Origin of the sequence: Gordonia sp. (in: high G+C Gram-positive bacteria) (assembly GCF_020438995.1) — a bacterium.
Lineage (GTDB): Bacteria > Actinomycetota > Actinomycetes > Mycobacteriales > Mycobacteriaceae > Gordonia.
On record NZ_JAGQTN010000112.1, the window covers coordinates 1 to 40566 of the forward strand.

A 40566-nucleotide genomic window follows, 5' to 3' on the forward strand; every position below is an offset into this window, starting at 1 on the left:
GCGTGGAGACGTCGGGCTGAGCGGATCGAGTGGCCATGGCGGCCTCCGTGTCGGGGCAAGAAGTCGGCTGTTATGCGCGTCGTCGCGCGGCTGTGTGGGACTGACGTCGATGCGGTGGAGAGTGCGGCAACAGTACACCCGCGCATTCCTATATGTCCAGGTCAAACGTACTTTTTGGGTGCTAAACACTCGCCCGGAAATGTGAGGCAGGTAACACTCCTTCGATATGTACCGATATGACCGATATGTCACGCACATCGGTCAGAAATGTCGGCGTCGGGCTTCTGTCCGGCGTACTCATCGCACTCGTTCCGGCGGCGCCGGCATCGGCGTCGACACGGGTCGAGTACACGCCGACCTACACACACGGCAAGACCGGCTCCGGACCGATCTGTGGTGGGAAGATCTCGGGGGTCGTCGTGACCCATCCCATGGCGCCCGGCCGCGCGACCGTGTATCTCACGGCGAAGCTCAAGGCTGAACCGACACTCACGCTGACCTGGGCGTGCGACGTTCCCACCACCGTCCACTGGGTGAACACGCGGACCGGCCGGCGCGGCGCGACATCGGTGACGTTCACGCTCACCTCGCTGCCGCAGACGAAGGAATGCACACCGATTGTCAATGGAGTCCGCTGCGGCACCACCGCCGAACTGCGCCTGAACACCGGAACCGGCCAGATCCGCTCGTGGATCACCACCCGGCTGCGCCACATTCCGGGCCACGCTCGCTTTCAGGTGTTCTAGGGCGTGTCGCCCAGCCCGCCTGCTCAGGAGTGCAGGGAGCGGAGGCGGTCGGCGGCTTCGGCGATGACGTGTTCCTGTTTGGAGAAGGCGAAGCGGACGAGGTGGCGCCAGGAGTCGTGGTCGTCGACGAAGGCGCTGACAGGGACGGCGGCGACACCGACCGTCGCGGGGAGTTCGCGACAGAACTGTGCGGCGTCGTCGAATCCGAGGGGTCGGGGGTCGGCGCAGATGAAATAGGTTGCCTCGCTGCGGTGTACCCCGAAACCGGCGTCGCGCAAGGCGCCGGTGAGCAGGTCGCGCTGATGCTGCAGGCGGGCGGCAGAGCCTGTGACCCAAGGCATCTCGTGGTCGAGCGCGTGGGCGACGGCCGGCTGGAACGGTCCCGATCCGACATAGCTCATGAATTGTTTGGCCGCCCGCGCGGCCGCCACCAGTTCGGGCGGGCCGCTCAGCCAGCCGACCTTCCAGCCTGTGCAATTGAATGTCTTTGCAGCGCTGGAGATCCGGAGAGTGCGCTCGCGCATGCCGGGGAATGTCGCGAGGGGTCGATGGGCGCGGCCGTCGAACAGCAGGTGCTCGTACACTTCGTCGGTGACGGCGACGATGTCGTGTTCGATGCACAGCCGGGCGATCTCGGCGAGGTCGCCGTCCGACAGGACGGTGCCGGTCGGATTGTGCGGCGAGTTCACCAGGATCAGGGACGTCTTCGCGGTGACGGCGCCCGCCAGGCGATCGCGGTCGAGGCGGAAACCGTCGCCGTCGGGGACCAACGGCACGGTGCGCCGCACCCCGCCCGCCATCGCGACCGTGGCCGCGTACGAGTCGTAATACGGCTCGATCATCACCACCTCGCGGCCCGGTTCAACGAGTCCGACGATCGCACCCGCGATGGCCTCGGTGGCGCCGACCGTGATCAGGACCTCGGTGTCCGGGTCGTAGTCGAGGCCGTAGTGCGCGCGCTGATGCCGCGACACCGCCTGCCGCAACACCGGCACCCCGATGCCGGGCGGGTACTGGTTCTGGCCGTCGTTGATCGCGTCGACGGCCGCCGCCAGCATCGACGCCGGGCCGTCGGTGTCGGGGAAACCCTGCCCCAGATTGATCGCGTCGTGGGCCACCGCCAGCGCCGACATCTCCGCGAAGATCGTCGCCCGGAACGGGACCAGGCGCTCGACCATGCCTGCGTGGGACTCGGTGCTCATGCCCCTCAGGCTAGTGGCAAGTAACATGGCCGCACGTGAGCACTCCACCGCCCGGCTACCCCGGACCGCAGTACCCGCCGGGAACACCACAGCCGGGCGTCTATCCTTCTGCTCCGACCGGCGCATTCGGGCAACCCCAGGTTCCCGGGCAACAGCCTTACGCCCAACAGCCCTACGGCCATGGCTATCCGTTTGGGCAGCCACAGCAACCCGCGTATGGTCAGGTGCTCGGCTACGGCACCCCGTATCCGGCGCCGCCGTCACCGCCCAAGAAGTCACGCACCTGGTTGTGGATTCTGATCGGTGTCGGAATGGTCCTGGTCGCAGCGCTCGCCGGAGTACTGGTCGTGGTCGCCACAAAGGGCAAAGTGACAGACGCCGACGACGTCGCCATCGGCGACTGCCTACGGGTCACCGAGTCGGCATCCTCGGTGAAGGCGAACGAAGTCGATTGTGGCACAGAAGAATTCCATTTCGCTGTGGTCAGCAAGACCCAGGACCGCACCGCCTGCGGCGACTACTCGCAACTGTGGTTCACCGGGCTGAGTGGCGACAGGTCCGGTGAGGTGCTGTGCCTGGCGCCGATCATGCGCGAAGGCAGTTGCTACCAGTTCCCCACAGTCGAAACAGACACCGCTCTCGCCGACTTCAACGACGCCGCATGCGGTTCGAATCCGACCGTCACCGGTGCCCGGGTGCTACGCGTCGAATCCAAGGTGTCCTCGCAGCCGTCGTGCCCGAGAGGTCAGGTTCCGCTTTTTATGGCGCGCCCGACTCCGGCGGGCTACTGTTTGGCCGAAGTGACCGATGAGTGGCAGAGCTGAAGGACAGGTAATGCGGAAGAATACAATGCTCACAAGGGTTTCGGTGGCATGTGCGGCGCTCGCCGTCGCCGGGTTCGCGGTGGCCTGCAGCAGTGGCGACGACACTCAGATCGGCAAGGCCGCCGACGCGAAGATCGGTGAGTGCCTCACCATTTCCGGCGGCGGCGGCAAAGAAGAAAAGGTCGATGTCGACAAGGCCTCGTGCGACTCCGGTGACAAACTCACCTTCTACGCCGCCTCGGTCATCGCGGAAGACGCCAAGTGCGTCAACGAGAACTACTCCGTCCTTACCTTCGAAGACAAGTCGCGGCTGTGCATCACGCCGAACTTCGTGAAGGACCAGTGCTACCAGATCCCGATGAGCAGTGGCATCCTCGCCGACTATCAGAAGGTCGCCTGTGATGCGACCCCGAAGGAAGGTTCGGCGATCTTCAAGACCACCGAACGCAGCGAGGCCACGCCCACCTGCGACGGCACCCAGCTCGCCGTCGGCTACGAAACCCCGATCAAGGTCGGCTACTGCCTGCTGAAACAGGATCAGGCCTGAGCCATCAGCCGATGGCCGGGCCGAGGAGGTCGTCGGCGTCGGTGATGCGGTAGGCGTAGCCCTGTTCGGCGAGGAAGCGCTGGCGGTGGGCGGCGTAGTCGGCGTCGAGGGTGTCGCGGGAGACGACCGAGTAGAAGTGGGCCTGGCCGCCGTCCTTCTTGGGGCGTAACAGCCGGCCGAGGCGCTGCGCCTCCTCCTGGCGGGAGCCGAACGTGCCCGACACCTGCACCGCCACCGACGCCTCGGGCAGGTCGATGGAGAAGTTGGCGACCTTCGAGACCACCAGCGTCGATATCTCCCCGGACCGGAACCGGTCGAACAGGATCTCGCGTTCCTTGTTGCGGGTGGCACCCTGCACGACGGGGGCGTCGAGTTCGTGGCCGAGTTCTTCGAGCTGGTCGATGTAGGCGCCGATGATCAGGGTCTGCTGGCCCGGATGCTGCGCCAGGATCGACTTGACGACGTTCACCTTGGTGTGGGCGGTGGAGCAGAGCTTGTACTTGGTGTCGTTCTCGGCGACCGCGTACTGCAGGCGTTCCTCGTCGGTGAGGGTGACGCGCACCTCGACGCAATCGGCGGGCGCGATCCAGCCTTGGGCTTCGATGTCCTTCCACGGGGCGTCGTAGCGCTTGGGGCCGATGAGGCTGAACACATCGCCCTCGCGGCCGTCCTCACGCACCAGGGTGGCGGTCAGTCCGAGGCGCCGTCGTGATTGGAGGTCGGCGGTCATCCGGAACACGGGCGCGGGCAGCAGGTGCACCTCGTCGTAGATGATCAGGCCCCAGTCGCGGGAGTCGAACAGGTCGAGATTCTTGTACTCGCCCTTGGATTTTCGGGTCATCACCTGATAGGTGGCGATGGTGACGGGCCGGATCTCCTTGCGCTCGCCCGAATATTCGCCGATCTCGTCCTCGGTGAGTGACGTACGCGCCATGAGTTCACGTTTCCACTGCCGGCCGGCGACGGTGTTGGTGACCAGGATCAGTGTTGTCGCACCGGCTTTCGCCATCGCCGCCGCACCGACCATCGTCTTACCGGCACCGCACGGCAGGACGACAACACCGGAGCCGCCCGCCCAGAACGAGTCGGCGGCCAGCTCCTGATAGTCGCGCAGGTGCCAGTCGGACTGGTCGAGCGCGATGGGGTGTGCCTCACCGTCGACATACCCGGCGAGATCCTCTGCGGGCCAACCGATCTTGAGCAGGATCTGTTTGAGTCGGCCGCGTTCGGACGGATGCACGATGACGGTGTCGTCGTCGATCTGCGCGCCCAGCATGGGGGAGACCTTCTTGTTGCGCATTACCTCGACGAGCACGGCCCGGTCCAGACTCACCAGCGTCAGCCCGTGCGCGGGATTCTTGACCAGTTGCAGCCGCCCGAATCGGCCCATGGTGTCGATGACGTCCATCAACAGCGGCTGCGGCACCGCATACCGCGAATACTTGACCAGCGCGTCGACGACCTGCTCGGCGTCGTGACCGGCGGCCCGCGCGTTCCACAGGGCCAGGGGCGTCACCCGGTAGGTGTGCACATGTTCGGGGGCGCGTTCGAGTTCGGCGAACGGCGCGATTGCCGCCCGCGCCGCACCGGCATCGGGGTGATCCACCTCGAGCAGCAGCGTCTTGTCGGATTGCACGATCAGGGGTCCATCGGTCACCCGCTCCATTGTCCAGATCCGCGGACTGCCCGGCCACCGGGGTGCCGGCGGGCCGCGTCGGGGTCGAGAGTTGACCAATACTCGCAATTATTTTATAAAATAAAATCTATCACCGGCTGCGACGCTGCTCCCCTGGGAGCCACCACCCGCCGGGTTGAGGTCCGGCTCAGGAGGGGAGTTCCGTAGGTGAAGCTGGTAGCGAGTGCTGCTTCGGCAATAGTCATGTGGTCCACGCGGCATCGGCCGACGGTCTTCGCGGCCTGGCTGGTCCTGCTGGCCGGCAGCATCGGCGTCGCCCTCCTGGGGGTCGGACAACTCGGGAACGACTTCGGGGTTCCCGGGTCCGACTCGGACCGGGCCGTCGAGATGGCCCGGCACATCGACCCGCATCTGTCGGGCACCAACGCGATCGTGGTCCTGCACACCGACACGCCGATCAGCTCCGGCCCATCGCGGGCTGCCGCCGGCGACGTGGTCGCGAACATCCGTGACATCGAGGAGGTGTCGGCGGTATCGGACCCCTTCGCACGCAACCGCGTGTCACAGGACGGGACGACGGCTCTTATCGACGTTCTCTACCGATCGCCGGTCGAGAAGCTGTCGCACGACGACGTCGACACGCTGCGGGCGGCGACGTCGCCCGCAGCCGCCCTCGGCATGACAGTCGAGTTCGGTGGTCAGTTGATCACGGAGAACGCATCGCGTGGATCGGTATGGGTCGAACTGATCGGCGTCGCATTCGCTCTGGTCGTGCTGACACTCACGCTCGGGAGCGGCTCCGCGGCCCTGGTCTGCATCTCTGTCGCCGGCATCGGTGTCGGAACGGGCCTGGCTCTGGTGACGGTGCTCAGCGCGGCTACGCCGATTCCGACGACTGCCCTGACGCTGGCGGCGATGGTCGGCCTCGGCGTCAGTGTCGACTACGCGCTGCTGTTGGTGGCCCGGCTCAGAGATGAGGCAGGACGGGGAAGCGAGGCCGACAATGACAGCTCCCCGGTCCTGACCACCAGCCGGACCGCAGGTGGGTCGATTCTGGTTGCGGGCATCACGGTCGTCGTCGCGATGGCGGGACTGCTCCTCGCCGGGATTCCGGCGATCTCGGCGATGGCGTACGCCTGCGCCCTCACGGTGGCGACGGGCGTCCTCGCCGCATTGACCCTGCTGCCCGCGGTGATGACGGTGCCCCGCCTCGCCCACGTCGTCGACGTGGGGCCGGGACCGCACGGTGAGAGGGCACACCGCACCCGATCACGCTGGCGGGCCTGGTGTACCCGGGTGACGGCACGCCCGTGGTGGTGGCTCGGCGCTGCCCTGGTCGTCGTCGGAATCTGCGCCGCACCGATCGCGAACCTGCAACTCGGGCAGCTCGACGCGAGCGTCGATCCGACCAGCCACACCCAGCGCCGCGCCTACGACCTCATCGCGGAGAAATTCACTGCCGGCGCGAATGATCCGCTGTTGGTGGTGGCCGCCACCGAGGGGGCCGCGGTCGAGCCCGGCCATGTGGTCAAGCAGCTCGCGGCCGATCCCGACGTCGCTCGCGTCGACGTGATCGGTGCCGACGCGCGAGGCATCGTGCTGTCGGTTGCACCTCATCCGTCGGCGAGATCACCCGAGACCGTGGTGCTCATCGACCGGGTGCGGCGGATGGACGTATCCGGCAGGCCGATGCACGTCGGTGGCGCGAGCGCCGCGTACGTCGACTTCACGAAGAAGATCGAGTCGCGGTTGCCGATTGTTGTGCTGACGACGATCGGATTGTCGTTCCTGGTCCTGTTGTGCGCTTTCGGGGCGCCCGTTGTCGCGGTGAAAAGTGCCCTGCTGAACGGGTTGTCGATCGCGGCGTCGCTTGGGGTTGTCGTCGCGGTATTTCAGTTCGTCGTCGGCTGGCCGATTCCGTCGTTCATGCCGTTGCTGATGTTCGCACTCGTCTTCGGGTTGTCGATGGACTATGAAATCTTCATCCTGTCGCGGGTTCGTGAGGCTTACCTGCGCGACGACGCGGCAGACAATCGGCGCTCGATCATCGACGGAGTGGCGGCATCGGCGCAGGTGATCGCGCCGGCGGCGATGATCATGATCTTGGTGTTCGCCGGGTTCGCGATGGATTCGGACGGGAATATCCGCATCATGGGTTTCGGGCTCGCGGTCGCCGTCCTTATCGACGCGACCCTGATGCGGCTCATACTGATTCCCGCGTCGATGTCGCTCATGGGACGGGCCAATTGGTGGCCGCGGACCGGGTGCGTGTATCGCCGTCAACAAGTAGGGAAGTAGCTACAGATCAAGCAATTTCCGGTGTCCGTCAATCTGAACTCTGAACAAGGTGATCATGTGCGCTGACCTGCGCTAGTGCTTCGCGCGCGTGCTCATACTCCCGGGCTATAGCGATCCTGGCCGATTCGGGGTCATTCACGGCGAGTGCGGCCAGCAACTGTTCGTGGTCACCCCGTGCGGTGTGGTGCCAGCCCGGTGCACTCGTATACGTCCCGAACGGCGTGTAGCGATTCGCATGGCCGAGAAGGTTCTCAAGTTTTCTCGCTCCGGCGATCGTGTTCAGGACGAGATGGAACTCCATCTCCCATTCGGTGATATCGGCAGGTTCTCTGTTATTTATCTCAGTGAGCGCTGCGATATCGGCGGGCTGAACATTCTTTGCGCACCGCTCGACGATCCGTCCGTAGATATTGGCCTGAACCCAGAACATGTCGTCGATGTCCTCCGGCGACAGTGGTGCGACGACGAAACCGCGATACGGTTGCAACTCGACGAGATCCTCGGCCTGAAGTTTCAGCAGGGCCTCCCGAACCGGTGTGATGCTGACACCGAACTCGCGTGCGGTCTGTTCGAGCCGAAGCCGATCGCCCGGCGCGTAACTGCCGCTGAGGATCCGTCCGCGCAGATCGGCCGCGATCGCTTCGGTCTTGAGTCGACGATCCTCGCCGGCCACGGGATCCTCCCACTGATTCGGTCGGGCTTCGGGTCTCTCGATGCTACGCCCGAACCGTCGGGCCCCGGATCGGCACCGGGTCCAGCCCTCTTGTAAGGGTTACCTAAGCGGCGTAGCGTGCCGGGGATGGGGAAACTTGCCGAATCACCGCTGGATCCGAGAGCACGCGCCGTCGCCGACCGCCTGCATGGGGCCAGCAAGAAGGAAATGGTCCGCAGTGCGGCGCCGATGCTGGCGGGTATGGTCAAGCACCGCATCACGCAGGGGAGTTGGGACACCACCCAGACCGCCGAGGGTAAGCGGTTTCTCGCCGACAAGATGGTGGCGCTCGATCCGTCCAAAGCGGCGCTGGCCTACTTGTTGTGCCGGTCGCTCGGTGCCCGGCGCGTCGTCGAGGCGGGGACGTCGTACGGGGTGTCGACGATCTATCTCGCGGCCGCGGTCCGCGACAACGTGGCCGGAACCGACGATCCCGCGATCGTGTACGGAACCGAACATGAGCCGGGGAAAGTATCTGCGGCGGAACGGAATCTGACCGAAGCCGGGGTCGCAGAGTATGTGGACATCCTCTCCGGCGATCTGCGCGAGACGCTGACCACGGTCGACGGCCCGATCGATTTCATGCTCGTGGACATCTGGATCCCGATGGCGCTGCCCGCGTTGCGGGCCGTCGAACCGAAACTACGTAGTGGTGCACTTGTGTTGTGCGACAACGTGGTCAGTGGTGCGACCGACTATGCCGACTATCTCGCCTACGTCCGAGACCCGGACGGCCCGTTCCAGTCGGTGACCATCCCCGGCCAAGGCGGCGTCGAGATCTCCATGAAACGCTGACGACTGAAACGCCGAGAATCGCTCCCACATCAGAAAAGAATGTGGGGGCGATGGCGTCAGCCCTTGACGCAGACCACCTGGCGCAGGTGGGCGACGACCTCGACGAGGTCGGTCTGGGCGGCGATGACCTCGTTGATGTCCTTGTAGGCGGCCGGGATCTCGTCGACGACCCCGGCGTCCTTGCGGGACTCGACGCCCTGGGTCTGGGCGATGAGGTCGTCGGCGGTGAACAGCTTGCGTGCCTTGGACCGGCTCATCCGCCTGCCCGCACCGTGTGATGCGGAGAAGAACGACTGCTCCGAGCCGAGGCCCCGGACCACGTAGGAGCCGGTGCCCATCGAACCCGGGATCAGGCCAAGGTCACCCGTGCCGGCCCGGATGGCACCCTTACGGGTCACCAGCAGTTCCATGCCGTCGATCGTCTCGGTGGCCACGTAGTTGTGGTGGCAACTGATCGGATCGTCGAAACGTACTGTGCGGGTGGGGAAGCTGTCGCGGACGGCGTTGCAGACGAGCGTCAGCATCACCTGCCGGTTGCGGGCGGCGTACTCCTGTGCCCAGTCCAGGTCGTGCCGGTAGGCGTCCATCTCCGTTGTGCCGGTGAGGAACACCGCAAGATCCCGATCGGGCAGAGCGCCGTTGTGCGGGAGCTTGGCGGCGATCGACATGTGCCGCTCGGCCAGTTCCTTACCGATGTTGCGGGATCCGGAATGCAGCATGATCCACACCGCGCCCTCGTCGTCGAGGCAGACCTCGATGAAGTGGTTGCCGCTGCCGAGCGTGCCCAGTTGCTTTCCGGCACGGGTATCGAGTTGCCGCACACCATGATGCAGGTCGGTGAACCGGCCCCAGAACGCGTCCCAACCCCGGCCCACCTGCAGCTTGCGCACGTTCACAGGCCGCTCGTGCGACCGGAAACCGACCGGGACCACCGCCTCGATCGCCGAACGGATACCCGACAGGTCGTCGGGCAGGTCCTCGGCGGTGAGATCGGTTCGTACCGCGGACATTCCGCAACCGATGTCGACACCGACGGCCGCCGGACACACCGCATCGCGCATCGCGATCACCGAACCGACCGTCGCGCCCTTGCCGACGTGGACGTCGGGCATCACCCGAACCCCGTGCACCCAAGGCAGACTCGACACCCGGCGCAACTGGTTGCGGGCGTCGTGCTCGATCGACTCCTCGTCCGCCCACAGCAGTGTGGATGCCTTGGCTCCCGAGAGGGGCACGGGAAAGCTGGTACTCATGACTGTTCCTGAGGTCTGCGTGCCCCGCCTCGTGCGGGGCGCGCATCACCGTACGACACGTACCCCGGTGCCGTCCAAAGGTTTTCAGGTGATCAATTGTCGAGGAGTTCGACGCTGGTCATGCGGTGCAACCAGAATTGCCGCGAATCGTCGGTTCCTGATTCTTCGGCGAGTAATTGGCCGGCACCCAGCGACAGTGGGGACACCACATGTTTGCTGGCCGAACCGTGGCCGTCGACGTAGCCGATGAGGAGCTTGCGGCTTGCGCGTAATGCGAGCTGGATGAGGGCGGTCGCCGACTCGCCGGCGTCGGTGGCACGTACCGGACGGCCGGTCGCGGACGACGATGCGCGGCCCGCCCGGTCGCCGGCCCGCAGTCGGCTGATCACAGAGAGCAACTGCTCTTCGGTGGGGGCGGAGCGGCGTGGGGAGGGCTGCCGTGGTCGGCGGGACGTGCCGACGCGGCTGCCGATCTCCCGCAGGTCGACCAGCGCACCCGACGAATCCTCGCCGGCGGGAGCGAAACCCGCGCCGCGCAGGGCCTCGATCACCTCCCGCACCTCGGCGTGCGCGACCGCGACCGTCGGGGCCAGCGCCCGCAGCGCCAGACGCCCGGCGACATCGCTGCGCAGCACCGCCGCCAGCGTCGCCGGGTCCTCGCACCGCACGAATGACGACGCCACTCCCACCCGGAGCTGGCCGTGGCGGCGGGCGACGTCTTCGATCAGATAGGTGAGCGACTGCGGGACGGGGGTGCGCGAATGCGCGGTGAGCATGGTGATCAGTTCGCTGCTGCTACGTCCGGTGTCCAGCGCCCGGCGGACGCTCGCCTCGGTGATCCGGTACACCGACGCCGCGCCACCGGACTCGAGGTCGGCGATCAGTTCGACCTGCTCGGCCAGCTCCGGGGTCAACGGCCCGGGCACCATCAGCGTCAGATCGGCCTGGGTGAGGAAGTGGTCGACCGGCTCGGGCAGTGCCTTGTGCATCGCCGCGACCAGAGCCGTGTCGTCACCGGGCTCACCTGCCAGTGCGGTGCGGCCCACGGTGGTGACGCAGCCGTGCGCCACCAGGCCCACATCCCGCGCCTCGCGCAGGGTCTCGGTGACCACCCGCGAGGTGAGCCGGCGCATCTGCCGCGGATACGACCACACCAGCACCTCGCACAACCCGGCCACTTCCCATGCCTGCGCCGGTCCGGCGAGTGCGAGGGTCTCCAGGATGGTGCGGCGCTGCGCGGGTGCGTACGCGTCGAACAGGTCGGCAGACAGTGCGGCCAGCGCGTTGCCGTCGCGGTCGGGCGTGCCGATCTGCCAGGGCCGGCGCGGAATATCGAGCCACGCCGCAGCCAGCACCGACCACTGCCGGTCCGGTGGCTGATGCAGCCACGCGTCGGCGGCGCCGGTGGGGGCGAAGTACTGGTCGCCGGTGTCGCCGGGCGGCGGTGGGTCGGGCAGGCCGGCGTCTATCAGGCGGGCATGGGAGAGGAGTTCGACGATCAGCCCGACCCGCTGCGGATCGAGGTCGGCGGCCTTGGCGATGCGTCGCAACTCTCGCACTCCGAGTGCGCCGGATCGCAGGAGCGCAGCCGGGGCGGTGCCGAGAATCCGCAGGACGGTGGTGGTGTGCCGGATCAATTCGATGGCCTCGCCACCGGCGGCCGCCTCCACGTCGGCGGGGGAGAAGCGGGACTTGGAGGCCTGCGGTGTCGGCCGGCGCAGATCGTCGGCCCGGATCGGCGCCTCGCCGCGCAGCAGTTGACCGACCATCGGCGGCAGTTCGACCGTCTGCTCGTCGACCCGCGCCAGGAGGCCGAGCGCGATCAGCCGGGGGATCGGGCGGGCCGGATCGGCGTCGGCGGCGGCGTCGCGGGTCCGGCCCAGCGCCGGGCCGCGGGACAGGGTGCCGAGCAGTTCGGACTGCCCTTCGTCGAGGCCGTCGAGAAGGGCGTGGATGTCGTCGGGGGAACGTCCGGCGAGGGGACCGGTGAGCTGCAATGCCTTCCACGGCAGCGCCGACGGCGTATGCGCGCCGATCATGAGCTGTTTCGGCCCGCCCCAGACGAGCGCGCGGCGGCGTAGCAGGTCGATCCGTTCGAGCACATCGGCGCGATCGGCGCGTTTGCCCAGCGCCTTGATCACCGCGGTCGAGGCCACCGGAATTACCGTGCGCGCACCGGAATCCGGTGTGGACAGCGCGATGAGCTGTTCGAGAACGGCGACGGCCGCAACGTCGAGATCTTCACCGGCGAGGGTGATGGACGCGGCCGACAGCGCACGCTGACCCAGCACCCCTGAACCCTGAGGCGGGGGCGCCGCCAGATCGGGCCGGGCGACGAACAGCGCGACCAGATCGTCATCGGATCGGGCCGCGAGGTCCTCGGCCAATCCGATGTGCAGATCGTCGGCACTCATTTGCACGATTCTACTGATACGACCCCGGGGGGCTCGTGGCAGAATGACCGTCGTGGCTCAAAACAAGCATGGCAAGAAGCAGTACATCGACAACGGCTGGCCGGTCGACGACGAGGGCGGCCATCAGCATGCGGTCTCCGAGTTCGCCGCGAGCGTGCCGGGTGCGTTGTCGCCGTTCGGCGATGTGACGTTCCCGCTGCCCGCGGAGAGTCTGTCGTTCGTGCAGTCGCACACCGTCGTCAACCGCTGATCCGGCGGTGACCGACCCCGGGCCCGCGCCCCGCCTGTCACATATCGACGGGTCGGGCACGGCCCGCATGGTCGATGTCGGGGACAAGGCGAGCACGCGCCGACGAGCGGTGGCCGGTGGTACTTTTCGCACCACCCCGGAGGTCATCGCGCTGCTCGTCGACGGTGAGCTGCCGAAGGGCGATGTGCTGGCCACGGCCCGGATCGCCGGGATCATGGCCGCCAAGCGCACCGACTCGCTGATCCCGCTGTGCCATCAGCTGTCACTGTCCTCTGTCGATGTCGAGTTCACCATCGACACCGAGTGCATCGGGGTCACCGCGACGGTCTCGACGTCCGGGCAGACCGGCGTCGAGATGGAGGCGCTCACCGCGGTGGCCGTGGCCGGTCTCACCCTGCACGACATGGTCAAGGCCGTCGACCGGGCCGCCCGGATGGACGACATCCGATTGCTGTCGAAAACGGGGGGCAAGTCGGGGGACTGGTTTCGCGACGGCACCCCGTAAGGACCATCTCATGAGTGCACATGCCGGCCGGCCCCTGCGAGTCGCGCACGTGGTGGTGGCCTCCACCCGAGCGAGCCGGGGTCTCTACCTCGATCAGACCGGTCCGCTGATCGAACAGTGGCTGACCGAACGTGGCTTCGACGTCACCGAACGCACCGTCGTCGCCGACGGCGAACCCGTCGGCGGGGCGATCCGGACCGCGATCTTCGAACAGGCCGACCTGGTCATCACCACCGGTGGCACCGGACTCTCACCCACCGACCGCACCCCCGAACACACCAGACCGCTGCTCGACGTCGAGATCCCCGGCTTGGCAGACGCCATCCGGGCCGCGGGCGCGCCGGCAGTGCCGACGGCGATGCTTTCGCGCGGGGTCGCCGGGATCGCCGACCGCACCCTCGTGGTGAATCTCCCAGGATCGACGGGCGGAGTGCGGGACGGGCTGGCGGTACTGGATACGGTGCTCGATCACGCGCTCGACCAGATCGCCGGAGGGGACCATTGACCGCCGGAGGCAGCACTTGACCGCCGGAGGCAGCACTTGACCGCCGGAGGCGACTCACGGCCCGAGATCTGCACGCAGGTGTGCGACACGCCGATCTCGCAGCATGAGCATGAGGACCGGGTAGTCGGACTGTCCGGAGGTACGGCCGGTGCGATCGTCGGCTTCGGCGGCATCGTCCGCAATCACGACGGCGACCACGATGATGTGGTCGCGTTGTCGTATTCGGCGCACCCGACCGCACCGGCGGTGCTCGATGAGGTTGTCGCCGAGGTAGTGGCGGCGGCCGGTGCCGGTATCCGGGCGGTCGCGGTGTCACACCGGGTCGGTGACCTGCGGGTGGGCGACGTGGCGTTCGTGGTGGCAGTGGCCGCCGATCATCGTGGGCAGGCGTTCGGGTTGTGCGCAGAACTCGTCGACGAGGTGAAGGCACGACTGCCGGTATGGAAGCATCAGATGTTCGCCGATGGGACCGACGAATGGGTGGGGTCGGCCTGAGCGGCTGGGCCGGAGCGCGACGACGTCATGTGCCGAAAGGTCGCCGGACCCAACGCGTCCCTCGCCCCTGCGTCGCTTCGGCCTCAGGGATCAAGATGGTGGGTCGCGATCGGACCGGAAAGGCTTCAAAGACGGCGAAAACCTCCGCACGGACCGTGGTCGACGCGCGGAGGCTTTGGCCGGGATGCTACTTGGGCAGCTGGTTCTCGTACTGGTTGAACAGTGCGATCTGATCGGGGCTGAGCTCGAAGCCGCTCTTCTTGGCGGCGGCCCACATCTTGGTGATCTGGGGATGCACGTTGAGGGACTCGAGGGCCTCGTCGATCCGGTTCTGCACGTCGCCCGTGTTCTTGGCGAGGTGATCGGCGACCTTCTGGATCGCCTGGGGAGCGTCGGGAAGGGTCACCCGGGGGGCCTGCGGTGCGGGCGTGGCGGCCTGGGGGGCGCTGCGCGGGGTGGGTCCGGACAGGACGGTTCCGCAGACCGGCCACGCGCCGCGGCCCTGACCTGCGAGGACACGCTCGGCGACGACGATCTGCTGTTCACGGGTGGCCATGTTGGCCTGCGGGGCGAACTCGCCGCCGCCGTAACCCGACCACGTGCTCGGGCTGAACTGCAGGCCACCGTGGTAGCCGTTACCGGTATCGATGGCCCAGTTGCCGGTGGACTCGCACTGAGCCACCTGATCCCATTCGGCGTCGGTGGCGGCGTGCGCCGACCCGGTGCCCAGGAGTGCTGCTCCGCCGCCGAGGACGGCGCCGGTGAGGGCCACCTTGGCGATGGTCTTGCCGGCAGTGCTGGTTGTCTGTTTACGATGACGTCCGGACATTGTTCTGTGGTTTCCTCTCTCCACGCGCCTACGAAGTCAGCTGTCGGGTTCGAGCGAGAGGTTGCCCGGCCGGATGTCGTGCATCCGGCTTAACCCCAAGGGCATCGGATTATCGATGCCCGGTCTCGCGATGAGGGTGGGTCCCCCGTCCTCGTTCCTGAATGTGGGTCACGACCGGGGGTGGAACGAGGCTCAGCGCGACCACCCGGTCGTTATGTATTTGTTTCTTACGGTCGGTCGTTCGGAGGACCGAACGATTCGTAGACTACGACGTTTGTCGTCGGTATTCACCCATGTCGGCGACGGTATTTCGGGTCGGATTCCGTGCCGCCGGGTCCGGAGAATACGTTCGCCCTGCTCACAGGTCCTTAGTCGACTTGTGGCCGTCCCGTTATCGAGCTGTTATGTGATGAACATCACACCAGGATTCGTGGGTGTCAGCCGCCCGCGAACGGTGGCAGGACGTCGAGCGAGCGGCATGCGCCCAGCGCGGCGGACCGGTCGCAGAACGCGATCTCGTCCCGCAGATACGAGCAGCGCGCCAGTACGCGACGCAGTCCGTCGTTGCCGTCGGACAGCAGATCCTCCAGCTCGCCGAGCGTGTCGGCAGGGTCGATGTCGACGACGGTCGACTCGGCACCGGCCGCCGCGCGGGCGGCGGCGAAGTACCGGACGGTCAGCCGCATCGCCTCAACCGCCTATCGCCGACATCGGCCGGTCGGGCTGGTGGAAACCGGGGTCGTTGACGCCGTGGCCGGCGGCCTTCGCCCAGGTATTGGCGCGCCAAGCCGCGGTGATCGCGGCGTCGGTCTCCTCGGACGTGCGAGCACCGGAGCGCAGTATCGGACGCAGGTCGGTCTCGGAGTCGGCGAACAGGCAGTTGCGGATCATCCCGTCGGCGGTGAGCCGGGTCCGGTCGCAGTCGCCGCAGAACGGCCGGGTGATCGAGGCGATCACGCCGATCCGGGCCGGTTCGCCGCCGGGCGTGTGGTGGCCCGGGACCATCCACGTGTCGGCGGGGGCGCTGCCGCGGGGCCGGTCGTCGTCGACGAGGGTGAACTCGCTACGCAGGGCGTCCAGGATGTCGTCGGCGGTCACCATCTGCGTTCTGTTCCAGCGATGATCGGCGTCCAGCGGCATCTGCTCGATCACCCGCAGCTGATAGCCGTGGTCGAGGCAGAACCGCGCCAGCTCCGGAAGCCGGGCCAGGTCCTGACGATCGGGGACGACGGCGTTGACCTTGATGGTGCCGAGGCCGGCGCGGCGCGCGGCGGCCAGTCCGTCGACGACGTCGGTCAGCCGTGCCCGGCGGGTGATGCGTGCGAACCGTTCGGGGTCGACGGTGTCGAGTGAGACGTTGATGCGATCGAGGCCGGCCGCCACGAGCCCGTCGATCCGGTGGCGCAGGCCCACACCGTTGGTGGTCAGCGCGATCTCCGGGCGCGGGTACAGCGCGGCGACACCGGCGACGATCGCTTCGAGGTCGCGGCGCAGCAGCGGTTCGCCGCCGGTGAACCGGACACTGCGCACCCCGAGATCGCGCACGGCGACGGCGATGATCCGGACGAACTCGCCCGTGGTCAGCACGGCGTCGTTGTCGAGCCAGTCCAGGCCGTCTGCGGGCATGCAGTAGGTGCAGCGCAGATTGCACCTGTCGGTCACGGAGACCCGCAGGTCACGCACCACCCGGCCAAACCGGTCGATCAGCCCCGGATCCTCGGCGTACACAGGTTCGGCGTTCGCGGCTGCGCGACGACCCTGGCTGTGGCGCCGCTGTGGCAGGCCGAGTGCGGTGACGGTCATCGGCTTGCGGCTACGACCCTGCCGTCACGTCGCCGGCGGTCCGGGACACGAGGGTGCGGAACCCACTGGCGTGGAACACCAGGGGCTCGACGTCCGGGTCGGCGTCGAGTTCGTTGATCCGCAGCAGCACCAGCGTGTGATCGCCGGCCGGGATCTCGTTGTACAGCGTGCACGACAGACTGGCCGCGGCGCCCGGCACGAACACAGCTCCCCGCTCAGTGTGCAGCGGTTCGATACCGGCGAAGCGCAGGTGCGCCGGGCCGGCGAGCTGACGGCACAGCGCCGATTGATCGCTTGCGAACACGCTCACGCCCACCTGCGGCACACCACGTAACCGCGGCCACGTCGTCGACGTGTTCTGTACGCACAGCGACACCAGCGGCGGATCGAGGGAGACGGTGGTGAACGCGCTCGCGGCCATCCCGACCAGTTCGTCGTCGACGCGGCTGCAGATGGCGACGACGCCGGACGGGAAGCAACTGAACGCCCGTCGCAGCACGGCCGAATCCGAGACGGGCGCCAAGGTGGTCAGGTATGGGTCCGGTGTCCCGTTGATTGTCGTCCCGTGGTTCTGTGTCCCGTGGTTCTGTGTCCCGTGGTTCTGTGTCATAGCTCGATCCTCACCGAACCCCACGTGCCGAACGGAATGCAAAAATCAGCCCGATCACAAAGCCGAGGGGTGCGCACATCGTCAGTAGGTAGACGAACGTCGGCGCGGTGGCTCCACCGTCGATGACCGGCGACAGGAACAGCGCGACGATCGCGACGACCCCGACCGCGAAGACGCCGCCTGCGGCGATCAGCCCCGCGGGAGCGCGGGGCGGGCGCTGTGACGAGGAACGCGCCTCGGTGCTGTCGCTGTGCATGGCTCCACCGTAGAACACCGTGAACAGGTGCGGGAGCGTGCGGCGCCCGGTATTGGCGTGACGGGGGATATGGGTGCCCGCTAGACTGATGGGCGACGATGCGCCTTGCTCGATGTCATGGAGCCGAATCTGTGATCGAGCGGGCGCTTTTCAGTGTGTCCGAGTGGTTCGGGCGCAGGTACGTTTCGGACACAGGTGAGGGTGAGCACAGTGCCTACCGGCAAGGTCAAGTGGTACAACGCCGACAAGGGCTTCGGTTTTCTGTCGCAGGAGAGCGGCGAGGACGTGTACGTCCGCGCCGAAGCGCTCCCGGAGGGTGTCGAGGCGCTCAAGACCGGACAGAAGGTGGAGTTCGGGATGGCCGCGGGCCGTCGCGGTCCACAGGCGCTGGCCGTGACCATCCTCGATCCCGCTCCCAGCGTGGCGCGCAATACCCGCGAGGCCGCCCGCAGCCAGGCCCGCAAGGAGACCAAGCGGCACACCCCTGACGAACTGCACGGCATGGTGGCCGACCTGATCACGCTGCTCGAGGGCAAGGTCCAGCCCGATCTGCGCAAGGGCCGCTATCCCGATCGCAAGACGGCGCAACGTATCTCGGAGGTCGTGCGCGCCGTGGCCCGCGAACTGGAGGCCTAGGGTTTTTTCGGGTCGGACTCTTGCTCGTCCGCGGTGGGCCGGGTGTCGGCGGCGATGATGGCCCGCGCCACCGGCACCCCGTCGGCGTCGACCCGGATCGAGGGCAGCTGGATCTCGATCGTGGTGAGGATGTAGTCCGGCCGCGAGTGCAACACCATCGTGTACGTGCTGCCCGACATCCGGATGCCGCCGTCGCGGGTGGGACCGTGCGGGGTCAGGTATTCGGCGACCATGTTCCACGGACGTTCGGCGATCGACGACGGCACCGACAGCACCACCGATTCGCCGACCTCCACCGGCACGCGGGGCACCACCATGTCCTGCATCCGTGCGGGCGTGCACTCGGTCAGGTCGAGCGAGCACCAGCGGGCCGGTTCGATGCGCGTCAATGTGCCGCCCACGGCCAGCGACACCTTCGGCGGCTCGTCGTCGTGGCCGGTGAACCCGTCGGTGAGAAATGCCACGGTGCCGCCGACGATCGCCGCGAAGGCCACGGCCACCACGACGATGATCGCCAATGCCCTGCTGCGGAGCTGTCCGAGAATCACGTCCGGGGTCTTCCTCTTCTGTCAGTATGCGGGGGGTACGGGGTGGTGCCCTGGTGTGGGGGACCGGGGTGTGGGTGACCTGGCTGTGGGGGAGCCGGCCGGGTTCCCGGGGCGGGCCGGGCAATGACCCCGGAGGGCGAAGCATAGTCGGGACGGTTGCCGCCGAAGCCAGGGACCAGCGTCGACCCGCGGGTGGTGAGGATCGTCTGCACCGTCCCGATCGCCGTCACCCCGGCGACCACACCGAAGCCGATCGACAACGTGGTGGGCAGCAGCACGCCGAGCGCGGCCCCGAGCACCCAGCCGAACTGCAACACCGTCTCCGATCGCCCGAACGCCGAGGCCCGGGACTGTTCGGGCAGGCCGTCCTGGATCGTCGAGTCCAGGCATACCTTGCCGATGGCGCTCATTCCGGAGCCGACCAGACCCGCCGCCACCGCGCCGAACAGGTTGCCGAAGATCGCCGCGAGCAGAGCGATGGCACAGCACGAGGTGGTGGCGATGACGATGATCCGGGGCGGGTTCTTCAGCTCGACGCGAGTACCCAGCCCGTTGCCGAGTGCGTTTCCGACGGCTGCCGCCGCACCGACCGCACCGACGGCCGCCAGTTGCATCAGCCCGGACTGCTGGCCCTGCGCCTTGGCGTAGAACGCGATGTAGAGGGTGAGGAAACCGGTGAGGACGCGGATCGTGGCGTTGCCCCAGAGCCCGGCCACCACCGCTCGGCCCAGTGGCTGGCGGATGGTCTGCGCGATGGCACCGGCCACCTGCCTGCCGCGGGCCGCGACGCCTTCGGCACCCTGGGCGAATCCGGCGTCGTCGCGTGGGGGCGCCGACGTGGCCGGTTCACCGTGGTAGGTGAACGTCGTGGGGACCTCGCCCTCGGTCACCTCCACCCAAGCCGGAATCCGCATGCAGTACACGGCGCCTGCGATGCCGAGCGCGCACAGCCACACCAATGCACCCGGCACGTGCGGCGGTAGCGCCTTGGACAGCAGCAGTTCGAACACTGCGGCCACTGCCCCGCCCACGATGGTGCCGAAGATCAGGCCGAAGGTGGTCAGTCGCGAGTTGACGCGCGGCAGGTCGATCGCCGGTGGCACCACTCGGGGGGTCACCGCCGATTTGAGCACGCCGAACGACTTGGACAGCACCATCATCCCCAGCGCGCACGGGTACAGCACCCACGGGTCGTAGTGCAGTTGCCCGGCCTGCGAGTTCCAGTCGCTGTTGGCGATGATCAGCACCGCCAGCAGGGCCCGGAGCCCGAATGTGGTGGCCATCGCGATGCGGCGGCCCCGTTGCAGGCGGTCCAGGACAGGACCGATGAGCGGGGCGATGACCGCGAACGGGGCGATGGTCAGCGCGAGGTACAGCGCGACACTGACCTTGGATTCGCCGGTGGCCGCGGCGAAGAACAGGGTGTTGGCCAGGGCGACGGCCATGGCGGCGTCGACGGCGAAGTTGGTGATCACCGGGATGGTCAGCGCGGTCATGCCCGAGCGGTCGGCGCCGTCGGCGGTGGCCGCCTGATACACCTTGTCGGCGAACAGCCGGGAGAAGTATCTGCCGCGCATCGCCGCGACCCGGGTCACCGTCAGTTTCGAGGGGGCGGCCGGGGTGGTCGACGGTCCGTTGCGGGGCGACTGACCGGGATCGATCCCGGCGGCCGGGTCCTCGGCCGGGTGAGGGCGGACGTGGGGCTTGTCGTACCGGTCGTTCAGGGGTGACAGATGTGGGTTGTGGGTGGGCCGCGGCAGGTAGGCCTGGTCGGCCCGGCCCGCACCCGTCCGGCGGGTATCGCGCCGGGTGTGGTCGGCGGACCGGTCGCCGGGGTAGCCGTCCGGCGGATAGTTGACGGCGCCCGGATGCTCATCGAGAGGCCGGGTCACCGGGGTGCTGCGGTTGGGCGGCGTCTGGCCGCCCGGTCGCCGGGGACTGCCCGGTAGCGGGTAACTGCCCGAGTTCGACGCCGATCCGGGCCGGGTCGGGCCGGGCTCGTCTGGCCGGGGATGCGGCGGCCGTTCACGTCGATTCACATCGTTGATTGTTCCCTATCGGTGTGTCGCTGTGGGGAGGCGCGGTCGGGCGGCGAGTGGAACGCGGACCCGTCCGTATTGCACACTGGAACAGTGACTCTTCCAAGTGGTGGTGACCGGCTCCTCGACGCTGTTGCTCAGGCACGGGATGCGCTGATCGACGACGGCGCGCAGCCCGGTGCGCATCGGGGTGCCGACGCCGAGGGCCCTTGGGCCGTCGCCCACTACTTCGAGGCCGATCTGGTGGGGTATCGGGGCTGGCAGTGGTGCGTGGTGCTGGCCGGCGCTCCCGGGTCCGAGGAGATCACGGTCAGTGAGATCGCGCTGCTGCCGGGCACCGATTCGCTGCTGGCCCCGGCCTGGGTGCCGTGGAACGAGCGGGTCGTCGCGGGCGATCTCACCCCCGGCGACGTCCTGGCGGCCGAACCCGACGACCCCCGGCTGGTGCCGGGTCAAGTCGATACCGGGGATGAGTTCCGCGCCGAGAGCGAGTCGACCGATCCGGACGATGTCGCGCAGGCCATCGGCGAGCTGGGTCTGGGCCGCAGTAGGCTGCTCAGCCGGGAGGGCCGTGACGACGCAGCGCAGCGCTGGTACGACGGCGAGTTCGGGCCGACGGCCGCGATGGCGCTGGCGGCCAATCATTCGTGCTGCTCGTGCGGCTTCTACGTTCCGTTGTCGGGTGCGTTGCGGGCGGGCTTCGGCGTGTGCGCCAACGAGTACTCGGCCGACGGGCGGGTGGTCTCCGCCGAGTACGGTTGCGGCGCGCATTCGGACATCCCCGCGCCGCGCGGCGCCGGGTCGCCCGCGTTCGAGGCCTATGACGACGGTGCGGTGGAGATCGTGTCCACCGCGGCGCGCCAGGCCGCCATCGAGCAGACCCCGGTCCGCGTCGCCGCAGAGTGAGCGCGGGCGACACGGCCGATCCGTTCGGGCCGGGTTCCGATCCGTTCGGTACCGCGCGGTTGCGTGCGGCGATCTGCGAGTCGTGGCAGGTGTCGCCGACCCGGCTACTCGAGGACAGTGCCGCCGAATCCGATCTGGTATCGGTCGGCTACCGCGACCGGCTGTTCACCGAACTCGCCGCCAACGGTGCCGACGCCGCAGCGGCTGCGGGGGTACCGGGCACCGTCGCGGTCTGGCTGACCGGACGTGAGTTGCACGTGGCCAACACCGGTGAACCGCTGTCGGCGGCGGGGGTGCGTTCGCTGACGGCCCTGAGAGTATCGGCCAAACAGGGAGTATCGGCCACTCACCCCGACAGCCACATGGACAGCTCAGTGGCCGATCAGCCGCATGGTGCCGGCGGGGATTCGTTGCCGGTGGTCGGCCGGTTCGGCGTCGGGTTCACGGCCACGGCGGCGGTTGCCGACACCGTCGAGATCCGGTCACGTTCGGGTTCGGTGGTCTTCGACCGGGACCGTAGCTGGCAGCAGATCACCGGTCTCGGTGCCGCCGACGGTCTGACGGCCCAACGGGTGCCGTTGCTGCGACTGGCGTGGCCGTCGCAGGTGCCGCCGGCCGACGGCTTCGACACCGAACTCGTGCTGTCGGTGCGTGCCGGGGTCGACCCCGAGGTGCTGATCGCCGGGATGATGTCGGAAGCACCGGATCTGCTGCTCGAACTGTCCGCCCTCGCCCAGATCGACATCGCCGGAACCGGATTCGTCATCGACCGGCGCCCGCATCCGGACGAGCCGGGGGTCGAGGTAGCCACGGTGCGGTCCGCCGGCGGGCGAGAACGTTCGTGGCTGGTGTCCACCGGGCGGAGTGCGGCGTGGCTGGTGGAGCTGGACGCGGCCGGTGCGGCGGTGCCCGCCGACGGGGACGTACTCCGGGCGCCTACTCCGACCGATATCGAATTGTCCTTGCCCGCAAGGTGTATCACCGATCTTGTGTTGACACCGGATCGCCGTCGAGTGCATCCGGACGCCGACCTGACCGGGATCGCCGACGGCTACGTGGCGCTGATGCGGGCGCTGCCGCGGGCCGCCCGGCCGGTATTGGTTCCACGAGTAGGGTTGGCGCGCAACGATATCGACGCCGCGTTGACCGGTGCGGTACTCGCCGAGGTGGCGGCGGGCAGCTGGTTGCCCACCGTCGCCGACGGTGACGTATCGCCCCGGCGGGCCGAGGTGTTCGCCGACCTCACCGAGCCGCTCGCCGACGTTCTCGGTGATGTGATGGGTGGCCTTGCGTCCGTGGATATCTCGGGACCGGCCCATCTTCCCGGGTTGCGCGCGGCGGGTGTCGCCGAGATCGGTCTGGCCGATATCGCCGACCGTCTCGCGGGAGCCCAGCGACCCCCGCGGTGGTGGTGGCGGCTCTATGATGCGCTGTCGCCGTTGGTGTCCGGTCCCGACGAGGCCGAGTCGCTCGGTGCGTTGCCGGTGCCACGGGCCGACGGACGACTCAACTTCGGCGCCCGTGGGCTGTTGATCCCGCAGGTATCGGGCACCCGGGCGTCCTGGATCGCCACCCCGGACCGGCAGGCGGTCCATCCGCTCCTGGAACGTCTTGGTGCACAGGTGATCTCGATCGTCGAACTGCTTGACCTGCCGGAGCTGCGGGCCGCCGTGCAGGCGTGCGCCGACGATCCGTACGAGGCCGACACCGACACCGTGGTGGCCGAGGTTCTCGGGGTTCTCGCCGCCGACCCGGACGTCGTCGCCCCCGAATGGCTGGCGGCCCTGCCGTTGCCCGATTCCGGCGGCGAATGGGTGTGCGCCGACGAACTGCTGCTACCGGGCAGCCCGCTCGCACAGGTCCTCGACGAGGACTCGCCGTTCGGCTCCGTCGACCCGGAGTTCGTGGCCGAGTACGGTGTGGCGACACTGCGCAGGCTGGGCGCGGGCTGGGGGTTCCTGATCGTCACCGACGACATGCCGGTGGCCGCCGACCACGATCTGCCCGACGAGGACCTCTGGTGGGACGCGCAGCCGGAGCCGCCGCAGACGTTGCGGGCCGTCCGCGACCTCGACCTCGTCGACCCCGACAGGTGGCCGGCGGCGCTGACGCTGCTGGCGACCGACGGACGCACGGCGCCGCTGTTGTCCGATCGCGACGGCTACACGGCGTGGTGGTTGCGCCGCAACGCCGTCGTCGGCGGGCTTCGTCTCGGCGACCATCGAGCGCCCGACGACCCGCGGCTGGCCGGGGTGCTCGACCCGCTCGACCATCCGCATGCCGACCTGTTGGCATCCGCACTCGGCGGCGTCATCGAATCGGCGGCCGATGCGCAGCTGGTGCTCGACCGGCTGGCCGACCCGGCCCGGGCGGTCAGCCCGGGCGTGGCGATCCGCGCCCATGCCGACGTCGTGGCGGCCTGCTCGTCGGGTGTGTTCACCGTCGACGACCTCGACGTGCCGGCGGGGGTGCGCAGAATCGACGGGTCCGCCGGCCGGGACGGCGTCGTCGTCGACCGGCCGTGGCTGGTCGGGGTGACGGAGCCGTCCTCGGCCGTGCTGTGCGGGCTGCCGGTGGATGCCGACGCCGCGGAGTTGCTCGCCGACATCCTCGACATCGGCCTGGCATCGGAGCGTCAGCGGGCCGACGTGGTCGGCGAGGGCACCGCGGCGACGTGGGACGACGGCGCGGCGGTCGCGTTCGCGGCGGCCACCGGCCGGGTGCCGGGCCACGGCGAGGTCAGGGTGCACGAGCGGGTGCGGGTACGCATGCGCGACACCGGCGCCGAGCACACCGTGGCGTGGTGGGTCGACGACCGCGGTATCACCCATCTACCGGCCGCAGCGGGGCTGGTGGGTGGGTCGGTGTCTCAGTCCAGGCCAACCTGAGCGCCCTTGGCGCCCCGGCGTACCGCGCCGCGCTGCACCGTCACGATGACGATGCCGAGCACACCGACGCCGAGCCCCACCAGACACACGGTGAGCGCCCGGTCGGAACCCGCACCGGTGACGGCCACGACGATCGTCGCCACGAGCCAGGCCACCATTCCGGCGACGATCACGGGCCCCGGAGCGCGCAGCTTTTCCGGCAGTTCGGGGATCTCTGTGGACTCGGGGGAGTCGGGTGCGACGGCCATGGGTTCAGGGTAACTTTCTGCTGTGGCTGACTCGTCTGCGCTCGGCGCCCCGACACCGGCAGGGTCCGGTACCGGCGCTCTCAACAGGTTCTTCAAGATCAGTGAACGGGGGTCGACGCTGAGCCGCGAGGTCCGCGGCGGTCTTGTCACCTTCTTCACGATGGCCTACATCGTGGTGCTCAACCCGATCATCATCGGCGGTGAGCACAACACCGACGCCAATGGGCACTTCCTGCAACTAGATCAGGTAGCCGCGGTCACCGCGCTGGTCGCGGGCGTCATGTCGATCATCTTCGGCATCGTCGCGAACTATCCGTTCGCGCTGGCCGCGGGTCTGGGCATCAACAGCCTGCTCGCGGTGACCATCGCCCCGCAGATGTCGTGGCCGGCGGCGATGGGCCTGGTGGTGATCGACGGCATCATCATCGTCGTGCTGGCGGCCACCGGATTCCGCACTGCCGTATTCAACGCCGTGCCGACCGAACTCAAGGCGGCGATCGCGGCCGGTATCGGGTGTTTCATCGCATTCGTCGGGATGGTCGACGCCGGATTCGTCCACCGTGTTCCCGACGCCGCCAACACGACGGTGCCCGTGCAGTTGGGCACGGAGGGCAATTCGATCGCCACGGTGCCGACGCTGATCTTCGTCGTCGGCGTGCTGCTGATGGCCGCGCTGGTGGTGTGGCGGGTTCCCGGCGGCCTGCTGCTGGGCATCGCGATCATGACCGTGGTGTCGGTGGTCGTCGAGTCGGTGTTCGACTTCGGGTCCGGGGCCACGGAGAAGGGCGGCTGGAGTCTGTCGGTTCCTTCGATCCCCGACAGCGTGGGCGGTCTGCCGGATCTGAGTCTGGTCGGCGAGGTCGATCTGTTCGGGGCGTTCAGTCAGATCTCGGTGTTCGCCGCGTGTGCGCTGGTGTTCGCACTGGTGCTGTCGAACTTCTTCGACGCCATGGGCACGATGACCGGGCTCGGGCAGGAGGCGGGCCTCGCCGACAAGGACGGCGCCCTGCCGGGTATCGGCCGGGCGTTGATCGTCGAGGGCTCGGGCGCGGTGGTCGGCGGTGCGGCGTCGGCCTCGTCCAACACGGTTTTCGTCGAGTCCGCGTCGGGTATCGCCGAGGGCGCACGCACCGGACTCGCCAATGTCGTCACCGGTGCTCTGTTCCTCGTGGCGATGTTCTTGACACCGATTTACAGCATCATTCCGCTCGAGGCGGTGGCGCCGTCACTCGTTGTGGTGGGTGGAATGATGATTTCTCAGGTGCGCAATATAGACTTCACACGGTTCGACATTGCGCTGCCATGTTTCCTGACGATCGTGACGATGCCGTTCACCTATTCGATCGCCAACGGAATCGGTGTCGGATTTGTCAGCTGGGTGGTGCTGGCGGCCGCGTCGGGCAAGGCGAAAGCGGTGCATCCGCTGCTGTGGCTGGTGGCGGCGGTGTTCGTGCTTTACTTTGTCCGCGAACCAATCTCAAATCTTTTCGATTAGCAATCACCCGTACGGACTACAAGTTTGTGGCGTGTCGTGGGTCCTTGGTCCCTTATCTGGGCTAAATACCCACCCGGCCTGATTCTTTAATACGTTGCATCCACGTTGTCGATTAGTCTGTCAGCGTGAACGAGATTTACGATGTCGACCGGTTGCCGGGCGATCTGTCGTTGGTTGTGGTCAGGCTGGCTCGTCGCCTGCGGGGCCGTCGCGGAGCCAAGTCCGTGTCCCTGACCCAGCTGTCGGCGTTGAGCACCCTGCATCATGAGGGGCCGATGACACCGGGTGCGCTCGCCATGGCCGAACGGGTACAGCCCCCGTCGATGACCCGGGTGATCGCCTCACTGGCCGAGCTCGGCATGGTCAAGAGGGAACCGCACCCGACCGATGGACGGCAGGCCATCGTGTCACTGGCCGCTCGCGGAGCCGACGCGATCGCCGAAGAACTCGCCGCGCGCGAGGAATGGCTCAGCCGGCGGCTCGCCGAACTCACCACCGAGGAGCGCGACGCGCTGCACCGGGTGGTCGGCATCATGGACAAGATCATCCACAGCGCCGACGACATTGATGAGAACGCGCCCCGCGCGGTGGATGAGATCGCGCCTCGCGCGGTGGATGAGATCGCGCCACGCGCGGCGATGGGTGCGGTCCCGCCGCCGGTACCCGTCATAGTTCCGGTCGCCTGAGATCCGGTCGCCTGACACTCGACCGGCACCCGTGCCGATCGGGCGTCAGACAACCGGCCGATCAGAACCCCGGCCGATCAGATCAGAAGTAGGTGCCCGCGAACGGTGCCCGATCGGTGGCCCACGCCCGATCCAGTGCTGCGGTGATGTCCGGACCGGCCGTCCACAGCCTTCCGGCGGCCGCCATCGCCGACGGTGCGATCGCGCCCAGATAGATCGAACCCAGTACCGCGATATCCATGCGCACATCGGGTTCGGCCGTCGACGGGGCAACCTGTGCGACTCCGTCGGTCACCTGGAGGCCGAACGTGCCCCCGCGGCCACGGAATGGGTCCTCTATGTCGATCACCACGTCGAGATCGCCGCGGTAGCCACGCAGCGTCAGGGCCGCCGGAATGTCGAGAATCCGCAGCCACATCGCGTCGCCACGTGCCTCGCGCGCCACCGGCCGAAAATCGGTCACAGCCAGCGGCAACGGGTCGTCGGTGGGCAGCTGAACGTCCACAGTGCTCACCAGGTCGAGATTGAGCAACACCCGCCACAGTTCGCGATGCGCCTCATCGGTGACCGCGACGAAATCGAAGACATCGGCGCGGACGATGCGGACCGTGCGGGATGCCGCGGGGTCGTCGGCGACGCTGTAGCGCGCATAGCCGTCCTGATGCAGCAGTACGTGCACGGCCTCTGTACCCGGCGCCGGTGTGTCCGTATCCGGGACGATACGGAATATGTTCCGCCATCGGTTCTCGTTCCGATGGACCGCGCCGGGTCGCGTTCGTGCCCACCGGTCATGCAGAACGGGAAGCACTTTCGTGATATCTCCCGGTGCGGCGTAGACGACGGGAGTGGTACCCGAGGTATCGGCCTCCGCCCGTAGCTGAGCCTTCTCGATCTCGATCCGATACGAATCGGTGAACGTGGCCGGGCCGAAACCATAGCGCTCGTAGATGGTCGCCTCCGATGCGATGAGCGCGGCCAACGGATACTCTTCGGACTCCCACTGGTCGAACAGATCACTCATCATCGCCCGCAGGATGCCCCGGCGCCGATGCGTCGAGGCCACCGACACCCAGGTGAGGCCGGCAGCCCGCACGACCGGTTGATCAGGACCGGGCACGGTGATCTGCAAGCGCTCGAAGGTGGCGACGCCGGCCAGCGACTGGCCGGCCGTGATCGCCGGATCTCGCACGACGACTACATCGTCGTTGCCGTACATTCCGCGCACGGAGGCCCGATCGGACTCCGGCATCGGGCCTTGTTGCAGGAAGGCCCGTGCGTCGGCGACGAAGATGTCCGGCCAGTCGTCGTCGGTGGCGCGGCGCAGCTCGAAGGGGAATTCCGGGTTCGAAGTACTCACCGCTCCACGGTGTCACAGCATGTCAAGTGGATTTGGCAGACTTGACCGCGTGTCGTTCCCAGATGCCGAGTCCCCAGATACCGAGTCCCCGGACGCCGAATCCGCAGCCGTCGACAGAGCGCTCGTCCCCGACGGTCTCTCGGTGACCGTCGTCGACATCGACGACCCCGGCGACCTGCGCGTCGACGACTTCCGGGACCTGAACTCCGTGGACCGCCGGCCGGATCTGCCCGCACTGCCGGGCGGTCGCGTCGGCAAGGGACTGGTGATCGCCGAAGGGGTGCTGGTCGCGCAGCGGATGATCGCCTCGCGATTCGCGCCGCACGCCTTCCTCGGTGTCGACAAGCGGTTACATGAGCTGGCCGCTGATCTGCGTGACCCGTCGCTGGTCGGGGTGCCGTTCTACCGGGCGAGCGCCGACGTCATGGCGCAGGTCGTCGGGTTCCACCTCAACCGCGGCGTGCTCGCGGTGGCCCGCAGACCGCACGTCCTTGATGTCCCGCACGTCCTTGATGTGGCCGACGTGCTGGTGGGTGCGCGGACCGTCGCGGTGCTCGAAGGCGTCAACGACCACGAGAACATCGGCAGCATCTTCCGCAACGCCGCTGGTCTCGGCGTCGACGCCGTGCTGTTCGGGGCCGGGTGTGCCGACCCCCTGTACCGGCGTTGTGTCCGGGTGTCGATGGGGCATGCGCTGCTCGTGCCGTTCACGGCTTTCACCGACTGGCCGGGTGGGTTGGACATATTGCACGAGAACGGTTTTCAGACGTTGTCGCTGACTCCCGAGCCGTCCTCGCCCGATCTCGCGCGGGCATTGATCGATCCGGCGACCGGCGCGCCGCGGGACAAGGTCGCGTTCCTGGTGGGGGCCGAGGGGCCCGGCCTGACGCGGGCCGCGATGCGGGCCAGCCACATCCGGGCACGTATCCCGATGTCGCGGGGCACCGACTCCCTCAACGTGGCCACCGCCGCCGCCATCGCATTCTACGAACGGGTGAGGGCCGGGCGATGAGTGTCGCGCCACCGCCCGAACCGACACCGTGGGCGCTGGGCCTACTCGTCGCCACCGCGCTGGCGTTGTTCAGCGCCTGTCTGCTCGTGGGGATCAACGACCTCATCGGCGGTATCCGGTGGTGGCTCGGCTGGATCGCGACGGCAGTCGTGGCGGTAGGCATCGCGTGGACGCTGTGGGACCTACGGCTGCGGCCGGTCTGGCGGTGGCTGGTCGCCGGCAGCTACGTGGGACTGCTCGCAGGGCTCGGGGCCGGCGTGGTACTCACCTTCGTTCCGCACTGACTTTCATCCCGAACTGACCGTCATCGCGCACCCGCGCCCGTGACTGTCCTGAAGACCGCTCTCCTGGAGACCGGGCCCCTAGAGACCAAAGCCGAAATACTGGCCGATGCGCTTGCCGATGCCGACTCTGGGTGCCCGGACCGAACCCCGCGGCTCCCGCTCCGGCTCCAGCTCCGGCTCGCCGGCCGGTACCACGGCAACCGTGACCGATCGTGCGGGTGCGGCGGTCATGAGGCCGGCCGCCCGGAGGACCGGCGCGAGGGGGGCGGTCACGGGGTCGGCATACACCGAAGTCGGCAGTTGGAGCGCGGGTTGGGAGACGAAGTCCCCTGATCCCATAGGGTCCCCGGACGTCATGGGATCCCCCGATGTCATGAGGTCGGCTGTCATGGGGCCGGCTGTCGCGGGGTCGAATGTCGCGGGGTCGAACGTCATGGGGTCGAATGCAACGGGCACCGGCGCCTGCGATGCGAGCGGGGCCGTCACGATGTCGGAATCATCGGGAACCTGTGTCCGTTGCGGTGGGACGGACGTCACCACATCGTCCTCGGTCGGGACATAACCGGCCGGATGGATCCGGAAACCGACCACCGGGATCGACTCCGGATCGCTGTCGGTGTCGGCGAGCGGGTGCGTGAAGCGGAAGCCGAGCCAGTCACGGTTGGCCTGCTCGGCGAGTTCCTGGGGGTGGAACGGCAACGCCATCAGCTCCGGCTGGGTGCCTGGCGCATAGTAGATCGGGCATTCGCCCGCCCAGAACGGCCGCTCGAACACGAACGGGATGCCTTCGTCCTGATGGATGTCCACGGGGTCGGCCGCGAACGATCGGCGCAGCGTGCCGTTCTCCCACCGGGCGAAGCAGCCCAGCGCGGTGTCGGGGTCGGTGTGCAGCAAGGTCACCACGGAACTGCGGCGCATGGCCGAGATCGTGCACGTGAGCGTCGACGGGCGGGCGGTGGCGAACCGGGAGGACATGACGACGGCCAGGCCACCGTAGGAGCCGACGTACACCATCGAATCGGGGTCCGATTCGGCAAGCTCAGCGGCTGTGGCCAGGTCTGTCTCGACGGCGGGGACCAGCACCTTGTCGTCGTAGATCGGCGCGACGAGCGCGCCGGCGTCGTCGGCATTGTTGACGAGGCCTTGGCGGATACGGACCGTGGCGTCCGGTGTGTCGATGAACCAGACGGCTGTGGCGCGGGCGGACACGGCTCAGCTGTGCCCGTTGCCGCGGACGCCCAGCAGGACGTCCTCCCAGGCCGGGACCGATGGAGTGCGGGACCTGCGTCGAGGTTTCACAGCGACGTCGTTGCTGTGGGCATCGTCGTGATGGGCGGGGTCCTGATGAGCGGCGTCTTGATGGGCGGTGTCCCGATGGGCGGCGTCGTGACGGTCATCGTCCTGAAGGGCATCGTGCACGGGCTCCTCGTGGTCTTCGGAATCGGTGATGTCGGGTGCCGCACCCCCGGTCACCCCGTCACCGCCCATCGGCCCGGGCTCCGGGTACGCATCGTCGTGTGCGGCGACGTCGGCCACGAGCGGCACGATCGGGGCTGCCGGGTCGGGTGACACCTGCTGCGGTTGATCGGCGAATGCCGCCGGCAGCGTGTCGGGCTGCGCCGACTGCCCGACCACCACCGGCGACAGTCTCGGCCGCGGTGTGATCAGTTCCGGGTGGGTGATCTCGTATGCCAGTTCGTCGAGCGGATCGGTGATGCCGCCGTGCGATCCGGGCCGGTACCGCCAGTGGGCGTAGAAGTCGGTGTGCCCCACCAGCCACATGAGCTGGATGACCCACTCGCCGTCGTCGCCCTTCCAGGCGTCCCAGTCGATTTCGGTGGAGCTGTAACCGAACGCGGAGAATGCCTCGGCGACCGCCTCGGACAGCGTGGATTTGGACGGGCCGTCCTCCCGGAGCGGATGCGACTGCGCGGCCAACTCGGTGGCGCGTTGCCGTTCGAGCAGCACCGGATGCGCGAAGCGCTCGATCCGTTCGATGGTGACACCGGCGATCGCGGCCACCTCGGCGACGCTCGCACCGCCGCGGATGCGGGCCTGGATCTCGCGCGGCCGCAGCGAACTCTCCATCTCGATCTGGATCTGGCCCAGCCGGGAGAGATCGCCGCGGGCGGCGGCCCGCAGTCGCTCGTCGGCGACGATCGCGAACCGCTCGGTGGTGTCGGGATCCTGGCAGATGACACGTTTGCCGTCGGTGTCGACACCGACGACGCGGAGTTCACGCATCTGCTCCTCCTCCGTGACCCTGAGTACCGGTATGACCCTGAGAACAGGCACCGGGCACAGCCTGAATCAGACCCTAGATCAGACCGCCGGTTTCGATGCCCGATGACACGCGAAAACCCGTTATCCGCCTGCGATGCCAGTGATAGCTGATGCTACAGGTATCGGGCGATGCCAGTGTGGCAGAACGTAACTCTCAGAGCTTGCCGACGACGTGGTCGATGCACCGGGTCAGTGCGGTGATGTCGTCGGGTTCGATCGCCGGGAACATGCCGATGCGCAGTTGGTTGCGGCCCAGCTTGCGGTACGGCTCGGTGTCGACCACACCGTTGGCGCGCAACGCCTTGGCGACGGCCGCCGCGTCGACGTCGTCGGAGAAGTCGATGGTGCCCACGACCTGGCTGCGCAGCGCCGGATCGGTGACGAACGGGGTGGCGTATTCGCTGGCGTCGGCCCAGTCGTACAGGCGCTTGCTGGAGTCGGCGGTACGCGAGACGCACCAGTCGAGGCCGCCGTTACCCAGCATCCAGTCGATCTGGTTGCCGAACAGCAGCAGCGACGCCAGCGCCGGGGTGTTGTAGGTCTGGTTCTTGGAGCTGTTGTCTACCGCCGTTGGCAGCGACAGGAACTCGGGCACCCACCGGTCGGTCTGGGCGATCTTCTCGATGCGTTCGAGCGCCTTGGGGCTCATCAGGGCCACCCAGATACCGCCGTCGGCGGCGAAGCATTTCTGCGGGGCGAAGTAGTAGACGTCGGCGTCGGCGACGTTCACCGGCAGACCGCCGGCACCGGAGGTCGCGTCGATGGCCACCAGCGAGTCCTCGGACCCGGCCGGGCGCAGCACCGGCACGGCCACGCCGGTCGACGTCTCGTTGTGGGCCCAGCCGATCAGGTCGGCGCCGCCGAAGTCGTCGGCGGTCAGGGCGGCCGGGTCGGGGGCGGTGCCCGGGTCGGTGGAGATCACCGCGGGTGCGTCGAGGAACGGCGCCTTCTTGGACACGGTGGCGAACTTGGAGCTGAACTCACCGTAGGTCAGGTGCAGCGAGCGACGCTCGATCAGTCCGAACGCGGCAGCGTCCCAGAAGGCGGTGGTACCGCCGTTGGACAGCACGACCTCGTAGCCCTCGGGCAGCGAGAACAGCTGGGCCAGACCTTCGCGGATCGCACCCACCACGTTCTTCACCGGAGCCTGCCGGTGGCTGGTGCCGAACACCGACGACCCCGTGTCGACGAGGTATTGCAACTGCTCGGGACGGACCTTGGACGGCCCGCAGCCGAACCGTCCGTCGGACGGCAGCAGGTCGGCGGGGATGGTGATAGGCGCGGTGGCGGTTTCGCTCATGACGAAGCAGTTTACCGGTGTGGCGGGGACCACTTGCTCACGTGGTTCCCCGTCGATGTGGTAAGGCACGACCGATACCTCGCGGCGGGTCGCGACTATGGGCGCGGCACCCAGCCGTCGACGTCCTCGGGGCGGCGCGGACCGGGACCGGTGTAGACGGCCGCGGGCCGTACCAGTTTGCCGAGTTGTTTCTGTTCGAGGATGTGCGCGCACCAGCCGGCGGTGCGTCCGCAGGTGAACATCGCGGGCATCATGTGCGTGGGCACCTCGGCGAAGTCGAGGATCACCGCCGCCCAGAATTCGACGTTGGTCTCGATGGCGCGGTCGGGGCGGCGTTCACGCAGTTCGGTGAGCGCGGCCTGTTCGAGGGCGGCGGCCACCTCGTACCGGGGCACGCCGAGTTCTCGTGCGGTGCGGCGCAATACCCGGGCGCGGGGATCCTCGGCCCGGTACACCCGGTGCCCGAATCCCATCAGCTTCTCCTTGCGGTCGAGGATGCCCTTGACCAGCGCGCGGGCATCGCCGGAGCGCTCGACCTCCTCGATCATCGGCAGCACCCGGGCGGGTGCGCCGCCGTGCAGCGGACCTGACATCGCGCCGATCGCCCCCGACAACGACGCCGCGACGTCGGCGCCCGTGGAGGCGATGACGCGGGCGGTGAACGTCGACGCGTTGAGACCGTGTTCGGCGGCGCTGACCCAGTAGGCGTCGATGGCCGCGACATGCCGGGGATCGGGATCGCCCTGCCATCGGGTCATGAACCGGGCGGTGACGGTGTCGCAGTCGTCGATGATGTGCTGCGGCACCGCCGGCTGATGGATGCCGCGGGCCGACTGGGCCACATACGACAGGGCCATCACCGAGGCCCGCGCCAGATTGTCGCGGGCGGTGGCGTCGTCGATGTCCAGGAGCGGTCGATAGCCCCAGATCGGGGCCAGCATCGCCAGTGCCGCCTGCACGTCGACGCGGACGTCGCCGGTGTGGATGGGCAGCGGGAACGGTTCGGCCGGGGGCAGGCCGTCGCCGAATTTTCCGTCGACGAGCAGCGCCCACACGTCGGCGAAGGTGACCTTGTTCTCGACGAGGTCCTCGATGTCGACGCCGCGGTAGCGGAGGTTGCCGCCGTCTTTGTCGGGTTCGGCGATATCGGTGGTGAAGGCGACGACGCCCTCGAGTCCGGCGGAAAATCCTTCGGGCACATTCGCGGGCATCGGCCCTCACCTCTTCACGTCGGGGCCTCGCCGCGCGGGCCTGTGCTGATCGCCGGGCTGCGGCGGTGTCACCTGCTCAAGACTGTAGCCACGTCCACCGTCCGGGCGCTCGCGCAGCGGCGGAGTAACCTGCCACTACGTGACCGAAGATCTGCCCGGCGACCGCCGGTACACCGTGGATCGGCCCGGCGACCGCCGGTACCATGTCGATCGGCCCGGCGACCGCCGGTACCGTGTCGACCTGTCCAACCTGCGCGTCGGATACGGCGGCGACACCCCCGCCACCGCGGGGGAAGGTGACCGGGCGGCCGGTGCCGACGGTGTCGGCGAGAACCTCGACCCGAGCTGGTTGCGCGGCGACCCGCCGTGGCTCGAACTGTTCGAGGTGTGGCTGCACGAGGCGCTCGAAGCCCGCATCCCCGAACCCAACGCGATGGTGCTCGGTACCGTCGACGCCGACGGACTGCCCGTCACCCGCACCGTGCTGTGCAAGGGCGCCGACGCCGACGGCATCACCTTCTTCACCGGCTACGACTCGGACAAGGGCCATGACCTGGCCGTCCACCCGCACGCGTCGGTGACGTTCCCGTGGATCGCGCTCGAACGGCAGGTGCACCTGCGGGGACCGGTCGAGAAGGTGAGCGCCGCAGAAACCGCTGAGTACTGGGCCAAACGTCCCCGCGGATCGCAGCTGTCGGCGTCGGCGTCGGAGCAGTCGCGTCCCATCGGCAGCCGCCTCGAACTTGAACGCAAGGCCGCCGACGTGGCTGCGGGCTTCGGTGGATTCGATTCGGGCGCACCGGTTCCGGTGCCCGGGCAGTGGGGCGGGTACCGGATCCGGCCGCGCGTCGTCGAGTTCTGGCAAGGCCGGGCCAACCGGCTGCACAACCGGGTCCGGCTAACCCTCACCGACGACGGCTGGCACGCGCAGCGATTGCAACCGTAGGGGTGGCGCGACTTCTCGCCGACACCGCGCCGCTGAAGGACCTCGACTTCCGGCGGCTGTGGCTGGCCAACATCGTGACGGTGATCGGGGCGCAGCTGACCATCGTGGCCGTGCCCGCGCAGATCTACCTGATCACCGGGAGCTCGGCGTACGTCGGGCTGACCGGCGTGTTCGGGCTCGTGCCGCTGGTCGTGTTCGGGTTGTGGGGCGGTGCGCTCGCCGACGCGATGGACCGCCGGATGCTGCTGGTGTGCACCACCGTCGGGCTCATCGGGTGCAGTGCCCTGTTCTGGCTGCAGGCCGCCGCCGGTGTCGAGAACGTGTGGGTGATCCTGGCGCTGTTCTCCGTTCAGCAGGCGTTCTTCGCGGTCAACCAGCCCACGCGGACCGCGATCCTGCCGAGGCTGCTGCCCGCCCGCGAACTGCCCGCGGCACTGAGCCTGTCGATGACGGTCACGCAGGCGGGTGCGATCGCCGGCCCGCTCGTCGGCGGCGCGATGATCCCCGCGCTCGGCTTTCCGCTGCTGTACCTGCTGGACACCATCTTCCTGCTACCCACCCTGTTCGCGGTGATCCGGCTGCCGTCGATGAAGCCCGACGGCGACGCGCCCAGGGCCGCGGGACTGCGGTCGGTGATCGACGGACTGCGGTATCTGTCACGGGAGAAGATCCTGCTCGCCTCGTTCGTGGTCGACCTGATCGCCATGATCCTGGGTATGCCGCGGGCGCTGTTCCCGCAGATGGCGCACGAGAACTTCGGTGGCCCCGCCGAGGGCGGCTGGGCGTTCGCGCTGCTGTTCGTCGCGATCTCGGCGGGTGCGGTGCTCGGCGGAGTGTTCTCCGGTTGGGTCAGCCACGTGCGGCGGCAGGGTCTGGCCGTGATCGTGTGCATCCTGATCTGGGGTGTCGCGGTGGCCGGTGCCGGTGTGGCCGTGGCGTTCTCGGGGGGTTCGGCGTTGCCGATCCTGCCGGTGGTGCTGGTGCTGCTGATGATCGGTGGTGCCGCCGACATGGCGTCGTCGGCGTTCCGGCAGTCGATCATGCTGGCCGCCGCCAACGACGAGGTGCGCGGCCGGTTGCAGGGCGTGTTCCTGGTGGTGGTGGCGGGTGGTCCACGGATCGCCGACGTCGCGCACGGAGCGGCGGCAGCGTCGGTGGGCGTCGCGTGGGCCACCTCGATGGGCGGGGTGGGCGTCGTGCTGGCCACCCTCGTGGCCGCAGTGCTGATCCCGTCGTTCATCCGGTACCGGGTGGGCGGGCGAGAGTGAACGTCCGTCGTCAGCCGGTGCGGAAGCGGATCAGCGATCCGGCCACCAGCTGCGCCACCGCATCCAGACTGTGCGCCGACAGAACACCGGCCACCGGGTAGCCGCCGGTCACCGGGTGGTCGGCGAGGAAGATCACCGGGTTGCCGGTGGGCGGTACCTGCACTGATCCGTGTGCGATGCCCTCGGAGGCCAACTCTCCCGCGTCCGGGCGATGGTTGGCCGGTGACTGCGCGGTGCCGCCGGGCCGGGCCAGCCGCACCCCCACCCGGTTGCTGTCGGCGCCTACCTCCCACATGCCCGCCGTCAGCGACGCCGGGTCGGCGAGGTGCTCGCGCCGTGGACCGTCGAACAGGGTGACGACGGTGATGCGGTCGCGGTGGGCATCGACCGGCGCCATCGCCACCGCCGGCAGCGCGGCCTGCGGCGGGCCGACGGCCAACACGTCCCCGGCCGCCAGCGGCGGCGGACCGAGCCCGGCCAGCACATCGGTCGATCGGGAACCGAGTACCGCCGGCACGTCGATGCCGCCGCGGACTGCCAGGTAGCTGCGGCAGCCGGTGACCGGAGTACCGATGCTCAGTTCGCCGCCCGCGGGAAGTTCGGTCCGTGCTCCGGTGCCGACGGGCCGCCCGTTCACCATCACCGCACCCACCGCACCGGTCACCGCGACCAGCGCGCGGCCGTCGGTGCGCAGCCGCAACCCGCCCAGCGTCACCTCGATTCCGGCGGTGCCCTCGAAGTTGCCCACGAGACGATTGGCCAGCCGCAGTGCACCGCGGTCGGCGGCGCCCGAGCGGGGTACACCGAGATGGGCGTGGCCGGGGCGACCGAGATCCTGCACAGTGGCGAGCGGGCCGGTGGCCAGGATCTGCAGTCCGGTCATCGCCGATCACCTTCGGCGGCAAACCGCACAAGCGTGCCCGGAGCGAGCAGCGCGGGCCGGTCGGCGGTCTCGTCCCATAGGCGGACGCCGGTGCGGCCCAACAGGTACCAGCCGCCCGGGCTCTGTCTGGGGTAGACGGCGCTGTAGCCGGCGGCAATGGCCACCGAACCCGCCGGTACTCGGGGCCGCGATTCCGGTCGTCGGCCGATCCGGTGGAAAGGGTGCGGTCCGTCAGATGATCCGGCGGTGGGCGTCAGGTAGGCGAAACCCGGTGCGAAGCCCATGAACCGGACCTGCCACAGGGTGCGCCGATGGATGTCGGCGACCTCGCCGGGGCCGGTCCCTATGAGGGCGGCGACGGCGTCGAGGTCGGCGCCGTCATAGACGACGGGGATCGTCACGGTATCGGGTTCGGCGGCCCGACCGGTCGCGGCGGTGGCGGTCCGTAACGCGCGGCGAACCCCGAGATCATCCACACCGGAACCGGATTCGGCCTGCACGAGCAGCGTATGCGCACCCGGCACCAGGTCTGTGATCGTGGGCAGCGCACCCGCCGCCAGAGCCTCGGACAGTGCCCGCCATGCGTGCTCGCCTGCGGCGGCCGGATCGTCGTCGGAACCGAAATCCAGCAGCAGCGCGTCGGGTCCGGCGGGCAGTACACGCATACCGCCGAGGGTAGTGCGCCCGTCGCGCCACCGCCCCGATCCCCACAGGATCACCGCAATCGGCCGCGCGTGGGCCCGGGCGCTGGCACGATGAAAGCAGAACAAACGAGTTGGACGTGCGCGAGAAGGTGGTGTGCGGTGAGCGACGGTCGCAGTCGGCCGTTACAGTTTCCAGGTCGGGTGCGCACCCTCCGTGGGCGTGTGAGCCCGATACCGACTAGGTTGTACCCCATGGTCCTCACCGGGCCACAACAAAATTCACTTCAATGCAAGAAGGGGATCGCGTGTCCGCTGAAACAGTCCCTGCCGACCAGGCAACCGACACGGCCTCCATCACTTACCCCGGTGGACAGCTGCAACTCCCGATCCTCAAGGCAACAGAGGGCACCGACTCCATCGCACTCGGCAAGCTGCTGGCCGAGACGAACCTGACCACGTTCGACGGCGGCTTCGTCAACACGGCTTCCACCAAGTCGGCCATCACCTACATCGACGGCGACGCCGGCATCCTGCGCTACCGCGGCATCCCGATCGACCAGCTCGCCGAGAAGTCGACGTTCATCGAGGTCAGCTACCTGCTGATCTACGGTGAGCTACCCACCCCGGCCCAGCTCGAGGACTTCACCACCAAGATCCAGCGGCACACCCTGCTGCACGAGGACCTCAAGCGCTTCTTCGACGGTTTCCCGCGCAACGCGCACCCGATGCCGGTGCTCTCGAGTGCGGTCAACGCGCTCAGCGCTTACTACCAGGATTCGCTCGACCCGAAGGATCCGGAGCAGGTCGAACTGTCCACCATCCGGCTGCTCGCCAAGCTGCCGACCATCGCCGCGTACGCGCACAAGAAGTCCCAGGGCCAGCCGTTCCTGTACCCGGACAACTCGCTGAGCCTGGTGGAGAACTTCCTGCGGATGACCTTCGGCTTCCCCGCCGAGCCGTACGAGGTCGACCCCAAGGTCGCCAAGGCCCTCGACATGCTGTTCATCCTGCACGCCGACCACGAGCAGAACTGTTCGACGTCCACGGTCCGGCTCGTCGGCTCGTCGCAGGCCAACCTGTTCACCTCCATCTCGGGCGGCATCAACGCCCTGTGGGGCCCGCTGCACGGCGGCGCCAACCAGGCGGTGCTGGAGATGCTCGAGGAGATCAAGCAGTCCGGCGGCGACACCAAGGCCTTCATGGACAAGGTCAAGAACAAAGAAGACGGCGTGAAGCTGATGGGCTTCGGGCACCGCGTGTACAAGAACTACGATCCGCGCGCGGCCATCGTCAAGAAGACCGCCGACACCATCCTCGAATCCCTCGGCGTGCAGGACGACCTGCTCGACATCGCCAAGGGCCTCGAAGAGGTCGCCCTGCACGACGACTACTTCATCTCGCGCAGGCTGTACCCGAACGTCGACTTCTACACCGGCGTCATCTACCGGGCGATGGGCTTCCCGACCCGCATGTTCACCGTGCTGTTCGCGCTCGGCCGGTTGCCCGGCTGGATCGCGCACTGGCGTGAGATGCACGAGGACCCGACCACCAAGATCGGCCGCCCGCGACAGTTGTACACCGGTTACACCGAACGCGACTACGTCGACCTCAGCACCCGATAAGTCACCGACACCACGCGCCGCACCCGGCGCGTGGTGTTCTTTTGCGCGCCGTATTTCGTGCGCCCGCCAACGCGACTCAAAGGAGAGTTTCATGAGCAAACCCGTTGTGGAGTTTCCCGAAGGCCCGGCACCGGCTGAATTGCAGGTCGTCGACCTGGTCGTCGGTGAGGGCGACGAGGCCCGGCCCGGTGGCGTCGTCGACGTCCACTACGTCGGTGTCGAGTACGAGACCGGCGAGGAGTTCGACTCGTCGTGGGATCGTGGCCAGTCCGCGAACTTCCCGCTGCCTCGGCTCATCCCGGGCTGGCAGGAAGGTATCCCCGGCATGAAGGTGGGCGGTCGCCGTCGCCTCACCGTGCCGCCGGCGCTGGCCTACGGTCCGGCGGGCGCCGGGCATCGGCTGTCGGGTAAGACGCTGATCTTCGTGATCGACCTGCTCGGTGTCGGCTGAGCATCCCGGCCCGAACCATCCGGAAAGTCCGTGCGCTCAGGTGCACGGACTTTCTGTTGGTACGCCCGGCATGGGCATTCGCTTGGAGGTGGAAGTCCTCTGGAGGGGAAGGTGGTTTAACTCCTAGTTGATGGCAACTGCGTCACTGTGAGGTGGGGTGGGAAGGAAGCCGGAGACGA

General features: G+C 68.1%; 39 protein-coding genes, 1 pseudogene and 1 riboswitch. Of the genes and pseudogenes, 20 read left to right on the top strand and 20 right to left on the bottom strand.

What is annotated here, in order from left to right:
- Nucleotides 1-236: 236 nt before the first annotated feature.
- A complete protein-coding gene (locus tag KDB67_RS08860; protein WP_291014936.1) occupies nt 237-746 on the top strand; it encodes a hypothetical protein in 510 nt (169 codons plus the stop codon).
- A gap of 23 nt (nt 747-769) precedes the next feature.
- Here KDB67_RS08860 and KDB67_RS08865 read toward each other — a convergent pair whose 3' ends face one another.
- The gene (locus tag KDB67_RS08865; RefSeq protein ID WP_291014939.1) at nt 770-1948 is read right to left on the bottom strand and encodes a pyridoxal phosphate-dependent aminotransferase; all 1179 of its coding nucleotides are present in this window, start codon (nt 1946-1948) and stop codon (nt 770-772) included.
- A 35-nt stretch (nt 1949-1983) separates the two neighbouring features.
- Between KDB67_RS08865 and KDB67_RS08870 the strand changes: the two genes are divergently transcribed.
- Together KDB67_RS08870 and KDB67_RS08875 are read left to right on the top strand one after the other, a co-directional pair.
- Nucleotides 1984-2772 (top strand): hypothetical protein, encoded by a 789-nt coding sequence (locus KDB67_RS08870; protein WP_291014942.1) that lies wholly within the window; start codon nt 1984-1986, stop codon nt 2770-2772.
- A gap of 10 nt (nt 2773-2782) precedes the next feature.
- Nucleotides 2783-3319, top strand: a complete 537-nt coding sequence (locus KDB67_RS08875) for a hypothetical protein (RefSeq protein WP_291014945.1) — start codon at nt 2783-2785, stop codon at nt 3317-3319.
- A 4-nt stretch (nt 3320-3323) separates the two neighbouring features.
- Here KDB67_RS08875 and KDB67_RS08880 read toward each other — a convergent pair whose 3' ends face one another.
- Nucleotides 3324-4976 carry a DNA repair helicase XPB gene (locus KDB67_RS08880; protein ID WP_324384620.1) on the bottom strand — a complete coding sequence of 551 codons (1653 nt, stop codon included), beginning with the start codon at nt 4974-4976 and terminating at the stop codon, nt 3324-3326.
- Between the two features lie 186 nt (nt 4977-5162).
- Here KDB67_RS08880 and KDB67_RS08885 point away from each other — a divergent pair, with 186 nt between their 5' ends.
- A complete protein-coding gene (locus KDB67_RS08885) occupies nt 5163-7253 on the top strand; it encodes an MMPL family transporter (protein ID WP_291014950.1) in 2091 nt (696 codons plus the stop codon).
- Nucleotides 7254-7281: 28 nt separating this feature from the next.
- Here the strand turns inward: KDB67_RS08885 and KDB67_RS08890 are convergent, their stop codons facing one another.
- A complete protein-coding gene (locus KDB67_RS08890) occupies nt 7282-7926 on the bottom strand; it encodes a GntR family transcriptional regulator (RefSeq protein ID WP_291014951.1) in 645 nt (214 codons plus the stop codon).
- Between the two features lie 126 nt (nt 7927-8052).
- Here KDB67_RS08890 and KDB67_RS08895 point away from each other — a divergent pair, with 126 nt between their 5' ends.
- Nucleotides 8053-8760, top strand: a complete 708-nt coding sequence (locus tag KDB67_RS08895; protein ID WP_291014953.1) for a class I SAM-dependent methyltransferase — start codon at nt 8053-8055, stop codon at nt 8758-8760.
- A gap of 56 nt (nt 8761-8816) precedes the next feature.
- Here KDB67_RS08895 and KDB67_RS08900 read toward each other — a convergent pair whose 3' ends face one another.
- Nucleotides 8817-10013, bottom strand: coding sequence for an RtcB family protein (locus tag KDB67_RS08900; RefSeq protein WP_291014955.1), 1197 nt, complete (start codon nt 10011-10013; stop codon nt 8817-8819).
- Nucleotides 10014-10105: 92 nt separating this feature from the next.
- Nucleotides 10106-12427: a helicase-associated domain-containing protein gene (locus KDB67_RS08905; RefSeq protein WP_291014956.1), complete on the bottom strand. Its 2322-nt coding sequence runs from the start codon at nt 12425-12427 to the stop codon at nt 10106-10108.
- Between the two features lie 43 nt (nt 12428-12470).
- On the opposite strand from KDB67_RS08905, the gene KDB67_RS08910 reads away from it, so the two are divergent.
- The 4 genes from KDB67_RS08910 to KDB67_RS08925 all read left to right on the top strand — a co-directional run bounded on the left by KDB67_RS08910 (nt 12471) and on the right by KDB67_RS08925 (nt 14182).
- Nucleotides 12471-12677 (top strand): hypothetical protein, encoded by a 207-nt coding sequence (locus tag KDB67_RS08910; protein WP_291014959.1) that lies wholly within the window; start codon nt 12471-12473, stop codon nt 12675-12677.
- A gap of 67 nt (nt 12678-12744) precedes the next feature.
- Nucleotides 12745-13182, top strand: a complete 438-nt coding sequence (gene moaC, locus KDB67_RS08915) for a cyclic pyranopterin monophosphate synthase MoaC (RefSeq protein ID WP_291015021.1) — start codon at nt 12745-12747, stop codon at nt 13180-13182.
- 10 nt (nt 13183-13192) lie between these two features.
- The gene (locus KDB67_RS08920) at nt 13193-13687 is read left to right on the top strand and encodes a MogA/MoaB family molybdenum cofactor biosynthesis protein (RefSeq protein ID WP_291014963.1); all 495 of its coding nucleotides are present in this window, start codon (nt 13193-13195) and stop codon (nt 13685-13687) included.
- A 78-nt stretch (nt 13688-13765) separates the two neighbouring features.
- On the top strand, nt 13766-14182 hold the full coding sequence (locus KDB67_RS08925) for a molybdenum cofactor biosynthesis protein MoaE (protein ID WP_291015023.1): 417 nt from the start codon (nt 13766-13768) through the stop codon (nt 14180-14182).
- A 187-nt stretch (nt 14183-14369) separates the two neighbouring features.
- On the opposite strand, the gene KDB67_RS08930 is transcribed toward KDB67_RS08925, so the two are convergent.
- The 5 genes from KDB67_RS08930 to KDB67_RS08950 form a co-directional block, all read right to left on the bottom strand.
- A complete protein-coding gene (locus KDB67_RS08930; protein WP_291014966.1) occupies nt 14370-15011 on the bottom strand; it encodes a transglycosylase family protein in 642 nt (213 codons plus the stop codon).
- A 9-nt stretch (nt 15012-15020) separates the two neighbouring features.
- Nucleotides 15021-15191, bottom strand: a riboswitch (cyclic di-AMP (ydaO/yuaA leader).
- 257 nt (nt 15192-15448) lie between these two features.
- Nucleotides 15449-15697: a MoaD/ThiS family protein gene (locus KDB67_RS08935; protein ID WP_291014969.1), complete on the bottom strand. Its 249-nt coding sequence runs from the start codon at nt 15695-15697 to the stop codon at nt 15449-15451.
- Between the two features lie 4 nt (nt 15698-15701).
- Entirely contained in the window at nt 15702-16814 is a 1113-nt protein-coding gene (gene moaA / locus KDB67_RS08940) for a GTP 3',8-cyclase MoaA (RefSeq protein ID WP_291014972.1), read from the bottom strand.
- Between the two features lie 10 nt (nt 16815-16824).
- Nucleotides 16825-17424, bottom strand: a complete 600-nt coding sequence (locus tag KDB67_RS08945; RefSeq protein WP_291014975.1) for a flavin reductase family protein — start codon at nt 17422-17424, stop codon at nt 16825-16827.
- 10 nt (nt 17425-17434) lie between these two features.
- Nucleotides 17435-17680 (bottom strand): hypothetical protein, encoded by a 246-nt coding sequence (locus tag KDB67_RS08950; protein ID WP_291014977.1) that lies wholly within the window; start codon nt 17678-17680, stop codon nt 17435-17437.
- Between the two features lie 210 nt (nt 17681-17890).
- On the opposite strand from KDB67_RS08950, the gene KDB67_RS08955 reads away from it, so the two are divergent.
- A complete protein-coding gene (locus tag KDB67_RS08955) occupies nt 17891-18316 on the top strand; it encodes a cold-shock protein (RefSeq protein WP_291015026.1) in 426 nt (141 codons plus the stop codon).
- Here the strand turns inward: KDB67_RS08955 and KDB67_RS08960 are convergent.
- Both KDB67_RS08960 and KDB67_RS08965 read right to left on the bottom strand, forming a co-directional pair.
- The gene (locus KDB67_RS08960; RefSeq protein ID WP_291014979.1) at nt 18313-18864 is read right to left on the bottom strand and encodes a DUF2771 family protein; all 552 of its coding nucleotides are present in this window, start codon (nt 18862-18864) and stop codon (nt 18313-18315) included. The genes KDB67_RS08955 and KDB67_RS08960 overlap by 4 nt on opposite strands.
- Complete coding sequence (locus tag KDB67_RS08965) at nt 18861-20903, bottom strand: MFS transporter (protein WP_291014981.1); 2043 nt, start codon at nt 20901-20903, stop codon at nt 18861-18863. The genes KDB67_RS08960 and KDB67_RS08965 overlap by 4 nt, the downstream gene beginning before the upstream one ends.
- Nucleotides 20904-20996: 93 nt before the next feature.
- Between KDB67_RS08965 and KDB67_RS08970 the strand changes: the two genes are divergently transcribed.
- Nucleotides 20997-21809, top strand: coding sequence for a DUF3027 domain-containing protein (locus tag KDB67_RS08970; RefSeq protein ID WP_291014984.1), 813 nt, complete (start codon nt 20997-20999; stop codon nt 21807-21809).
- Complete coding sequence (locus KDB67_RS08975; protein WP_291014987.1) at nt 21806-24697, top strand: hypothetical protein; 2892 nt, start codon at nt 21806-21808, stop codon at nt 24695-24697. Before KDB67_RS08970 ends, KDB67_RS08975 begins: the two co-directional genes overlap by 4 nt.
- On the opposite strand, the gene KDB67_RS08980 is transcribed toward KDB67_RS08975, so the two are convergent.
- Entirely contained in the window at nt 24679-24945 is a 267-nt protein-coding gene (locus KDB67_RS08980; protein WP_291014989.1) for a DUF2530 domain-containing protein, read from the bottom strand. The two genes, KDB67_RS08975 and KDB67_RS08980, sit on opposite strands and share 19 nt — an antisense overlap.
- Before the next feature lie 22 nt (nt 24946-24967).
- Here KDB67_RS08980 and KDB67_RS08985 point away from each other — a divergent pair, with 22 nt between their 5' ends.
- Nucleotides 24968-26440 (top strand): NCS2 family permease, encoded by a 1473-nt coding sequence (locus tag KDB67_RS08985; protein ID WP_291014991.1) that lies wholly within the window; start codon nt 24968-24970, stop codon nt 26438-26440.
- A gap of 125 nt (nt 26441-26565) precedes the next feature.
- Nucleotides 26566-26988: pseudogene (locus KDB67_RS08990) on the top strand (MarR family transcriptional regulator); the annotation flags it as partial.
- A gap of 220 nt (nt 26989-27208) precedes the next feature.
- On the opposite strand, the gene KDB67_RS08995 reads toward KDB67_RS08990, so the two are convergent.
- Nucleotides 27209-28483 (bottom strand): GNAT family N-acetyltransferase, encoded by a 1275-nt coding sequence (locus tag KDB67_RS08995; RefSeq protein ID WP_291014992.1) that lies wholly within the window; start codon nt 28481-28483, stop codon nt 27209-27211.
- A gap of 142 nt (nt 28484-28625) precedes the next feature.
- On the opposite strand from KDB67_RS08995, the gene KDB67_RS09000 reads away from it, so the two are divergent.
- Nucleotides 28626-29495, top strand: a complete 870-nt coding sequence (locus KDB67_RS09000; protein ID WP_291015029.1) for an RNA methyltransferase — start codon at nt 28626-28628, stop codon at nt 29493-29495.
- Nucleotides 29492-29779, top strand: a complete 288-nt coding sequence (locus KDB67_RS09005) for a DUF2537 domain-containing protein (protein WP_291014994.1) — start codon at nt 29492-29494, stop codon at nt 29777-29779. The genes KDB67_RS09000 and KDB67_RS09005 overlap by 4 nt, the downstream gene beginning before the upstream one ends.
- A gap of 78 nt (nt 29780-29857) precedes the next feature.
- On the opposite strand, the gene KDB67_RS09010 is transcribed toward KDB67_RS09005, so the two are convergent.
- The 4 genes from KDB67_RS09010 to KDB67_RS09025 form a co-directional block, all read right to left on the bottom strand.
- A complete protein-coding gene (locus KDB67_RS09010) occupies nt 29858-30988 on the bottom strand; it encodes a hypothetical protein (protein ID WP_291014996.1) in 1131 nt (376 codons plus the stop codon).
- 3 nt (nt 30989-30991) lie between these two features.
- The gene (gene sepH / locus KDB67_RS09015) at nt 30992-32023 is read right to left on the bottom strand and encodes a septation protein SepH (RefSeq protein WP_291014999.1); all 1032 of its coding nucleotides are present in this window, start codon (nt 32021-32023) and stop codon (nt 30992-30994) included.
- A 193-nt stretch (nt 32024-32216) separates the two neighbouring features.
- Nucleotides 32217-33362: a phosphoserine transaminase gene (gene serC, locus KDB67_RS09020; protein WP_291015003.1), complete on the bottom strand. Its 1146-nt coding sequence runs from the start codon at nt 33360-33362 to the stop codon at nt 32217-32219.
- A gap of 95 nt (nt 33363-33457) precedes the next feature.
- Nucleotides 33458-34573: a citrate synthase 2 gene (locus tag KDB67_RS09025; protein ID WP_291015005.1), complete on the bottom strand. Its 1116-nt coding sequence runs from the start codon at nt 34571-34573 to the stop codon at nt 33458-33460.
- 175 nt (nt 34574-34748) lie between these two features.
- Between KDB67_RS09025 and pdxH the strand changes: the two genes are divergently transcribed.
- Both pdxH and KDB67_RS09035 read left to right on the top strand, forming a co-directional pair.
- The gene (gene pdxH, locus KDB67_RS09030; protein ID WP_291015033.1) at nt 34749-35519 is read left to right on the top strand and encodes a pyridoxamine 5'-phosphate oxidase; all 771 of its coding nucleotides are present in this window, start codon (nt 34749-34751) and stop codon (nt 35517-35519) included.
- A gap of 2 nt (nt 35520-35521) precedes the next feature.
- Nucleotides 35522-36787 (top strand): MFS transporter, encoded by a 1266-nt coding sequence (locus tag KDB67_RS09035; protein WP_291015008.1) that lies wholly within the window; start codon nt 35522-35524, stop codon nt 36785-36787.
- A gap of 10 nt (nt 36788-36797) precedes the next feature.
- Here the strand turns inward: KDB67_RS09035 and KDB67_RS09040 are convergent, their stop codons facing one another.
- Both KDB67_RS09040 and KDB67_RS09045 read right to left on the bottom strand, forming a co-directional pair.
- Complete coding sequence (locus tag KDB67_RS09040; protein ID WP_291015010.1) at nt 36798-37670, bottom strand: biotin-dependent carboxyltransferase family protein; 873 nt, start codon at nt 37668-37670, stop codon at nt 36798-36800.
- The gene (locus tag KDB67_RS09045; RefSeq protein WP_291015012.1) at nt 37667-38335 is read right to left on the bottom strand and encodes a carboxyltransferase domain-containing protein; all 669 of its coding nucleotides are present in this window, start codon (nt 38333-38335) and stop codon (nt 37667-37669) included. Before KDB67_RS09045 ends, KDB67_RS09040 begins: the two co-directional genes overlap by 4 nt.
- 284 nt (nt 38336-38619) lie before the next feature.
- On the opposite strand from KDB67_RS09045, the gene KDB67_RS09050 reads away from it, so the two are divergent.
- Nucleotides 38620-39936 carry a citrate synthase gene (locus KDB67_RS09050; RefSeq protein ID WP_291015015.1) on the top strand — a complete coding sequence of 439 codons (1317 nt, stop codon included), beginning with the start codon at nt 38620-38622 and terminating at the stop codon, nt 39934-39936.
- Between the two features lie 91 nt (nt 39937-40027).
- Nucleotides 40028-40387 (top strand): FKBP-type peptidyl-prolyl cis-trans isomerase, encoded by a 360-nt coding sequence (locus KDB67_RS09055; protein ID WP_291015018.1) that lies wholly within the window; start codon nt 40028-40030, stop codon nt 40385-40387.
- Nucleotides 40388-40566: the final 179 nt, after the last annotated feature.

Excerpts from the sequence above, each read along its gene's own strand:
- moaA (WP_291014972.1), bottom strand. The coding sequence starts at position 16,814 with ATGACCGTCACCGCACTCGGCCTGCCACAGCGGCGCCACAGCCAGGGT.
- KDB67_RS08875 (WP_291014945.1), top strand. The coding sequence starts at position 2,783 with ATGCGGAAGAATACAATGCTCACAAGGGTTTCGGTGGCATGTGCGGCG.
- KDB67_RS08980 (WP_291014989.1), bottom strand. The coding sequence starts at position 24,945 with ATGGCCGTCGCACCCGACTCCCCCGAGTCCACAGAGATCCCCGAACTG.
- KDB67_RS09025 (WP_291015005.1), bottom strand. The coding sequence starts at position 34,573 with ATGCCCGCGAATGTGCCCGAAGGATTTTCCGCCGGACTCGAGGGCGTC.
- KDB67_RS09005 (WP_291014994.1), top strand. The coding sequence starts at position 29,492 with ATGAGTGTCGCGCCACCGCCCGAACCGACACCGTGGGCGCTGGGCCTA.
- KDB67_RS08930 (WP_291014966.1), bottom strand. The coding sequence starts at position 15,011 with ATGTCCGGACGTCATCGTAAACAGACAACCAGCACTGCCGGCAAGACC.
- KDB67_RS08950 (WP_291014977.1), bottom strand. The coding sequence starts at position 17,680 with ATGCACAGCGACAGCACCGAGGCGCGTTCCTCGTCACAGCGCCCGCCC.
- serC (WP_291015003.1), bottom strand. The coding sequence starts at position 33,362 with ATGAGCGAAACCGCCACCGCGCCTATCACCATCCCCGCCGACCTGCTG.
- KDB67_RS09055 (WP_291015018.1), top strand. The coding sequence starts at position 40,028 with ATGAGCAAACCCGTTGTGGAGTTTCCCGAAGGCCCGGCACCGGCTGAA.
- KDB67_RS09045 (WP_291015012.1), bottom strand. The coding sequence starts at position 38,335 with ATGCGTGTACTGCCCGCCGGACCCGACGCGCTGCTGCTGGATTTCGGT.
- KDB67_RS08920 (WP_291014963.1), top strand. The coding sequence starts at position 13,193 with ATGAGTGCACATGCCGGCCGGCCCCTGCGAGTCGCGCACGTGGTGGTG.
- KDB67_RS09040 (WP_291015010.1), bottom strand. The coding sequence starts at position 37,670 with ATGACCGGACTGCAGATCCTGGCCACCGGCCCGCTCGCCACTGTGCAG.
- KDB67_RS08935 (WP_291014969.1), bottom strand. The coding sequence starts at position 15,697 with ATGCGGCTGACCGTCCGGTACTTCGCCGCCGCCCGCGCGGCGGCCGGT.
- KDB67_RS08895 (WP_291014953.1), top strand. The coding sequence starts at position 8,053 with ATGGGGAAACTTGCCGAATCACCGCTGGATCCGAGAGCACGCGCCGTC.
- KDB67_RS08900 (WP_291014955.1), bottom strand. The coding sequence starts at position 10,013 with ATGAGTACCAGCTTTCCCGTGCCCCTCTCGGGAGCCAAGGCATCCACA.
- KDB67_RS08865 (WP_291014939.1), bottom strand. The coding sequence starts at position 1,948 with ATGAGCACCGAGTCCCACGCAGGCATGGTCGAGCGCCTGGTCCCGTTC.
- KDB67_RS08910 (WP_291014959.1), top strand. The coding sequence starts at position 12,471 with ATGACCGTCGTGGCTCAAAACAAGCATGGCAAGAAGCAGTACATCGAC.
- sepH (WP_291014999.1), bottom strand. The coding sequence starts at position 32,023 with ATGCGTGAACTCCGCGTCGTCGGTGTCGACACCGACGGCAAACGTGTC.
- moaC (WP_291015021.1), top strand. The coding sequence starts at position 12,745 with ATGGTCGATGTCGGGGACAAGGCGAGCACGCGCCGACGAGCGGTGGCC.
- KDB67_RS08905 (WP_291014956.1), bottom strand. The coding sequence starts at position 12,427 with ATGAGTGCCGACGATCTGCACATCGGATTGGCCGAGGACCTCGCGGCC.
- KDB67_RS08860 (WP_291014936.1), top strand. The coding sequence starts at position 237 with ATGACCGATATGTCACGCACATCGGTCAGAAATGTCGGCGTCGGGCTT.
- KDB67_RS08945 (WP_291014975.1), bottom strand. The coding sequence starts at position 17,424 with ATGACACAGAACCACGGGACACAGAACCACGGGACACAGAACCACGGG.